Annotated in this window: 57 protein-coding genes and 1 pseudogene; 24 read left to right on the top strand and 34 right to left on the bottom strand. The window is 68.0% G+C overall.

Annotated features, from left to right (window positions below):
- Positions 1-135: 135 nt before the first annotated feature.
- The 18 genes from AB0C30_RS58795 (at position 136) to AB0C30_RS58710 (ending at position 10,226) form a co-directional block, all read left to right on the top strand.
- Positions 136-1,296, top strand: coding sequence for a hypothetical protein (locus AB0C30_RS58795; protein WP_357962161.1), 1,161 nt, complete (start codon positions 136-138; stop codon positions 1,294-1,296).
- Between the two features lie 183 nt (positions 1,297-1,479).
- The gene (locus tag AB0C30_RS58790; protein WP_357962159.1) at positions 1,480-1,962 is read left to right on the top strand and encodes a transcriptional regulator; all 483 of its coding nucleotides are present in this window, start codon (positions 1,480-1,482) and stop codon (positions 1,960-1,962) included.
- A 217-nt stretch (positions 1,963-2,179) separates the two neighbouring features.
- Positions 2,180-2,422, top strand: coding sequence for a hypothetical protein (locus AB0C30_RS58785; RefSeq protein ID WP_357962156.1), 243 nt, complete (start codon positions 2,180-2,182; stop codon positions 2,420-2,422).
- A gap of 4 nt (positions 2,423-2,426) precedes the next feature.
- Positions 2,427-2,645, top strand: a complete 219-nt coding sequence (locus tag AB0C30_RS58780) for a hypothetical protein (protein WP_357962154.1) — start codon at positions 2,427-2,429, stop codon at positions 2,643-2,645.
- 14 nt (positions 2,646-2,659) lie between these two features.
- Complete coding sequence (locus tag AB0C30_RS58775; protein WP_357962152.1) at positions 2,660-3,103, top strand: hypothetical protein; 444 nt, start codon at positions 2,660-2,662, stop codon at positions 3,101-3,103.
- An 11-nt stretch (positions 3,104-3,114) separates the two neighbouring features.
- Positions 3,115-3,513 carry a hypothetical protein gene (locus AB0C30_RS58770; RefSeq protein WP_357962149.1) on the top strand — a complete coding sequence of 133 codons (399 nt, stop codon included), beginning with the start codon at positions 3,115-3,117 and terminating at the stop codon, positions 3,511-3,513.
- Positions 3,510-4,241, top strand: a complete 732-nt coding sequence (locus AB0C30_RS58765; protein ID WP_357962146.1) for a hypothetical protein — start codon at positions 3,510-3,512, stop codon at positions 4,239-4,241. The genes AB0C30_RS58770 and AB0C30_RS58765 overlap by 4 nt, the downstream gene beginning before the upstream one ends.
- A 14-nt stretch (positions 4,242-4,255) precedes the next feature.
- Positions 4,256-6,187: a hypothetical protein gene (locus AB0C30_RS58760; protein WP_357962143.1), complete on the top strand. Its 1,932-nt coding sequence runs from the start codon at positions 4,256-4,258 to the stop codon at positions 6,185-6,187.
- A gap of 9 nt (positions 6,188-6,196) precedes the next feature.
- On the top strand, positions 6,197-6,436 hold the full coding sequence (locus tag AB0C30_RS58755) for a hypothetical protein (protein WP_357962140.1): 240 nt from the start codon (positions 6,197-6,199) through the stop codon (positions 6,434-6,436).
- A gap of 140 nt (positions 6,437-6,576) precedes the next feature.
- Positions 6,577-7,191, top strand: a complete 615-nt coding sequence (locus tag AB0C30_RS58750) for an NUDIX hydrolase (protein WP_357962137.1) — start codon at positions 6,577-6,579, stop codon at positions 7,189-7,191.
- A gap of 3 nt (positions 7,192-7,194) precedes the next feature.
- A complete protein-coding gene (locus AB0C30_RS58745) occupies positions 7,195-7,467 on the top strand; it encodes a hypothetical protein (RefSeq protein WP_357962134.1) in 273 nt (90 codons plus the stop codon).
- Complete coding sequence (locus AB0C30_RS58740) at positions 7,464-7,928, top strand: WhiB family transcriptional regulator (protein ID WP_357962131.1); 465 nt, start codon at positions 7,464-7,466, stop codon at positions 7,926-7,928. Before AB0C30_RS58745 ends, AB0C30_RS58740 begins: the two co-directional genes overlap by 4 nt.
- On the top strand, positions 7,925-8,065 hold the full coding sequence (locus AB0C30_RS58735) for a hypothetical protein (protein ID WP_357962128.1): 141 nt from the start codon (positions 7,925-7,927) through the stop codon (positions 8,063-8,065). Before AB0C30_RS58740 ends, AB0C30_RS58735 begins: the two co-directional genes overlap by 4 nt.
- Positions 8,062-8,448 (top strand): RNase adapter RapZ, encoded by a 387-nt coding sequence (locus AB0C30_RS58730; RefSeq protein ID WP_357962125.1) that lies wholly within the window; start codon positions 8,062-8,064, stop codon positions 8,446-8,448. Before AB0C30_RS58735 ends, AB0C30_RS58730 begins: the two co-directional genes overlap by 4 nt.
- A 77-nt stretch (positions 8,449-8,525) precedes the next feature.
- On the top strand, positions 8,526-8,996 hold the full coding sequence (locus AB0C30_RS58725; protein ID WP_357962123.1) for a hypothetical protein: 471 nt from the start codon (positions 8,526-8,528) through the stop codon (positions 8,994-8,996).
- Between the two features lie 96 nt (positions 8,997-9,092).
- Positions 9,093-9,407, top strand: a complete 315-nt coding sequence (locus tag AB0C30_RS58720; protein WP_357962120.1) for a hypothetical protein — start codon at positions 9,093-9,095, stop codon at positions 9,405-9,407.
- Positions 9,408-9,491: 84 nt separating this feature from the next.
- The gene (locus tag AB0C30_RS58715) at positions 9,492-9,719 is read left to right on the top strand and encodes a transposase (protein WP_357962118.1); all 228 of its coding nucleotides are present in this window, start codon (positions 9,492-9,494) and stop codon (positions 9,717-9,719) included.
- Positions 9,720-9,728: 9 nt separating this feature from the next.
- Positions 9,729-10,226: an NUDIX hydrolase gene (locus tag AB0C30_RS58710; RefSeq protein ID WP_357962112.1), complete on the top strand. Its 498-nt coding sequence runs from the start codon at positions 9,729-9,731 to the stop codon at positions 10,224-10,226.
- A gap of 10 nt (positions 10,227-10,236) precedes the next feature.
- Here the strand turns inward: AB0C30_RS58710 and AB0C30_RS58705 are convergent, their stop codons facing one another.
- On the bottom strand, positions 10,237-11,520 hold the full coding sequence (locus AB0C30_RS58705; RefSeq protein ID WP_357962109.1) for an acyl-CoA dehydrogenase family protein: 1,284 nt from the start codon (positions 11,518-11,520) through the stop codon (positions 10,237-10,239).
- A complete protein-coding gene (locus tag AB0C30_RS58700; protein ID WP_357962107.1) occupies positions 11,517-12,320 on the bottom strand; it encodes a hypothetical protein in 804 nt (267 codons plus the stop codon). The genes AB0C30_RS58705 and AB0C30_RS58700 overlap by 4 nt, the downstream gene beginning before the upstream one ends.
- A gap of 213 nt (positions 12,321-12,533) precedes the next feature.
- On the opposite strand from AB0C30_RS58700, the gene AB0C30_RS58695 reads away from it, so the two are divergent.
- Entirely contained in the window at positions 12,534-13,964 is a 1,431-nt protein-coding gene (locus AB0C30_RS58695) for a hypothetical protein (protein WP_357962105.1), read from the top strand.
- A 50-nt stretch (positions 13,965-14,014) separates the two neighbouring features.
- On the opposite strand, the gene AB0C30_RS58690 is transcribed toward AB0C30_RS58695, so the two are convergent.
- Positions 14,015-14,290, bottom strand: a complete 276-nt coding sequence (locus AB0C30_RS58690; RefSeq protein ID WP_357962103.1) for a hypothetical protein — start codon at positions 14,288-14,290, stop codon at positions 14,015-14,017.
- Positions 14,291-14,463: 173 nt separating this feature from the next.
- On the opposite strand from AB0C30_RS58690, the gene AB0C30_RS58685 reads away from it, so the two are divergent.
- The 4 genes from AB0C30_RS58685 to AB0C30_RS58670 all read left to right on the top strand — a co-directional run bounded on the left by AB0C30_RS58685 (position 14,464) and on the right by AB0C30_RS58670 (position 17,354).
- Positions 14,464-14,742 carry a hypothetical protein gene (locus tag AB0C30_RS58685; RefSeq protein WP_357962100.1) on the top strand — a complete coding sequence of 93 codons (279 nt, stop codon included), beginning with the start codon at positions 14,464-14,466 and terminating at the stop codon, positions 14,740-14,742.
- Positions 14,743-15,023: 281 nt separating this feature from the next.
- The gene (locus AB0C30_RS58680) at positions 15,024-15,644 is read left to right on the top strand and encodes a DUF1524 domain-containing protein (RefSeq protein WP_357962097.1); all 621 of its coding nucleotides are present in this window, start codon (positions 15,024-15,026) and stop codon (positions 15,642-15,644) included.
- 171 nt (positions 15,645-15,815) lie between these two features.
- A complete protein-coding gene (locus tag AB0C30_RS58675; protein ID WP_357962094.1) occupies positions 15,816-16,265 on the top strand; it encodes a lamin tail domain-containing protein in 450 nt (149 codons plus the stop codon).
- 225 nt (positions 16,266-16,490) lie between these two features.
- The gene (locus AB0C30_RS58670) at positions 16,491-17,354 is read left to right on the top strand and encodes a hypothetical protein (protein WP_357962091.1); all 864 of its coding nucleotides are present in this window, start codon (positions 16,491-16,493) and stop codon (positions 17,352-17,354) included.
- Between the two features lie 204 nt (positions 17,355-17,558).
- Here AB0C30_RS58670 and AB0C30_RS58665 read toward each other — a convergent pair whose 3' ends face one another.
- The 15 genes from AB0C30_RS58665 to AB0C30_RS58595 all read right to left on the bottom strand — a co-directional run bounded on the left by AB0C30_RS58665 (position 17,559) and on the right by AB0C30_RS58595 (position 30,356).
- A complete protein-coding gene (locus AB0C30_RS58665; protein WP_357962088.1) occupies positions 17,559-17,939 on the bottom strand; it encodes a hypothetical protein in 381 nt (126 codons plus the stop codon).
- Positions 17,940-17,942: 3 nt separating this feature from the next.
- A complete protein-coding gene (locus AB0C30_RS58660; RefSeq protein WP_357962086.1) occupies positions 17,943-18,476 on the bottom strand; it encodes a hypothetical protein in 534 nt (177 codons plus the stop codon).
- A 91-nt stretch (positions 18,477-18,567) separates the two neighbouring features.
- Positions 18,568-19,323, bottom strand: a complete 756-nt coding sequence (locus tag AB0C30_RS58655; RefSeq protein WP_357962083.1) for a CHAP domain-containing protein — start codon at positions 19,321-19,323, stop codon at positions 18,568-18,570.
- Entirely contained in the window at positions 19,320-19,478 is a 159-nt protein-coding gene (locus AB0C30_RS58650) for a hypothetical protein (protein WP_357962080.1), read from the bottom strand. The genes AB0C30_RS58655 and AB0C30_RS58650 overlap by 4 nt, the downstream gene beginning before the upstream one ends.
- On the bottom strand, positions 19,475-19,798 hold the full coding sequence (locus tag AB0C30_RS58645; RefSeq protein WP_357962078.1) for a hypothetical protein: 324 nt from the start codon (positions 19,796-19,798) through the stop codon (positions 19,475-19,477). Before AB0C30_RS58645 ends, AB0C30_RS58650 begins: the two co-directional genes overlap by 4 nt.
- Positions 19,791-19,997: a hypothetical protein gene (locus tag AB0C30_RS58640; RefSeq protein ID WP_357962076.1), complete on the bottom strand. Its 207-nt coding sequence runs from the start codon at positions 19,995-19,997 to the stop codon at positions 19,791-19,793. Before AB0C30_RS58640 ends, AB0C30_RS58645 begins: the two co-directional genes overlap by 8 nt.
- Positions 19,997-20,368, bottom strand: coding sequence for a hypothetical protein (locus AB0C30_RS58635; protein ID WP_357962074.1), 372 nt, complete (start codon positions 20,366-20,368; stop codon positions 19,997-19,999). Before AB0C30_RS58635 ends, AB0C30_RS58640 begins: the two co-directional genes overlap by 1 nt.
- Positions 20,369-20,434: 66 nt before the next feature.
- Positions 20,435-20,833 carry a hypothetical protein gene (locus AB0C30_RS58630; protein WP_357962071.1) on the bottom strand — a complete coding sequence of 133 codons (399 nt, stop codon included), beginning with the start codon at positions 20,831-20,833 and terminating at the stop codon, positions 20,435-20,437.
- Complete coding sequence (locus AB0C30_RS58625) at positions 20,826-22,649, bottom strand: hypothetical protein (protein WP_357962068.1); 1,824 nt, start codon at positions 22,647-22,649, stop codon at positions 20,826-20,828. Before AB0C30_RS58625 ends, AB0C30_RS58630 begins: the two co-directional genes overlap by 8 nt.
- A gap of 37 nt (positions 22,650-22,686) precedes the next feature.
- Entirely contained in the window at positions 22,687-23,694 is a 1,008-nt protein-coding gene (locus tag AB0C30_RS58620; protein WP_357962066.1) for a hypothetical protein, read from the bottom strand.
- Between the two features lie 85 nt (positions 23,695-23,779).
- Complete coding sequence (locus AB0C30_RS58615) at positions 23,780-24,484, bottom strand: hypothetical protein (protein ID WP_357962063.1); 705 nt, start codon at positions 24,482-24,484, stop codon at positions 23,780-23,782.
- Positions 24,485-24,982, bottom strand: coding sequence for a hypothetical protein (locus AB0C30_RS58610; protein ID WP_357962060.1), 498 nt, complete (start codon positions 24,980-24,982; stop codon positions 24,485-24,487).
- A 69-nt stretch (positions 24,983-25,051) separates the two neighbouring features.
- A complete protein-coding gene (locus tag AB0C30_RS58605) occupies positions 25,052-25,516 on the bottom strand; it encodes a hypothetical protein (protein WP_357962057.1) in 465 nt (154 codons plus the stop codon).
- A gap of 9 nt (positions 25,517-25,525) precedes the next feature.
- Positions 25,526-25,777, bottom strand: coding sequence for a hypothetical protein (locus AB0C30_RS58600; RefSeq protein ID WP_357962055.1), 252 nt, complete (start codon positions 25,775-25,777; stop codon positions 25,526-25,528).
- Positions 25,778-25,820: 43 nt separating this feature from the next.
- Entirely contained in the window at positions 25,821-30,356 is a 4,536-nt protein-coding gene (locus tag AB0C30_RS58595; protein ID WP_357962052.1) for a hypothetical protein, read from the bottom strand.
- 138 nt (positions 30,357-30,494) lie between these two features.
- Here AB0C30_RS58595 and AB0C30_RS58590 point away from each other — a divergent pair, with 138 nt between their 5' ends.
- Entirely contained in the window at positions 30,495-30,941 is a 447-nt protein-coding gene (locus AB0C30_RS58590; protein ID WP_357962050.1) for a DUF4190 domain-containing protein, read from the top strand.
- On the opposite strand, the gene AB0C30_RS58585 is transcribed toward AB0C30_RS58590, so the two are convergent.
- From AB0C30_RS58585 to AB0C30_RS58510, 16 genes and pseudogenes are all read right to left on the bottom strand, one after another.
- Positions 30,938-31,252, bottom strand: coding sequence for a hypothetical protein (locus AB0C30_RS58585; RefSeq protein ID WP_357962047.1), 315 nt, complete (start codon positions 31,250-31,252; stop codon positions 30,938-30,940). The two genes, AB0C30_RS58590 and AB0C30_RS58585, sit on opposite strands and share 4 nt — an antisense overlap.
- Positions 31,253-31,311: 59 nt before the next feature.
- Positions 31,312-31,833, bottom strand: a complete 522-nt coding sequence (locus tag AB0C30_RS58580; RefSeq protein ID WP_357962044.1) for a hypothetical protein — start codon at positions 31,831-31,833, stop codon at positions 31,312-31,314.
- Positions 31,833-32,318, bottom strand: a complete 486-nt coding sequence (locus tag AB0C30_RS58575) for a hypothetical protein (RefSeq protein WP_357962041.1) — start codon at positions 32,316-32,318, stop codon at positions 31,833-31,835. Before AB0C30_RS58575 ends, AB0C30_RS58580 begins: the two co-directional genes overlap by 1 nt.
- Positions 32,319-32,321: 3 nt before the next feature.
- Positions 32,322-32,513 carry a hypothetical protein gene (locus AB0C30_RS58570; protein WP_357962038.1) on the bottom strand — a complete coding sequence of 64 codons (192 nt, stop codon included), beginning with the start codon at positions 32,511-32,513 and terminating at the stop codon, positions 32,322-32,324.
- Positions 32,513-32,845, bottom strand: a complete 333-nt coding sequence (locus tag AB0C30_RS58565) for a hypothetical protein (protein ID WP_357962036.1) — start codon at positions 32,843-32,845, stop codon at positions 32,513-32,515. Before AB0C30_RS58565 ends, AB0C30_RS58570 begins: the two co-directional genes overlap by 1 nt.
- 70 nt (positions 32,846-32,915) lie before the next feature.
- Positions 32,916-33,332: a DUF3168 domain-containing protein gene (locus AB0C30_RS58560; RefSeq protein WP_357962033.1), complete on the bottom strand. Its 417-nt coding sequence runs from the start codon at positions 33,330-33,332 to the stop codon at positions 32,916-32,918.
- Positions 33,329-33,709, bottom strand: a complete 381-nt coding sequence (locus AB0C30_RS58555; protein ID WP_357962031.1) for a hypothetical protein — start codon at positions 33,707-33,709, stop codon at positions 33,329-33,331. The genes AB0C30_RS58560 and AB0C30_RS58555 overlap by 4 nt, the downstream gene beginning before the upstream one ends.
- Positions 33,709-34,101 carry a DUF6093 family protein gene (locus AB0C30_RS58550; RefSeq protein ID WP_357962028.1) on the bottom strand — a complete coding sequence of 131 codons (393 nt, stop codon included), beginning with the start codon at positions 34,099-34,101 and terminating at the stop codon, positions 33,709-33,711. The genes AB0C30_RS58555 and AB0C30_RS58550 overlap by 1 nt, the downstream gene beginning before the upstream one ends.
- Complete coding sequence (locus tag AB0C30_RS58545; RefSeq protein ID WP_357962025.1) at positions 34,098-34,670, bottom strand: hypothetical protein; 573 nt, start codon at positions 34,668-34,670, stop codon at positions 34,098-34,100. Before AB0C30_RS58545 ends, AB0C30_RS58550 begins: the two co-directional genes overlap by 4 nt.
- An 11-nt stretch (positions 34,671-34,681) precedes the next feature.
- The gene (locus AB0C30_RS58540) at positions 34,682-34,984 is read right to left on the bottom strand and encodes a hypothetical protein (protein WP_357962022.1); all 303 of its coding nucleotides are present in this window, start codon (positions 34,982-34,984) and stop codon (positions 34,682-34,684) included.
- On the bottom strand, positions 34,984-35,352 hold the full coding sequence (locus AB0C30_RS58535; protein WP_357962019.1) for a hypothetical protein: 369 nt from the start codon (positions 35,350-35,352) through the stop codon (positions 34,984-34,986). The genes AB0C30_RS58540 and AB0C30_RS58535 overlap by 1 nt, the downstream gene beginning before the upstream one ends.
- A 45-nt stretch (positions 35,353-35,397) precedes the next feature.
- Complete coding sequence (locus AB0C30_RS58530) at positions 35,398-36,249, bottom strand: hypothetical protein (RefSeq protein ID WP_357962016.1); 852 nt, start codon at positions 36,247-36,249, stop codon at positions 35,398-35,400.
- Between the two features lie 22 nt (positions 36,250-36,271).
- The gene (locus tag AB0C30_RS58525; RefSeq protein ID WP_357962013.1) at positions 36,272-37,021 is read right to left on the bottom strand and encodes a hypothetical protein; all 750 of its coding nucleotides are present in this window, start codon (positions 37,019-37,021) and stop codon (positions 36,272-36,274) included.
- 97 nt (positions 37,022-37,118) lie between these two features.
- A complete protein-coding gene (locus tag AB0C30_RS58520; RefSeq protein ID WP_357962010.1) occupies positions 37,119-38,048 on the bottom strand; it encodes a hypothetical protein in 930 nt (309 codons plus the stop codon).
- Positions 38,049-38,051: 3 nt separating this feature from the next.
- Complete coding sequence (locus tag AB0C30_RS58515) at positions 38,052-39,584, bottom strand: phage portal protein (RefSeq protein WP_357962162.1); 1,533 nt, start codon at positions 39,582-39,584, stop codon at positions 38,052-38,054.
- A gap of 12 nt (positions 39,585-39,596) precedes the next feature.
- Positions 39,597-40,438 (bottom strand): annotated as a pseudogene (locus AB0C30_RS58510) (hypothetical protein); the annotation flags it as partial.

Genomic DNA, 40,438 nt, shown 5'->3' with positions numbered 1-40,438 from the left:
AAGGACGGCGCCCTCACCGAGCCGCCCTACATCACCCGCTGAACGAACGGACCCCTTGAGATGGACACGACGCACGCTCCCCCACCCCGCGAGGTCAACGCGTGGGCTGGTAAGCGGAGCCGGCCAACGCGCGCGATGAAACTCGCCGCGGCGGCGAGGGACGCCGCGGACGTGCGCGGCTACGACACCGACCCTGACGTGGTTGCGCTGCGGATCGAGCGGCTGCGCACCCGCGTGGACCGGCTCATCTGGACCGGCCTGATCCTGGGCCTGCTGTTCACGATGGCGAACGTCCAGCGGTTCGCGGCCCAGGGCGCAGAGGTGTGGTCCATCGAGTGGTGCATCGCCTGGCTGCTCGACCCCATGGTGTCGCTCGTCCTCGTCGGGGTCCTGCTGGGCGAGCAGATCATTGCCCGCCACCAGATCAAGGGCGGCCGGTGGATCCGCCGCACCAAGTGGACCGCCCTCGCGCTCACCTATCTCATGAACACGTGGGAATCCTGGTCGACCATCCCGGCCGGCCATCCCGACTTCGGCGGCATCCTGCTCCACTCCGTGCCGCCGGTCATGGTGTTCTGCGCGGCTGAGGCGGTCACCACGCTCAAGCACCAGATCACCACGGCCGTCCACAAGGCCTACCACTGGGCTGCCGTACGAGCCGCCGCCATTTCCGGAGCGGGAGAAGAAGCCGTCGCCCGCGCCAAGGCAATCGCCGACGCGCACACCGCCACCGAACCGGACGTCGACTCGCGCGCGTCCGGCGCCCTCGCCGACCTGAAGATGTGGACGCGCCAGCGGATGCTCGGCGTGGAAACCCCGACCGCCGATCCGACCACTTCGGTCGCGCTGACGGTCGCGGAAACGACCGCCAGCGCGACCGAGACGCGACCGGATCCGCGACCGGACTCGGTCGGCCCAACGGCCCCGTTGTCGGTCGTCAGCACGGACGCGGACCCGGTCGCGGACGACGAGGACGACAGCGACCGAGGCAGCGACCCGACCCGCGACCCCGACAGCGACCGCGAAAGGCCCGACGACCAGGACAATCGCGAAGCCGAAGACTGGATCCGCCGTCGGTGCCGCGGCCAAAACGGTGTCGGCCGGCGACCCACGAAAACCGACGTCGCCGAGCGCTACGAGTTCAGCGAGACGTGGGGCCTCAAACGCGTCCAGAACGTGCAGAAGAAGATGACCGCCCAGGGGTACCGGTTCGCGCCCGACGGCACGGTGTACGCCCCGACACGATCGGTCGCCGACTCGGACGCTTCGGGCGACCGTTCGGAGGCGTCCGCATGATCCTCACCGACCCCCCTTCCGGAGACCAGTCATGACCCGCTACTTCGACCCCGCCTGTGAACACATGCACAACCTGGAAGACCTCCCCACGTGCCCGACACACGGGGTCAACTTCTCTCCCTCGTGCGCCGGTTGCCAGGCCGTGGCCGGCGTGACCCCGTGCGGCCCGCAGGGCGGCCCGTCATGACCCTCGACGCGATGATCAAACTCGTCACCTTTGCCGCCGTCTTCGTGACGCTGTACGCCGCCCACTCCTTCGGAGACCACGGGGTCCAGACCCACGGGCAGGCGTGCGCCAAAGGCGAGCAGACGCGGAACGGTCAGTTGGCGTGCCTCTGGCATGTGGCCACGCTGACCGCGACCAAGCTGGCGTTCCTGTACGCGCTCGTCCGCGTGACCGGTCTGCCCCTCAACGGGTGGGCGCTCCAGGCCGGCCCGCTCGTCGACGCCGCCTCCCACTACTGGGCCGACCGGTCGGCCTACCACGAGAACCGCGAGGAGCCCGTCACGCTGCAGCGGCTCGCCAACAAGCTGCGCAAGGGCGGCTTCTACGAGCTCGGCGACCGCAAAGCCGCTCCCACCGGGACAGGCGCCTACGCGCTCGATCAGTCCTGGCACCACGCGTGGCTGTTCGTGGCCGCGCTCATCATTGCGGCTGGTGCGTGATGGGAGGACCTGGAATGAACATCACGAATCGCGTGCCAGCAGCGCTCTTTCTGGCCCTCAACGCCATGACGCTCAGTGAACGGCACCGTGGCAGCGAAAACGCGCCGACAGTGCGAGGCCGTGGCCTGAAGGGGTCCCTACGCGTGGGCGGGCACGTGCACATGTGCACGTGCGCGAGGCACACCCTACACCAATCACAGAAGGTAGTGGAGATCGCATGAGTCAGAAGGCGTCGGCAAGGTCTGGCCGTGCGGATCGATTTGGCCGGCGAATCGCCGCCGCGGCGACTGCTCGCCAAGAGTTCGCCGAGTCCGCCGCCTATTTCCGCGCGGTCATGGCTGCAGTCGCACGTCAGGGCGAAGCTGAAGCGGCGTGGGCCGACGGGCAGCTTCGCGCACTGGCCAAGCAGCTTGTCGACCTCGCAGTCAAGGCCGACACCAGAAGCCGACAGGACCGGTGAACCAGTGGAGATCTTCCGTCTCGACCTTCCCTCCGACGACGACCGTCCCTCAGCCAGCAGCGAGGAGGTGACTGAGTTTGCTCACGCGGTGGCGCATATGAGCCTGGCCTTCGATGAGCTGCGGGCCGCACTCGCCAAGCTTGACGACCCAGACCAGGCCACCCGCATCCGGCGCGAGGTCACCGCATTCCTTCGCGAGACCACCAACGACATCAACGACTGAACGAGGACGGCGTGATGGAGCTGCGTTTCACGATCCCGGACGACCACAACGCCACGTCAGGCGATGACGGGGGCGGGGTCGTGCTGCCCTTCGATCGCGACCAGCTTCCAGACGCCCCTTCATCAGAGGATTCACCGCCCCGCAGCCTGGCGCTGGCTGTCAGAACCGCAGGGCGTCATCAAGGGATCCGCCTACGGGTGGGGTTCAGGGCAGCCGTCGTCGGCGACGGCCTGCTCGGTATGCGGCCCCGCCCGGTGGCGGACCTGATCCGCCAGTTCTGGTTCGCGCCCAAGCCCTACATCCGGGACGCGCTGATCCTGCGCATCCCCTACGCCATCTACGGGGCGCCGGTGATCGCCGCCTCCGCCGTTCTGCACCTGCTGCTTCTGATCGTCAGCTATCCCAGCCTGCTGGCCGCAACCGGCCTGCTGGCGATGTTCCTCAGTCTCTTCGTGTGAAAGGACACCTCATGATCGGCGTCATCGTCGGCGGCCTGTTCGCCACCGCCGTGTTCCTCTTCCCTGCGTTGCAGCTCAAGAAGCGCAATAAGTGGCCGCCCCTGATGGGCATCTTCATGTTCCTGGCCGGGCTGGGTTTGGTCGGCGTCAGCGTCGCGCTGGCCCGCCTGGCGACCAGCATCACCTCCGTCCTGATCGTCGGCGGGATCGCCCTGATCCTGTTCGCCACCCTGTTCATCGCCTCGATCGCCGACCTGTCGGACAAGAAGCTCGACTACCCGTGGAACCTGTTCGTGCTGCCGTCGCTGGCCGCGATCGTGCTCATCACCGGCGGCGCCACCATCAGCTACCTGACCGAGCAGGTGCGCACGAACGCCAACACGCTCACCTCGCAGATGGACACCCGGTGAGCCTCTTCATCCTGGCCCTGATCCTCGCCGCGGTCATCTGCGGCGTCATGTGGCGCCGCCCGGACGCCCGAGCTGTCGCGGCCGGAGCATGGCAGGCCGGCAAGGCGCAGGCGATCCGCGAGTTCCGCGACGGCTACGACTTCGCCCAGCACCGGCTGCGGGCGGGCGACCCGTCGTGGAAGAACCCCCGACGGTGGACGTCCTGGCTGCTGGCCGGCCTCTACGGCATCGCTAAGGCGCTGACCGCGGCCAACCGCATCCGCCGCGCCGCCTGGCTCGGCGCCAGGGACCGGTACGCCGAATGGAAGGCCGCCCAGCCCATAGACGGCGAGGTGATCGACGAGACCGACGCCGAGACCGACGAACCCGCCCCCGACCCTGACCCGCAACCGGATCAGCCCGACCCAGAGCAGTCCGACGAACCGGACTCGTCCGAAGACCCACCCAACACCGAACCCGACCAGGGGCCGGAAACCGACCAGGAGGAACCGCCCGTGCAGACCGAAGCCGCAGGCTTGACCAGCTACTCCGCCGCCCACCAGCAGTTCGCCAGCGAGTTGCGCGCCCAGATGAGCGGCAGCGAAAGCCTGGCCGCCTCCATGGCCGACATTCTGGCCAAGCACAGCGACCTGATCGGCGACACCGCCGTGCTGCAGGACCTGCTCAACCAGGCCGCCGGCGTCGCCCAGGGCATCGCCGACCGCGCTCTCGCCGTCGCCAACAACTAGCCGGAGACCAACTGATGTCCAGCCATGACACGGCGACCAGCCGACCCGTCCCGCCGCAGATTGCGACTGCCGACGGCCAGGACGCCGTCAGCAGCCGCGGCGAGGTTGTGCTGCGCACCGCCCGCAAGGTCGCTCACCACGAGCGGGGCAAGCTGGCGCTGCTGCAGCCCGTGGCATGGCTGGCCATCCTGCACGCCACCGCCTGGGCGGCCGACGCCGCAAACGTTCACCCGCTCATCCGCACCGCGGCGATCGCAGCGACCGCTGTGTCCGTTCTCGGCCGAGCCGAACGGCGTGGAGAGCCGTTGCCGGCCGTTCCCGTCGCCGCGGGCGTTGTGTGGGCTGCAGGGGCGGCCCTGTTCGGCCCGTACGGGTGGGTGGCGATCCTGCTGTGGGTGGCGGGCATCATCATGGCGGCCCCCTACTGGATGGCCGTCCTGCGCCGTCCACGCCCCTCCCCCGCCGCCCAGTCGGCCCCTCGAAACGCGTCCCACTCGCTCGGCGCTGAGGTGACGTTGTGGCAAGAGCGGGTCGTGCCGAACCATCCGGCGTTCAAGCTGACCCGATTGGAGCAGGTGAAACCGGTCCCCGACGGCTACACCGGGATCGTCGTCGGCGAGCCGGGCCCGACCCGGTATTCGCAGATGACAGTGGTGGCCGCCGTTGAAACGGTGGCGTCCGCCAACCGGGTGCGCATCTCGCAGGTCGCGATCGAAGAGTCTGATGACGGTGACGCGTCCCGCGCCCGCGTCACCGTCATCCGCTCTGACCAGAACCTGACCTCCACGATGTGGTTGGAAGACTCCGGCGCCGCCATCGACCCGCAGACGGGGATCGCGCAGGTAGGCCGCTTCTTCGACCTACAGCCAGCCCACCGCCAGTTCTGGACCACCTCAGGCGGCGCCCAGATGGGCGTCGTGGCAGGCGACACCGGGTCCGGCAAGTCGAACCACGTGTCCGCGCTGCTGTCGCTGGCGCACCGCTGCCCGCTCGTCGCCACCGCGCTGCTGGACCCCCAGAACGGCAGCTCACAGCCGGACTGGGCAGGCCGCACCCCCATCTACGGGGAAGGCAACGAGGAGACGCTCGAGAACTTGCAGATGCTCGACTTCGTCATGCTGCGCCGCGCCGACTTCGTAGCGCACGCACCCTGGGTGGACGACCTCGGCCGGGAACGCCGCGGCAAGCCGTTCCTGCTGCCCGGCGACCCCGACATGGCAGGCATGACGATGCTGATGGCGTGCGTGGAGGAGTTGAAGTTCTTCCTCGACAGCCCGTTCGGCGACGCCGGGTTCGAACTGCTGTCCACCGGCGTCCGAACGTGGCGCAAGGCGGGCGGCAGTCTGCTGGTGGTCAATCAGAACCTCGGCCTGGACAACTTCCACAACAAGCAGTCGTTCCGGTCCAACCTGCTGTCCGGCGGGAGCCTCACCGCGCTGCGTACCGGCTCCAGCACCGACAACGCCATGGTCGGCCTGCCCGCCGACCCGTCCAAACTGCCGGAGTACTTCCGCAACGGAGCGAAAACTCACGGCCTCGGCTACACGACCGGCGTCGACCGCCGCCCGTCCGCGGCCCTGCGCATGATGCCCGTACGCGACGCGTTCGGCATCGCCTCAACACCACCGGCCGGCGAACTCGGGGAGCGCACCCTCGGCTTCATCGAGGAGTACCGTCACCACGCCGCCCGAGGCCGCAACCCGCGTGAGGTCGCTACACCGAAGCGGCGCGAGCACCGCCACACCTCCGGCGACGTGCAGGCGGCCGTCGAGGGCGCGCTGCTCGCCGGGCCATTGGCGGTCGGCGCCGTGTGTGTGGCGGTCCTGCGACACCTAGGCGACGACGTGCCGCTGGCGGAGATACCCGCCGCTCTGCGTGCCCTTACCAAGTCCGGCGTCATCCGCCAGACCGGCGATCTCTACCAACTCTCCCCCACTCAGCGTTAGGAGATTCCCGTGGCCAGAAAGATGAGCGGCCCCGACCACCTCGACGCCGCCAACGGCTGCCTGGACGACCTCGCCAAAGCACGCCAGCAGCAGGACTGGCCGCAGGTCACGGCGCTGGCCAGCGCAGCGCAAGCCCACCTGTCGATGGCCGCATTCGCGTGGCAGGTGTCATCGGTTCCCGGCGCTGCCCTGGCCGGACGGCAGGGCCAGCGGTGGCTGACCTCGACGGGAGCCGACCAGGTTCGTTGAGTGCCGCGCCCGTTGCGGGTGCCCGCCCGGCCCTCACATCCCCGAGGGGCCGCGCGAGCGCCCGGAGCGGTCAGCTGTACCACCAGCCCTGGAGAAGGCACCAGACCGCCCCGCCGCATAGAGGCGGGCGCACACCAGCCGTGGACCTATCCGCCAAGACCGGCCACGACGGCACACGCCCGCCACCCCCAACGGAGGCAACCACCATCATGACGAAACGCTGCGACAACGCCAGCGTCGGCGTCCTCATCACCGACGCGAAAACCCGATGTCTGATGCTCGAAAGAGCCACTTTCCCGCCCGGCCTTGCTCCTGCCGCCGGGCACGTCTTCGACGACCACGCCGGCTACGAGCAGGCAGCCCGCGCCGAAGTCGCCGAAGAACTCGGCCTGACCGTCGCGACCCTCGAACTGCTGCCCGTCGGAGGCTGGCGACCCAACCAATGCCGCCGTCTTCCTGGGCCGCGCGGCGTCGGCCACCAGTGGCAGATCTACCAGGCCACCACCACCGGCACACTCAGACCATCAGCGCGGGAGACCCGCAACGTGCGGTGGATGACCAGCGTCGAAATGCAGCGCCTCGCAAGCTGGACCGCCTATTACGCGCTCGGCCGGGTGAGCGACCACGAGTTCGCCGAGTCCCCCGGGATCGAACCGGTGTGGGTGCGCTTCCTCACCGAACTCGGGCTCATCCGCATGAGCCCGACCGACCTCGCCAACGTCGACGAAGTTGCGGCCCAACCGGTGAGGAGCTGACCGATGCAGGAGCTGCACCGCAACGTCGAGATCACGTACATGAGCGGCAGCGGAAAGAACACGCTGTACGCCCGTGTCACAGAAGGCCAGTACGAGATCCTCGTCAACCACGGCAACAACGCCGACGCCACCATGTCCGTGTATGCCCAGCTCACTCCCAGCGGAGAGGTCGGGCCGAGGATCGTGCGGCTGGCGTGGGTGACCGGCGTTCAACTCTGGTCGCCCCCACCTGGCTGCGGCGTCGTCCGGGCGTGGCCCGAAGCACTCGAATCATGATGATCGACATGCTGTCGGATCTGCAGGACATGGCCGCCGCAACCTCATGGATGGCGAGCGGCATCTGCGGCCAGACGGACCCGGAGGAGTTCTTCCCCGACCAGGGCGAGTCCTGCGAGGCCGCAAAAAGGGTGTGCCAGGGCTGCCCGGTCGAAGCGAGATGCCTGGCGTATGCGCTGGAGAACGAGATCCCGTACGGCGTGTGGGGCGGCGCCACGGCCGCCGAGCGCCACGAGCCCGGAGCAGCCAGCTCCACCACCTCCACCCATTCACAAATCGGAGAACACGCCATGTTCGACAACGACGCCGCGTACCAGGATCTGCGGCGGATCCGTGAGGAGGAGGGCTACGACGGCCCTTTGGCCTACGGGCGGGATGACGACGCCTACAGCAAGAGCGACCCGCTAAGCCCACATGCGCTGGCCGCCGACGCTCTACGCAGGAGAGGAGCGGGCACGTGACCGTACGCAAAGATCGCGCGGAGAAGGGCCTGTCCGAGCGGTTGATGGCGGAGCTCGTCCGCACAGCGACCCCGCTCGACGACGAGCCCACCCGTCCACGCAGGGTCTCCGAGGAAGACGTGGAGGACGAGTCATGATGTCCAGCGCCGCACAGGTGCTCGTCACCTCATTCGGGTACGGCCATGCCGACCCGCCGGAGGCGGACGTGACGTTAGACGCCCGCCGTCTACTGCACGACCCGCACGTCGACCCGGCCATGCGTGAGATGACCGGGCTGGACGAGACCGTCCGCCGGCACGTCCTGGCCACCCGGGGCGCGAAGGCGTGGATCGAGCATGAGGCCGCCTTGGTGCGCGCTCTCCTCGGCCTTGGCCGACCCGTGACCGTGGCGTTCGGCTGCGCTGGAGGCCGCCATCGCAGCGTGGTCATGGCGTCTGAGTGCGCCCGCCTCCTCACCGCCGCAGGCTTCACCGTGACCGTGGAACACCGCGACGTGACCAAGCCGGTCATCCGGCGCTAACCCCCACGATCCGGGTGTGTCCCAGCCGGAACCCTGCGGCTGGGACACATCCTCCCCCTGGTGACAAGGAGATCACCGTGACACCTGAGACCACTAGCGCTGCGGCCGAGCCCTTGGTGCCCGCCGACATCGACTGGTCGGCCTGCGAGGCGGAGATCGCGGCAGCTCTCGCCGATCGTGACACGGGCGAGGCATGGTTACCAGTGTTCGACAGCATCCTGCCCCTGTACGAGGCGCTCCGCCGCGAGGGCGACATGCCACGCTGCCATCTGCTGGCCCTCACCGCGGAGGCCGAGCACCGGACGCACGTCTGCGACGGCGAACCGGAGCCGCCGGTGGCGACGCTGGCCGACATCGAGCAGGCTGTTGCCGACGGCGACCACGGCGCCTTACGTGCACACGCGTTCGGCCTGTGGCTTCACGTATGGAACTGCGCTGCCCGCCCGGGCGACTACGACACGCTCGCCCGGCTGGCCTCCATGTGGCTGGCCCACGCCCGCTACTACCCTGCCGCGCAGCTCGTCTCGGCTACTCCGCCGATGTTCTGACCCCTCGCACCCGATCGGGTGTCCACATAGATCGGCGCCCCTGCCTCATATGAGGCAGGGGCGCCTCCCTCACAACCCTTTCAAGGAGGTTCTCCCATGTCGGAGGACAACGCGATACGCATGCAGGCCCGAGAGCTTGAGATGCGCTACCAGAGCGGCGGCCGGTTCCGACTGGTTGAAATGACCTACATGAAGCCGTCTCACCCGCCGCAGGTGGGTGGACGGTGGCCGCTCATCACCAACGTGGAACAGGTCAAAGCTTGGCGTCGCCCGCCGATCCTGTATTCGACAGAGGCGCTGCCCGGAGAATCGTACGAGGCGTACCCGGAAGACGTGGTGGTCGTCATCCCCATCCACCACGAGCAGGCGTCCCGGACGGCTCAGGGCGCCCGTGAGGCGGTGTCGGCGTAGGTATGAGACGAGGAACAAGCCCCGGTCGGATACGGCCGGGGCTTTCTCGCGTCACCAATTGTCCGATTTGTGTAGATTTGGCGCGTGCGAGTGTGGCGAGGTCCTGGCGGTATCGAGGTGGAGGCGATCGTCCTCGACAGAACGCCCCTCTACAAAATCACCCAGAAGGTCAACAATCGCCGATATTTCGTCGCCGACTGCCGAACGGTGCGCGACGTTGAGCAGCACGTGGATCTGGCCGACCTGGTCGAGGTGATCCAACTGCCAGTGGGACGCGCTGGGGGCCGGGCTCTTTCGCATGTCAACGGGTAGCATCGCCGGGTGAGCAATCCATCACCGGCTGTGTCGCCGGATCAATACGTGGCGTCGTTGGCGCGTCGGCGGATGGCGGCGGGCGCGTTGTTCCGGGACGAGGCCGGGCGCGTGTTGCTGGTGGAGCCGACCTACAAGCCGAACTGGGAGATCCCGGGCGGCGCTGTTGAAAAAGAGGAGTCGCCGCCAGCGGCGTGCCACCGCGAGGTGGTCGAGGAGATCGGCCTGGACCGGCCGGTCGGGAGGGTGTTGGCCGTTGACTGGGTACCGTCTCGGCCGGAACGCCCCGAGGGTCTGATCCTCATCTACGACGGCGGCGTGCTGGAGGCTGACGCGATCGCAGCGATCCGGCTGAAGGTCGACGAGTTGGCCTCGTACGCCTTTGTCGAGGCCGAGCGGGTGGGAGAGCTCGTGTCCGATCTGCTGGCTCGCCGGATCGCTGCGTGTCTGGATGCGGTGGCCGCCGGGACGACGTTGTCGCTGGAGAACGGCTTCCCGATCGGTTGACGTGCTGTGGTCATGCCGGCCGAGCGGTCAGCCCGGCCATGGCCATGGTGCCCGGACCCGGCAGCTCGGCAAGACCCGAGTCCGGTCGCGCCGTCGTGGTGAGCGTTCGTCCTGCGCTCCGGTAGAGGCTGTCGTGGATGCCATCGGCATACAGCAACCCGTTCAGGTCGCGGCGAGCCTTCGCGAGCGCAGAGTCGGCCGTGAACCCGAGCGCGCCAACCAGCAGCGTCAGCTCGCTTACGGTGGTGTAGGCCACGTCCACCCCGTACGCCTTGACCGTGCAGCCCCACAGCTCCGCGCGCGTATCGCCAGCCGCCGAGAGCCGTTGGGCGGTCAGTGTGGCCAGTAGCGCGGCGTTGATCTGCGCGTAGGCGCGGCCCAGAGTGATGAGTGCGTTGTCGCGGACCTCTGAGATGACTCCCGCAGCACGGCGGGCGATCAGATGTGCGGCCACGGTGTCGCAGGCAGCTGCCGCCGCCCCGAGGGCGGTCGCGGCCACCAGCGGCCGATAGTGCGCGAAATGTTCCCGCAGCAGGGCGATACCTGAGCCTGGCGGGCCGAGCAGATCGCACGGGCGCACCCGCACGTCCTCCAGGTGCAGTTCCCCCCACGCCCATCCGGACAGGCCGCTGGGCTGGATAGGGCGCCTCGTGAGCCCCTGCGCGGCGGCGTCGATGACGCCGGCCGACAGCCGCCCGGCCGGGTCGGTGAAGAACACGCAGAACACCGCGGCCTCGTTCAGGCGGCTGATCCACGTCTTGGTGCCGTTGATCGCCCAGGCGCCGCCCCGGCACACCGTGGCTTGGGTCGCGGTGGCGCGGGGTCGGCTTCCGCCGCACCGTTCGGTGATCGCGATGCCCGGCAGAGCACCGGCCAGCAGACGCGGTAGCCACCGATCCCGGACGGGAGAGGAGGCGTGCCGGGCGATCAGCCTGCCGTGCCCGAGCCCTGTCGAGTCGCGCAGGTCAATGTCGTGATAGCCGCAGATGAACTGCATCAGCGTTTGGATCAACGAAGGTCGGCCGCACCCGCCATCACGGGTCGCGACGGCGGTCGCGAGGTGTCCGCCACGAGCCAGCTCCTCGCGCACGAGCAGCAGCCGCTTACTCCGCGTCTCCGAACCCACGCCAGCGTCGACCGGGTGGGCGGTGAGCAGGTCGATCAGGAAGCCGTCGAAGAGGTGAAGCCGCTGAAAGTCCAGGTCGGTGACTTCCGGCAGGCCGGCCCGCAGCGGGGCGATCCATCCAGCCGCATGGCCGTGCTCGGGCGCGTGCAGGTACGCGACAGCGGTCATGCTGTCACCTCGATGGCGGCAGACCGTCCCTGCACCCGGGCGGGCACTCCGTAGGCCGTGGCGCCCGCGGGGACGTCCCGAGTCACCACCGACCCGGCGCCCACCAGGGCGTGCTCGCCGATGACGACGCCGCCCATGATGGTCGAGCCGGAGCCGACCTTGGCCCCGCGCTCGAACCGCGGCGGGACCAGGTCAGGCTGCCGGTCCGGGTCGCGCCAGATCAGTTCCCGGTCGTTGATGGTGCGGACACCGGCCCCGAGGAATACGCCATCGGCGAGCACGCACGAACTGGTGATGTGGCTGCCGGGCGAGCAGCGGACGCCGTTACCGATGCGGGTGGCCCGCTCGACGGTGAGGTGGTGGCCCAACTGCGTTCCCTCGCCCACGGTGACGAACGAGCGCAGCAGCGTGTGGTGTCCCACCACGGTGGTTTCGCCGATCTCGACTCCGGCGTAGATGATCGCGCCGGAGCGTATCGTCACGTCGGGGCCGATCACGGTGTCGGCGCCGGCGCCGGGGTAGACGTGGCCGACTGCGTAACCGCTCTCGGGCTTGCCGATGATGACTCGTTCCTCGATCTGGCTGTCCTGGCCGAGGCGGACGCCGCCGTACAGCACCGTGTACGCGCCGATCCGGCAGCCCGCTGCGATCTCGATCGGCCGCACCATGCCCTGCTCGTCGGCGGGGACGAATCGGGCCGTTGCGTCGATGCTGACCGCGCCGTCCACCAAGAGCAGTCCTGCTCGCGTCAGCTCGGCGGCCGTCGCGCTCTGGCCGGGCGCGAACTCTTCGTTGACCATGCGGATCTTCTCCTGTCAGAGGTGGGTTCGCTTCCAGGAAGCCCCAGGTCAGCCCACAGTGAGGCTGTGACTCTCGCGTGGGGCTGCTCACACGGTCTCGCCCTGCCCGTGCTGCATCAATGCCGAGGCAACGTGGGCATTGCCGCGGCGGCAATGTCCACAGACAGGGCGCGGCGTACGCTCAGCGCAGAGCTTCGCGCTGGAGGTGACGCGGTGGTCGCGATGAGTCGAGCGCAACGTGCTGACCTGGCCCGCCAGGCCCGCGACATCCGCCGGACATGTGTGGATCAGGGCCTGGGGCCGCGGCAGATGGCCGAGGTGATTGTCCAGCAGTTGCCGGACATTCTGCCGCTGGAGGCGCGGCGGCTGGCGCGGGGCTGGTCCCGGCCGCAGGCGGTGGACGAGCTCCTGGCCCTATATGAGGCTGACGGACGGCCTGCTCCTGCGGTCAACGGCGTGATGCTCTGCCGGTGGGAACACGGAGCTGTAGCCATATCCGCGGACTACGAGCACATGCTGTGCCGCCTCTACGACATGGCGCCCCATGAGCTACATCCTGGAGCGCCGATCGAAACGCCTCAGCGCCCCAAATCTGTTACGCACAGCAATGGTGCGGTTACATTGCATGGTGAGAGTCATGCCGACGAGGGGACCGATGATCCGATGAGGCGTCGCACACTGCTCACCGCGGCCGGGCTGAGCATCCCACTATCCCTGCTGTCGCGCTTCAACGACGCCCTAGCCGTCCCCGTGCAACCAGCCAGCCCCGCCGAGCCGGCGCAGATCGCCCGGATGCTGCGCCAGGCGCGCCAACAGTTCGACACCAGCGACCTCGCCACCCTGATCGCCACCCTGCCCGGCCTGCTCGCATCGGCGCGGGAGACGGCCGAGCGCGCACAGACCCCCGCGGGGTGGGCGCTGGTGTCGGCGAGCTACAACCTGGCAACCGATACGCTCAACAAGGTCGGCAGCAAGGACTCCGCCCGGATCACGGCGGAACGCGCGCTGCTGTACGCCGACCGGTCCGCAGACCCGGTGGCCAAGGCCGCCTCGACGCGAGCGCTGGGCATGATGCTGCGCATCCAAGGACGGCCCGACCTCGCCGCCACCGTGATGTCCCGGGGGGTCGACCAACTGACTGCAACCGGCCTTCGTACGACGGCTCAAGCTGACATGCACCTGCGTCTGCTGTGCGCGAGGGCCTACACCCACGCCTGGGGCGGGGACGAGTCGCGCGCCCTGGAGGGGATCGCCGAAGCAGAGCAGGCCGCCGCCCGGATACCGGCCATGGCCCCGACCGCCGTGCCCTTCGCCACGCTCTATCGCGCGAATATCGCCTACGCCCTCGGCGATCCCCGAACGGCGCTGCACGCTGCCCGCGACCTGCGGGACGGCATGTACCCGACGCCTGAGCGGCGTGGGCGGCTCCATACGGACCTCGCTCGTTTCTACTGGCAATGGGGCAAGCCCGAGGAGACCACGGCGGCGCTGCTGACGGCACACTGCCACGCACCCTCGGAGGTGCTCGACAGGCCATCGATCCGGCGGATCGCGAACGAGTTGGTGGAACGGCACCCACGGGTCGCCGGCGCGCGGCATCTTGCCAGGGCGATCAGCCGCCCTCAAGCCCTGCCTACCGTCTGAGACACGGGCGCAGACCCGGTCGGGGCGATCCCCTTTCTCCGTCAGGCGCGTCAGTTGACGGCGTCGTCCAAAGCCTTGCGGGCCGCTTTGGGATCGTCGACCGTCCCCCAGAACGGGTGCTCCTGGATCGCTACGGCCAGACGGCGGCGTTCGGCGTCCAAGGCCCGCCACGCTTCCCGCTGCTCCTCGGTGGCGGGCTCGGCTTCTCCGGCGGCCACGGCAGCGTGTGACGGCATCTCCCGCCCAGCGGCGGACAGGCGGGCCTCCGCTGCCAGGAAGTCGCGGCGCAGCTGGATCAGGTCGGCAGGTGGGTCGTAGTCGGCCATGGTGGATCTCCCCGTTGTGCGTGGTTCGAGGGGATCCTAGACCGAACGGGTGTGCGATCTAGAGTCGACCCGCTCTCAGGCCGTCCGCATCTGGACAGCGACCGGCGCAACCTTTGATGGGGTGCAGCCGTCTCACCGTTGTCACGTTCCACCCCCTACTCCTGGAGCCCTTCGTGCTCAAACGCCTGCTTGTCTCCGCCGCCCTCGTAGGGACGGCCCTGGCCGTCCCCGTGGCGGCTTCTCTGCCTGCTTCCGCTGCCGTCCAGGCTCACGCCACCGCTTCGGCCGCGTCCTGTTACAAGCAGGTTGGGACTCACTGGGTGTGCATCACGCCGGGTGCCTTCTGTCCGCGTGCCGCCCACGTCCGGTACGGCTACGCGAAGGTCACCAAGCGGAAGTACAAGTGCGCGTACAAGACCAGCGACCCGTACTGGCGCTGGCGCCGCGCCTGACCCCGGACAGCATGAAACGGCCCGCCACCCCGCACAGGGTGGCGGGCTTCGTCGTGTGTGGGCGCAGTGCCGACGGCGCGGACGTTATGCGGCTTGTGACCACACTCTGCGGGTCAGGGCGTCCGCGTTACATGGGACACGCCGCAAAACCGCAGGCCAGGCTTGTGACTTCCGGCATGGCGGCTCCCGTTACCAACCTGAGACCTTCTTTCTGTCTCCCCCGTCTCGCCCCCTGACCAGGCACGTCACCCTGGCCGAGGCGGGAACAGAAGGGCTCGCCCATGCGCCGAATCGCCCTCGCCACTATCAGCGCGCTCCTGCTCATCCCGCTCGCCCCGAACGCAGCATGGGCGGGACCGCCCGGCATCCCCACAGCGGAGGTCGCCATCAACGAGCTGGGCGCCGTAACCGTCGCCGAAGAGACGCACGCCGACACCTACGACCGGAAGAAGTTCATTCACTGGGCCACCGTCCAAGGCCAATGCGACGCCCGCGAAACGGTACTCATCCGAGACGGCGAGAACGTCGAAACCAACGCCAAGTGCTCCCCCGTCTCAGGCACATGGCACAGCCCCTACGACGGCGGCGTGTGGACAGACCCGCAAGACCTCGACATCGATCACATGGTGCCGTTGAAGGAAGCCTGGCGGTCGGGCGCATGGGAGTGGGACACCGCCAAGCGCAAAGCGTTCGCCAACTCCCTGTCCGACAGCCAACTGTGGGCGGTCACGGACAACGTCAACCAGGCCAAGGGCGACAAGGACCCGTCCGTGTGGAGACCTCCCCTGGCCAGCTTCGAATGCGAGTACGCCCGCTCGTGGGTGGACGTCAAGTTCGACTGGGGCCTCACGATGCAGCCGGCCGAGCGGTCCGCGCTGGAGAAGATGCTGACCACCTGCTAGCCCAAACGACTCGAAGAAGCCCCGCCCTCAGTCACGAAGGACCAAAAGGGCAGGGCCTTCCATATCCCTTGGCGACGGGTAGCCGATCCACAGGCGGGCATTCGGCGACAACCATCCGTGATCGTCGGCCGTCTCACATGAGCCACATCTTCCCGAACAGAAGAGGACTCGATGACGCGTCCCGCTCTTCTCACGCTCGCCACCACAGTCACGATGCTGGTAGCGGTCGCCCCGCCCGCCCAGGCGGCGACTCCGATCGTCGAGATCGTGAAGGTCTACTACGACTCGCCTGGCAAGGACACCCGCTCGAACGCCAGCCTCAACGCCGAATACGTGGTACTGAAGAACAACTCCAACGTGACCGTGCAGATGATGGACTGGATCGTGCGCGACGAGACGGGATACAAGTACCGGTTCCCCTTCTTCAGCCTCAAGTCGGGCAAGACCGTCACCATCCGCTCCGGCAAGGGCGCGGACACGACGACCACCAAATACTGGGGGCGAGCCTCGTACGTGTGGAACAACACCGGCGACACTGCGAGCCTCTACTGGTCCAGCGGCCCGAAGAGGGTGGACGTGTGCAGGTGGAAGAGAGGTTCGGGCTCCACCAACTGCGCCTGACCTCGGACAGCATGAAACGGCCCGCCGCTCCACGATGGGAGCGGCGGGCGCGTGGTTCGAGGGGCCGGCTCTACAGTCGAACGGAACCCCCGCCCTCTCGCCGTAAAGGCTTGAAGGAACGGGGGCAACGTTTTTGCTGGCGAGAGTTGCGTGGCGACTGCGACGAGAAGCTGATCGACTGCGATGTTGGTGCTGCGGCTGTCTCATGAGCCAAAGGAGATCGTCATGCCCATGCTAGTGATCGAAGGCACGTATCAGGTGGTCGGAGCCAGGCCAGACGGGGACTCCGTGCGCTTCTACCCCAACCAGCCCGAGCACTGGAATCGCGTCGAAGGTCCCCACCGGGTCCGGCTCAATGCTTCCGGTGGCGCCCAACTGCGCTTGGACGGGGTCGACAGCCTTGAGACGCACTACTCCACCGAGGACGGGGAGGTGCACCAGCCGCTGGCGCAGGGGCAGGCAGCGGCCCAGGAACTGCTCACCTGGCTGGGATTCACCAGCGTCAGCCGAGATCAGCGCGAGACCGTCACCAGCGCGGAACCCCCGAAGGTGCCGGGATACATCCTGACCCGCGGAGCCGACGTCTACGGACGGTGCGTGGCTTTCGCCGGGCGCGGGGCCGCGCCCGGCGATAGCGGCACCTCCATCACCGTGGACGTGAACCTGCTGCGGGCCACCGCCAATCACCATCTGCTGGTGCAAGGCGCGGCATATCCCACCTTCTACCGCAAGCTCTACATCGACCTGCGCGATGAGCTGACCACGGTCACCGTTCAGGCCCGGGCCAGTGGAATCGGGCTGTGGGCGCACGACGTCACCACGACCGGCGCAAAGGTCCAGGGCATGGAATCGCTCACCGACGAACTGACGATCATGCCCAAATTGTTCCGCCGGCTGGCCGACTACCTCGCGCTGGGAGATGGCGCGGCCGCGCTCGACGGGTTCAAGGACTACCTGGACGCGCGCGACGACCGGCTGTTCGTCCTGTCCCGAGGCCAGTGGACGGGATTCGACACGTTGGTGGAGGTCATCGACGGGACCGTACGCCTTGCCAGGCCGCCTGAGGACCTCGTCTTCGACGAACGCTGAGCGGCTCGCGAAACGCCCCTTCCGCCCAATTGTCCGCGCCGCTGAATCTGCCACTGATGCGATCACCGTAGTACAGAGGAAAAGGGGCCGGGCGGCCCGAAGGCGACCCGACCCCGTAAGTACCCGCCGCTGTACCACCGTCGTGGGTGCCAGGGTTTCCCATGGCAGAGGCGGGCAGGCCAGCCTAGCGAGCCAGGCTGACGCTCAGCGGACGATCTGCCGCTCCGCCCGCACGAACCCCGGCGCCGGGTCAGCAACCGGGGTCAGGCCGAGCGGCATCAGCAGCATCAGCACCACGTTCAGGGCTGCCACGAGCGCGCCTGTGGACTGCTCCGACAGCGGCAGCCCGAAGGCGACCAGGCCGGTGAGGATCGTCTGCACGCCGCCCGTAAGCGCCGACACCATTAAGGGGCGGGTCGCCAGCGCGACCAGCACGGCAACGACACCGGCCGCCACGGTCATCACCCAGCCGGACACCTCAGGGGTGAATCCCAGCGCGTTGAGCGCCGGCAGGGTAACGAGAAACGCCAGCACCGCCTGCAGAGCGTGGAGCCAGACAGCAGGCTCACGGCCGAAGATCTTCACGTACTACTCCGCGACCGGGTCGCCAGCGACCAAGTTGATCGTGGCAGTACCCGCGGGCACCACGTCCACAGCGAGGGTGGCCGACAGGCCCAGCGAGCCGACCGTGGCGGTGAGGACCGCACTGCCGGGCGCCCCGGACACGACCCAGCAGGTGCGGGTGTCCTCCGACACCTGGAGCGTGGCCACGTCCGAGTTGTCCAGAGACCAGGAGATGGTCTCGGGAGTGTCGTAGCCGGAGGCGTCCTCAGTGTCGGCGAGGACGGAGAACTTCTCACCGGTGTTCATCTGCATCTGCGTTGCTCCTTGCGTGGATTCACCGGCTGAACCGGCGGATTCTTGTACGGGACGGGTGGCGGTCAGGCGGAGGCGCTTCGTGCCCTCCAGCCAGGCCGCGAAGCGGTCCGCAGTGTGACGGATCGCGTTCTCGGCGTTGCGTGTGGTCTCCTCCCGGTCGATACCGGGCAGGAGGCTCATGCCGAGGTCGAGGTGCAGTTCAAGGGCGGCCTGAAGCGCCGCCTGCCTGTGGGTCAGGGTCATCCCGCTCCGTTTCTAAAGCGCAGGTAGGTGGCCACAGCGGGACCCGCGCCACATACAGCCCGATCAAGGCGTACGTGCAGGCCGTCCACAGCTACGGCTCGACCAGGGCGGTCCACGTCGCTGGGCCGATCTCCTTGTCGACCTTCAGCTTCTTCGCCTGCTGGAACGCGGCGACCTTGCTGCCCATCGCCGGCGTGAACGTCATGTCGTCGTACACGTCCGGGTCCAGGCCGAAGCCGTGCGACTCCAGCAGGTAGAAGGCCCGCTTCACTCCGGTGCCCTTAGCTCCGACCTTGAGTAGCGGCAGCGTGTCCACGAGCCCCTCCGTCCAGTTCTTCTTCGGCTTGGCAGGCTTCGGCCGTCCGGCGGGTTCGGCGCCGGCGTAAGCGGGCGCCCAGAACCCGGCGATCACGTCGGAGGAGCGGACCCTGCGCTTGCACGTGTCGCCGGTGTTGCCCTCGATCGTCTGAACGCGACCGTCCGGCAGCACCCGCTCGATGACGCCGACGTGGTCGATGGACGCGATCCGGTCGGTGTACTGCCAGTCGAAGTAGACGACCGCGCCCGGCTCGGCGTACTTCTTGATGTTGGCGATCGTCCCGGCATGCCACCGCCCCAGACGCTCGCCGTCCTCGGCCGAGTAGACTGTGTACGCGCGGTCGCCCCTCGGCAGGACCGCGTCGGCGTTGCCGCTCCGGCGAGCCCACCAGGTGATGCTCATCTGGCACCACGGCGCGGCCAGGAACGCCGCACCGTTGCGGGAGGCATAGTCGCGGGTGATCCGGTTCGGCCGGCCGGTCAGCCCCAGGTCGTCGCGGGCTTCGGCCAGCATCGCAGCGGCGGTCACTGCCCCTCCCCGCGGTAGATGCCGTCCGGGTCGGGCTCGCCGTACAGCTCGCGCAGCACGTCCTCTTCGTCGGGCTCGGTCGGCCCCCAGTCGCGGGTGTCCACGCCGGTGACAACCAGGTGCGCCTCGGACTGCGGGTCGGGCTCGTCGGTCATCGCTCCCCCTTGATGTGCTCGCGGCGCTTGCTACGCCAGGTCCGGATGATGATGGCCAGCCGCCAGGCCAGCACGAGCGGAACGCCACTGAACGCGGCCAACCTGAGCGCGATGAACCAGCCGCCGTCCGGGACCACCAGGCGAAGCGTCCACAGCGACAGGCAGACCGCCAGCACCGCCTGAAACGCCATCACGTGACGGCCGGCGGCCGTCTGCCACCAGCGCGCCAGCAGCATCTGAGCGGCCACGCAGGCGACCGCCAGCACCGCCGACAGCACCACCTCCACGGTGCCGACCAGATAGAGGGAGGCGTTAAGCATGGCCTCCTCCGAACGCGTCATCCAGCAGTGCGGTAAACCCGTTCGCCTCGCGCAGCCGACGCAGCCGATCCGCCAGCGTCAGAGACTTGCGGACCTGCTCACGCGCCCGCACCATGTCGGCCTCGGCTCGCCGCTGCGACTCCTCGGCCGCCATCTTGGCCTCGTCGATGTCGGGCAGCCTTTCGTCTGGTTCGCCCATCAGCCTGCCTCGATCTGCCGGGAGCGGATCTCCGCCAGCAGCGCCGCCGCGACTTGGGCGCCTTCCGTGCTGGCCAGCAGTGCCGCCCGGACCTCCTCGGCATGCGCCCTGCGCGTGAGCTCGTGTGCGTCGCATTCGCGGACGTACAGCTGCCGCCACTCGGCGGCGTCCTCGTTCGCCTCCTTGACGCGCGTTTCCCGGTCGGCGACGACTTGGGCTATGCGGGCGTCACGGTCGGCCCGCACATCGTCCAAGGTGGAGCGCGGGACGAGAGTCGATGGTGCGAGGTTGCCTCGGAAGACCAGCCAGAGGACTGCGAGCAGGACGCCCAACGCCCCTAGTTGCACGACGGGGATTTGCGCCCACTCCACTCACGGCCTCCAGGGTTCGATCAATGCGGGTGCCGCCCGCACCCTCGGACAAGGCGGGCGGCACGATCAGGTGGCGATGTGACCCGCACTCCGCAGGATGGTGGTCAGGTCGAACGCGTACTGACGGGTGGCCACCGCGTCCGCTCGAAGCGCGTTGTACTGCGCCGGTGTCGGCGTTCCCGCGATGTCGCCAGAGGTGAAGTCGGCCTGGTTGGCGATCACCGCCGCTTGCAGGAACATGCGTTTTACCTGGCCGGACGCGTTGACGCTGAAGACGTCGCCGTCGTTGCAGCCGAGATGGCAGGTGCCAGGCTCCACCGACGGGATGGACATGTCCGTCAGGAGCCAGCCTTTGCTGGCGGCGGTCATCGGCTGACGGGCTTGCAGGAGCGCTTTGAGTTCGGCGACTTCCCGTTCCAGGGTGCGGATGCGGGTTCCTAGGTCTGCCGGGTAGACGTCAGGCACCGGGCACCTCCAGCCCTTCGAGTACGAGGCGCGCTTCTTCTTTGCCGGACCCGCGCGAGGTGGGGGTGATGCCGATGCCGATGATGCGCCGGGTGCGCCACACGCCGCGATGCCACTGGTTGTTGAAGTAGAAGCGCCCGCTGTCACCGAGGGTGTTGGGTGTGAAGGTGACGACTTTGCCGAACGTGACCGTCACCTGGTCGACTCTCAGGGCGCCGGGCGCGGTCGCTGCCCAGAACGCAGCGTAGTCCTCCAGGGTTTGCTGCTGGCTGACGGTGCTGTAGGACAGGGTGCGGTCCAGCCTGGGCCAGCCTGCGGCCAGGTGGGCGGTCGCCTCATGCGCGTCGGAGATGAGCGGCGTTGAGGTGGTGGAGGCGTCCGTGGATGCGGTGGCGCCTCGCGCCCGCCATCTGGTCCCGCCACGGAGGGCGTCGATCTCTTCGCCCCACTCCAGGATGTCGCCGCCGAACCGGCCGTCGGCGAACAAGTGCGGGGCTGGGCTTTGCACGCCGAGTTTCGGGTAGCCCCACCGCCACTGGCGTTGCAAGGCGCCGTCCACGAGAGCAAGGTCGATGACCCACTCGAAGCCGTCATCGACCTGGGCCAGCTCAACCAGTCGCCCGCCGTAGCTCGCCCCTTCGGACTCCAGGTAGGTGCGGTCGCGTACGACGCCGCTGGTGCCAGGCTGCAGGGTGAGGCTGATGTTGGCGTGCGCCTGCGCGGACAGGTGGGACAGCAGGCTGCGGGCGATGTCGATCTGGTCGGCCGAGTAGTTGAGGTCGGACTGGATTTCGACGTGCGCCAGGTAGGCGTCCAGGGTGCTGCCCCGCAACTGGATCGCGGGGGTGCCTCTACGGCTGCGGGACGGCTGGGCGGAGGTGATCCAGTACTCGCCCCACGGCTCGCCCTCCCTGAAGATCTGGCAGGTGATGACGCCGGGCCCGATGGACAGGTCCGTGTCGTCGCGCGGGATGATCTCGGCCACTTGGTCGCCGATGCGCCGGTTCGGGATCGGGATGGTCGCGCTGAAAGCCCCCGGTTGCAGGATCCTCTTGTCGAAGGTGACGTTCGTCAGGTTCAGGTCGCCCAGGTAGGTGCGGTCCAGCAGCCTGGTGAACACGTACCGGAACTTCGACGCGCCCCGGCCGGGCGCGAACGGCTGCACCACAGGAGGGTCAGGAACCGGCTCTTCCGCGCTGGGCAGGAACACCGTGAACGCGGCGGCAGCAAGAGGCAGTGATGGCGACAGCGTCACATCGCCGGTAGGCGCTGTGGACACGACCGGCTTGGACACCATCGCGCCCGACACCCACACGCCCGACTGGGCCTGCCCGCGCGCCGTGTACTCGCTAGGCAGACTCCACGACACGGAGCCGCCCGGAGGGGACGGCACGCCGGTCACGTACCGCAGTTCGACGCCGGACGGCTGGCTGGGGGCGAGGCCGGGCGTGGTCGTGTCTGACTCGTTGGCGGTCTGCGTACGGTCGGTGACCGCGCCGGAGATGGCGACGATCACCACAACTCCGTCGGCGACCGGGCCCTGGGACGCGGTGTAGGAGACGGGTTCGCCGACGTCGCAGACGCGTTTCCACAGGTTGACGCCTGCCCACGTGCCGTTGACGCTGCCCGGCCATAGGTCGCCCGGGTAGGCGTCCAGGAGCAGCCAGTCGCCGCCCAGGTTCATCGCGCCATGCCCGCCCGAGTCGGCCGACTGGAAGGCGAGCAGCACGTCTCCGGGGCGGGCGTCACCTCTGCTGACGGTGCCGCTCGGCGCTTGGAGGGTGTTGAACTGGACCGAACGAACCGCAGCCGTCACGCTGGCCTCCGATCATGCAGGTCAGCGCGCTACCAGGTCAGATGGTGGCGTCTCGCCACGTCAGGTCGGCTCCGTTGGTGCCGTCAGCGGCGGTCGTGTACTGGATCAGGTTGGATCCGGCCTTCAGGACGAAGTCGGAGACCGGGTCGCTCACCCCGCCCAGGGTCGACATTTTCGACACGCCGTCGAGGGTGACCGTCCCGTTAGCGGTGTCGATCTCCAGGATCTGGTCGGCCGAGAGCGTGATCGTGAACTGCAGCGTCCTGTCCAACGCCTGGTTGACCAGCGTCGGGTCGGTGAGCGGCCCTTTCAGCCTGATCAGCGGATGCGTGCTGGAGTTTCCCGCGTTCGCCAAGGCGGTCGGGGTGTTCAGAGCGACGGTCGCGCCGCGCGGATCCAGCCCGTACAGGCGCGGATCACCGCACGCGATCAGCACACCGACCGTGGGCAGGCCGGCGTTGTAGTCGCCGTCCATCGTGATCGGCCGGTCGATCACCTGCCCGTAGGCGAGGCGTGGAGCCCCATACGCTTTGATCACTAGCGGCAGCGGATCTTCGGATTCGGGCAGGCCGGTGGCGGCGATCACCTGCTCCAGCAGGTCATCCACCGACAACGGGTCGGTCGCCGAGTTGGCCTGCAATCGCAGCGTGACGACCCGCTGCTGGGACAACTTGAGAGCGTCCCACGCGCCATGCTGGGCGGGCTTCTCCACGTTCAGGTTGTCCACGCTGGGCGTGCCCAGCCAGCCCTCGACCGGCAGCAGCACGCGGATGCTCGTCGTCGGCCCCCACAAGGTGCCGTTCCACTCCGCCTCGCCGTTCGCGCCGGTCAGCGAATCGCCGGGCTTGACCGGTATGGTGACCGTCAGGGCGGGCCACTCGCTGACCGACTCGAACACCGGCAAGGCGAACGACTGCTCGTACGTCAGGGTGAGCGCCGGCCACTCCGAGATCGACTCGAAGACGGGCAGCGCCAGGTCCACGTTCGGCGTGGTGATCGCGAGCGCAGGCCACTCCGAGACCGACTCGAACGCCGGCAGCGCCACGTCTGAGCGGTGGAAGGTTAGACGGCCACGGACGCTGACCTGGATCGGATGAGACCGGCCGATGCGAGCCACGCACGCCCCCCAGTCAGTAGAAGGCGGCGCGGTTGACTGCCTGGCCCAGCATGATGCCGCGCCCGGCAACAAACGGGATCACGGCGGGAAGGATTTCGATCCCGCACCAGTTCCACGCCCTGGAGCCGCCAGTGCCGTCGAAGTTGAGCGTCACCGACGAGCCGACCGTCGGCGTGTCGGCGGCCTTGTAGACGGCGATGCCGGACGATTGCCCGGAGATGTTCCACGCGAACCCCACGTCGCTGGAGGTGGGGGTACCGGCCTGATTCTGATCTGCCGCGATGCCGACTGCACGGCTATTCGCCGCAGTGGAGGTGTAGACGGCCGCGGTCAGGTTGGCGGTGGCGCTGCTGCCCTCGCCGGTCGCGCCCACGGGCGCGGCCAGGTCGACACCGGTGAGCACCAGTAGTTTCAGTTCGACGGTGTCGCCGCCGCTGTTGCTGGTCAGCGTCACCGTGCGGGCAACCGATGGGGCGGCGGGAGCTGTGAAGATTTCCACGGCCGGTGTGGCGCCGCCCGAGTCGAGGATGTCGCGCTTGGCTCTGGAGGTCCACGTCAACGCGGTGCCGGAGTTGGTGACGGTGTGGGTGACGGTGCCGGAGTTGGACCCGCACAACGCCACCAGCAGGCTGTCGGCAGGGGCGGTGAAGCTGGCCGTGGTCCTGGGGGTGACGCCGGTGACAATCGCCGGGGTTGAGGCGTCGACGGCGATCGCCATCTACTCCTCACTCCACACCACATACGTGTACGCCAAGACGGCGGCGGCGGCCGTGACGCGGACTCGCAAAAACTTGGAGACTGGGACTGCAAACTCCCGCCCGAGCGGCCACATCTTCACGTACGACGTTGTTGGCGCGATCAGTTGCAGGTCGCCCGTCCTGGTGGCGGTGATAGACCCTTCGGCGGTGGCCGTGTAGCCGGTCGCGCTGGTGCCCAGCGTCATCAATGAGGCCGGGGCGTTCGGGTCGCTGTAGGGCTGAACTCCGGCGCTGACGTGAGCGGTGACGGTCGCTGCGACGTCCGTCTGGACGAGTTCGCACCGGATCGGCGTCGCCGCAGCGGACCCGTCGAAGCTGATCCCCCACTCCACCACTTTGATGGCCTTCGTGGACGGGGTGGCGATCTGCAGCAGCGTCTTCACCGCTGTGCCCGTAGTGACCGGGGTGAGCGCCGCCGTTGTCGGCATGGCCCCGTTGGCAGCCCAATACAGAGCCATGACCTGGCCCCTTTCATGCGAAGACCCCGCACACTGGCGGGGTCGGAGATCGGAATCGGGTCGGGTCGGTCAGGCGGTGTCGCGGAGCACTGTCCGCCAAGCGCCATCAGCATGGAAGGCAATCGAAAAATCGCCGTCCGACGTGGTGCGTACTCCTTCGAACCACCTGAACAGGAACGCGCGGTTCGACAGGCCTGGCGCGTAGATCAGCAGCCCTTCGGCGCTGAGCGTCGTCGACGTCCACGTGATCGTGTTGAACTTCCAGCCGACCTTGTTCGCGGTCGCCAGCCCGGCCAACGACACCACCGTCAAGTTCTGGCCGCCCGACGTGTAACCGGGGCCGGAGGACTCGCCCGAGTTCCACGGCGAGACGTTCCACGCCGGGTTCGTCTGGCTGAAGTCCGGCACCACGGCGCCCGTGTAGAGGGCCCCCTTGAACACGCCGGGCGTCGTGCTACCCGGATCGATGGTGATCGTCTGCCGCATGGTTTTGACGTAGGAGTCGATGAACCAGGCGTCTTGGGTGATCGCCACGAACGGCTCCTATCTGAGGTTGATGCGGACGTGCTGCTTCTCGCGGCCGTCCGGGCTGGTCTCCTGCGTGGTTTCGTGGCCCGCCTGGTCGGTCACCTTCTTGAACCGGCTTCCGTCCTCGCCCCGCCATTCCTGCACCTGGTCGCGGGTGGCCGACGTGCGCTCGCTGACCACCACATCGGTAGTCCGGCCCTTGCCGAGCGGAGCGCCACCGCGCAGCCACCGACCTATCGGCCCGTCTCGTTCTGGATCCCAAGGCATGGCTAAGCCCGCCCTCCTGTCGTGTTGAAGTGAAAGGACGGGCTCAGCCGCGGCTGTCGAGAACCGCGCCGATCTTCGCCGTCACCACGTCCGCGTCCATCGACTCGCGGATCGTCGTGCCGTAGAAGTTGACCGACGTCCCGCCCGAACCTGAACCACCGGATCCGGACCCGCCGTTCGCGGACACGCCCTCAAGCGACGCCACACGGCCAGCAGACACGACGGTCGCCCGCTGAGGAGCCGACACCCGGCTGGAGTTCGTGAGTGCCGCATCCCGGTTGCCCTGCAGCCCGTACAAGCCGTAATCCCCAGCAACTGAGTTGGAGGAGTTCAGCGAAGAGCTGGGTGCCGGCGGGATCACGCTGCCTTGAGAGCCCTTGCCGGAGCCCCCACCGGAGGAGCCGTTGGAAGAGCCGCCCTTCGCCGCGGCTACAGCTGCAGCAGCTGCCTTGGCGACCGCGTCGGCAACCGTGATCGCGGCTGACGTGACCTTCTCGTTGCTCTTGACGATCATGTCTGCCGAGATGCCGATCGCGGCGTTGACCCCGATCACCGAGTCGCTGACCGTCTGGGCTCCAGCCGCCCACGCGGTCGCCATCTGCGTGCCCACCGTGCCAACCTGAGCTACGGCCGACGTGAACGAACCAGCATCACCCAACGTCTGCGACAGCGTCAACGTGGCATCCGTCAGACCAGACGACACGTTGTACTGGACCTCCTTGAGCCCTCCCGACAGGCTGTCGACCTTCTTCGACGCCTGAGCCGAGAAGACTTCAAGCCCAAAATCACTCGCGACCTGGCCGAGCAGGTCGACAGCCCTGCTCCGGAAGGCGGGGTCGTACGGGATGAACGCCTCAGGTGCTCGACCCTCGCCATACAGGATCGTCGGCGAGTCTGCGACGTGCGGAGCAGGAGTAGCCCTACCGCCCGCAGCGAACCGCTGAACGCCACCTTCCGCGTAGCGCATGATCGCGCCCGCCGCGAGTTGGCTGTTCTTGGTGTACACCGACAGCGGAATTTTGCGGCCGCTGTTCAGCCGGACAAAATTATCGATCGCGTCCTGCGCCGGCTTGACGTCCGCTCCGACGTGGATGTCCTTGCTCTTGAGCTTGGCCAGCACCTCGACCAGGTCCTGGCCGCCCTTCGCCGCCTTGAGGGCGTCAGCGCCGCTGATCCCGTACGCCTTGGCGAGTTCGAGCACCTGGGCGCGAGCTGACTCGTTCTTGCCCGCCAAGTCCAACAGAGCAGGCAACTGCTGCAGCACGCTGTCGCGGGCCGTAGTCGTGTCCCTGGCCAGAGCGCCCTGCGCGTCAGCCGACCCCTTGACCTTCTCGATCAGCCCCGAGAAGGCGTCTCTCGCCTGTAGGACAGCGTCCCGTTGCCGTCCGACGACGCCCGGTGTGAGGTCGAGCACTCCGTGAGCGTTCTGGACGGCGGTCTTGGTGTCGTTGAACGCCTTCTCCAGGTCGCGGACGCCCTTCGCCGCGTCCGTCTGGCTGTTGAAGGCGTCCACGCTGGCCTTGAAGTCGGTCATCCGCTGCGCGGCCTCGCCGAGCTGCCTGCCGCTCTCGCCAGCCTGGCCACCCAGCGTGGACAGCGCCTGACCGACATCCCCGGTGGTGGCGGGGATGCCGTCCATGCTGGCCGCGTACTGCGGGAACAGCTCCTTCAGCTTGTCGACGGGTACGCCCGCGTCGGTGGCTTGCTTGGCCAGCCGGTTGAACGCCGCCGCCGCGCCCTCCGCGTTGCCTGACGCGACCGTGGCGGCCAACGACTTGTCGAGGTTGTCGATCGCCTGGCGACCGCTGTCCAGTTGGATCCCGAGGTTGCTGTCTACGAAGCTGGTGAAACCTTCCGCGATCTTCGCGAGCGGGTTGTCCCCAGCCAGGCGGGAGGCCGAATCTCTGAACGTCTCGAAGCTGCCGACCACCCCGTTCATCTTGGGGCCGATCTGGTCGAGCAGGTCGGCGGCCGGCTGGCCGCCCTTGCCGAACGCCACCAGGTTGCTCGACAGGTCGGCAATGTCCGGATTCAGCCCGGCGATGGCGTCACCGACCTGGTCGAACGCGGCCGCAGTCGCTACCACGCTAGCCGCGATCACACCGCCCTTGAAGACTGCGCCCAAGGCTCCGAACTTCGGGCTCGCGCCGCCGGCCACGTCTGCCGCGGAACTCACCTTGGAGGCGAACCCGCCCAGGAAGTCGGCGACGGTCTTGAAGATCTGGTAGCCCTTGACCGCGCCGACCACCGCTGCGATGGCGATGGCGAGCGCCTGGATCTGGCCAGGCGACATCGAGCCGAGCACCTCGGCCAACGCCACCAGACCGGCGATCTTCAGGCTCGCGCCGAGCTTCATCGCTGCGAAGATCAGGCCGACACCCTTGGCGACCGCCTCGACCTGCGCCGGATCGAGGGATGCGATCTTCTCCGACAGATGGACAAAGAAGTCCAGCACGCCCGGTCCAACGTTCGCTCCCGCCTCGAAGAGGTTGCCCGCGAAGGTCGCGATGTTGTGCAGTACCTCAGCGACCTTCGGCCCCTGCTCGGCGGCGTAGGCCAAAAACTGCTTGAAACCGTCGCTGCCTTTGAGGCTGGTTCCCCAATCCTCAAAGTCTTGGCTGATGGACTCGACCCAGTCCGTCATCTGGCCGGTGAACGGCAGGAACGCCTCGATCACACCGCGCAGTCCGCCCGCCACGTTGATCGCCGCGTTGCCGAGACCTTCGATCGCATGCGGCGCCTTGGCTCCGAGATCGTCGAAGAAGGCGGTCCATTCCTTCGACTGCAGCGCCTTCTTCGCCGCGTCCGCGAACAGGCCGAGTCCTTCAGCGCCGCCCTTGACCAGCGGGGTTGCCCGGTCCATGCCGACCCGCAGGACGTCTAGGCCCTTCTCGATGACGGGAAACACGTCCGGCTGCAGGCTGCGCTGCCAGGCGACGTACTCGTCCTGGAACGCTTTGATGTCCTTGGCCAGCGCCCGCTCAGCCGCCGACAGCTTGGCCATCTTGGTGGCCGCGCCGCCCGAGGACGACCCAACCTGGTCGAGGGCGGCCTTCTGCTGCAGCTGCTCAACCTTGAGCGCCTGGACGGCTCTCAGGTGGTCGCGCTGTGCCTTGATGACCGCCTGCTGGGCGTCAGCGACCTTCCGCTGCGCTTCGGCGATCCGGTTCTGCGCGTCGGCCACATCGCGGGCCCCGTCGCGGGCCACACGCGCCGACTCGGCACGGGCAGCGCCCAGGGCGCGCTCGGCATCGGCTTCGGCGCGCTGGGCGTCGAGAATCCGCTCCTTGGCCGCTACGACTTCGTCGCTGCCTTCGACTCCCTTCTTGTCGGAGTCGGCCCGCTCTTTGGCCAGGTCGCCGTTGCGCTCCTGGATCTCCTTCAGTGCCAGTTCGGCCTCACGCAGTCGGAGAGAAGCGTCCTGCTTGTCGAGAGCGGATGCCCGCGGGTCTGCGTTGATCCGCGCCAGCTCGGCCTGCGCCCGCGCGATCGAGATCTGCGCCCGCTCCTCCGACAGCGCGCCACGCTCAGTGGCCAGAGCCAGGTCTTCGATGCGCTCCCGCGCTGCCTCTCGGGCTCTGGTGAGGTCCTCGATCGCCCGCTGGGTGGCGCGGTGGGCATCCTGGACGGAGCGTTCGGCGTCGGCGATCCTGGCCGCCGCCTGAGCCTGTCGGTCGGCGGCATCCTCAGCCGCGCGAGCCGCATCCTGTTGGGCGGACCGCACGTCGGACACGGCGTCACGCACGCTCTGCTGCGCCTGCTTGACCGCCTGCGCCGAGTCCTTGACCCGGTCCTGCGCCTCGGCCAACCGCAGCGCCGAAGCCGCCGCCTCGGCAGCCTTCTGACCAGCAGACTTGATCGCCCCGCCAGCCCCGCCTGACGCGGTCTCGGCCTGCTTCAACGCGTCGTTGATGCGGCCAAGCGACGGGATCGCAACCGACGCGAACCCTGCCGCACCCACGGCGGCAACGCCGAAAGCCGCCCCGAGTCCGGCCACACCGACACCGATTGACACCGCCGAAGGCAGCGCAGCCAGAGCCGCAGCGACCGTGGCGATACCAGCCAGCGCCCCGCCGATGTCGGCGTCCACCTTGACACGAGCGGACTTGCCGCTGACGCTCGACATCTGCGACTGCACCGCACGCAACTGTGCGAGCGCCGCCGCAGAATCGACCCGAACCTTCGGGTCGGCAGAGGTGGCGTTCAGGCGCTCCAGGTCGCGCTGGATGCTCGACAACTCAGAGCGGGCCGCACCCGCGTCCAGGTCCACGCCGATCCGCCGAGACGACAACTCCTCCAGGCGGCGACGCAACTCCGCGACCTGCGCCTGCGCCTGCGCGGCGTCTACGTCCGCGCGGACCGTGGCCCGTGTTCCGTTGAGCCGGTCAACCTCGCGCTGAAGCTGCTGAATCCGAGCTGTGGCGGCCGAGGTGTCGGCGTTGATGTTGATGCTGGCAGCCTTGCCCAGCGAGTCCCGCAGCGACTTGGCCGCCGCTTCGGCCCTGGCCATGGCGGTGACAAAAGGCTTGATATCGGCGTCGAGCCGGACAGTTACAGAGCGGTCGGCCGTCGAACTCACCCCCAGCGTCAGGGGGTGAGCGAGCCACCCGAGTCATGCAATGTGGAGATGGATCAGCGAATGTCGTGCGATCGTGCCAACCGGCACCTCGATGGGCGCGTCTTACGCGCACCCCAGTTCTCTCCCCAGGAGCCCCACATGACTCACCACGGGCAACCAGAACAGCCCTACGGGCCACCACAGTTACCCTCGCAGCCCTACGGCGAGAGGTACGCCCCGCAGCAGCCGCCCTACATCCCGCCTGCGCCGCCGCAGCCCAGGAGCCAGGCGCTCGCCGTCACCGCGCTCGTGGCCGGCGTCATCGCGGTCGTGGCCGCCCTGTGGGTGGTGTCCCGCGGTGTCGCCCCGTTCATCGGCCTGATCGCTCTGGTGCTGGCCATCGTCGCCCTGGTCGCCAAGAAGCAGGGCGGCACCAAGCTCGCCGTCGCAGGGCTCACCCTCGGCATGCTGTCGATCCCGCTCGCCGTCGTCCTGTGGGTTGTCGCCACCAACCAGCAGACCGCCAACGAGCGGCAGGTGCAGCAGATGACGGACTGCATCAACAAGAACCCCGAGGACGTCCTGTCCTGCTCCGGCCTCGACTAGCCTCGCCCGACCGCCTGCTTGACCTTCAGATAGACGCGGAACAGCAAACCGGGCGGGCTCTGTAGATACTCCGACTTCCTGTGCTCCAGCGGCGTACAGGCGTGGCACCGCGTCGGGGGCGGCGCCTCGTAGGAGCCCTCATTGTCCGGATTCGTCGTCTCAGCCAGCGGCAAACCACAGCCGGGACATTTCCCCATCTCGTTACGCCGGTGAGCCTGCGCATAGCCGAGATCCTCGCCAGTCCACTCGGCGTCATGCGTGGTCACCGATCGGACCAGAAGCCCCTCATCGTCGTACTCGTACACCGTCACCGACTTGCGCTGACGGCCGAGCAGTAGCGACCGGGGCACCCCATGAGCCGCCGCGAGAGCTACTTCTTCCGCGAGCTCTGGAGCACATCGTAGGCTCGCCGCGATTTTGGGACCTCGACCCCGCCCGTGGACAGGGTGAACAGCGTCACCTGCAGTTCGTTCCACTGGCCGAGCGTCAGCCGGTCGACCAGAGCCCCGGCCTGCTCAACGGACATGACCGGGTCAACAGCGGACGCCGCCAGCAGGGCCACGCCGAACGTGTCCTTGTTCCACTGGCCGTCGTCGGCGCCCTCACGCGGCGGGTGAGCGGCAACCAGGTCCGACCACGCCTTATGGGCGAGAGCCCGCAGCTTGACCGCCACGGTGTGCTCGGCCATCTCCGCTTCGAGCTCCTGCGCCCGCTTCGCAGCGTCCCTGCCGGCCTTGCTCACTCCGGCCAACGAATCGATGCTGCTGCGATACTCGGCGGTCACAACGGCGTCGGCCTGCTCCCACTCGGCTCGCAGATCCGCCCGTACACATAGGGGGTAGACACGCTCGGGCAGCTTGAGCTGCCCGAGGATGTCGTCGATGCTCGTCACTACGCGGCCACCGTCGCAGCAGCATCAGCGGTGGTGTGGTTGAACAGCTTGGACACGAACTTCTGCGCCGCGTTCAACTCGGGCGGCTGCATGTTCGGCCGACCGCACCTCACCGGGTACACCTCGACGACCTGGCCGGCGGCGTAAGCGGTTTCGTGCGCCATGTTGCGCCGCACCACCAGGTAGCCGAGCTGCCGGTCGGTAAGGGTGTCCCAGCCGATGTCCTCGACCGCGACCTCCTTACGCTTCACGGTCAGCTCGATCGAGTACTTAACCGTGCCCGCGTCCTCGGTCTCGTCGCGCGAGGCGAGCGCCGTGTTGTCCACCGCGGCCTGCTCGGGGCTGATTCCCAAGCCGTCCTTGGTGATGTACTCCTGCAAGTCCACACCCGCGTTGCACTCGGCAGCGGTCGGCGCGGACACGTTCGCGATCGTCAGGCAGAACGTCGCCTTGACGTTGCCATCTCCTAGCAAGTCGGCAGCCATGCGTCACTCCTTGTCAGTGGTCTTGGCCGCCGTACTGCGGCTCGTGCTGGGCTTGGGGCTCTCGACCGCGGCTGCGGGAGAAGCGTCGGGCGCGTCGACGCGCTCAAAGTCGGGGAAATGCCGCAGCGCCTGCGGCGACACCTCGGCGACCTGGCCGTTGATCGTGGAGCGGACGCGGATCTTCGGGGCGGGCATCAGATGCGCACCGCCGCGAACGTCACCGTCGTCACCGAACTGCAGACGAACGTGACCAGCCGGCCGTCGTCCGGGTCGCCGTACTCGGGCAGCATCGGAATCCACTGCTCAGCGCCCGTCGCGATCGTGTAAACCTTGTCCGGGTTGTCCACCAGGTAGGCGGTCTGGCCTGCGCCGGAGACGGTGCAGGTGATCGAGCCGCCGGAGCCGTTCTTGACGTGGATGAACGTACGGGAGTTGGCGAGGACCTTGTCTCCGGTGGTCGCGGTGGCGGCGTAGTAGGTGGGCGTGACCCCGCCCACCGTGACCGCCTGAGCTGTACGGGTAGCCATGCGGGCTCTCCTTCAGGCATGCGAAAGAGCCCGGTCACCAGAGGGGTGGCGGGCTACGTGAAGTGGTCTGTCAGGTGGGGTCTGAGCGCACGAGGTACTGGGCTGTGGCGAACCACAGCGCAGTGGATTGGTCGTCGCGGCGCACCGGCTGGGCGGCTTCCTGCCGGATCGGCCGCACCCTGCGGCCTGCCACGCTCAGCGCCGATGTGAGCAGCGCCGTGGAGCACTTGTCGGCTACCAGGACCGCCTGCTCGGCCGACGCACCTACGGACGTGATCTGGAACCGCAGGTCGTTCGGCACATCATCCGACAAGGCGCGGTCCGTTACGGACTCCATGCCGACGTCTGGGTACAGCACCGCGTACGGCGCTGCGGCGTTGGCCGGTGCGCCACCCCAGTAGATGCCGATCGTGCTCGGCAGCGCCGTATCCAACATGGCGACGAGCGCCAGCACCAGCGGCCTGGCCTCCAGCGGCGTCGTGGTCACAGCAGCTTCTCCGACCACTGTTTGACCGCAGACTCCAGCCGGTCGGGGACCTCCACGATCGCCTGCCCCATGTCGTTGTGGGGCGGCTGATTCACGCTGCCCCACTCAAAACCGCGGCCCATCCCGCCCTGCGGCATGGACGAGTCCGGGCCGACCTCCCATTCGGTGTCGCCGACCTTCTCGATCGTGATCGATGCCGGGTAGAGCTTGCCGTGCGCCCCCGCGGACTGCCGGGCGTTGTCCCGCCAGTCGTTCCGGAACCTGACCGCCTGCCCTTTGACCACGTCCGACGCCCCGAGATGAGCCTCGACGGCAGCCGTCAGGAGGACCTCGTCTTCGAGGTGCTCCAGTTCGGAGGCGTCCCAGCGCAGAGACATCAGCCCTCCTTGTCTTCGACGAGTAGCCGCCGGGCCGTTGCGGTCCCGGCCAGTGAGATGGCGATCACTTCGAGGCTCCGGCCGATCAGCCATTCGTCGTCGGAGACGGTGACACGGAGCCGGTCCCCGCGCTGCACCTCAGGCGTCGCATCCCACGGCAGTACAGCCACATAGGAGTGCAGGGTGACTTCTCGTTCGCCCCACTCCGACTCTGAGGCCGAGCGGGGTTTGACCCGGCAGGCGCCGGTGTAGACGGTGACGTAGGCCTGTTCGAGCTGGCCGGTGGTCTCGTTGAGCACCGGGGCGCCGCTCTTGCGCTCCACCGTGCAGGTGTCCCGCATCAGGGCCAGCGCCGCGGTGCGTCCTCGGGCGAGGACGCCTGCGACGCTCACCTGGGTCTCACCACGTAGGCGCCAGGGTTGGAGCCGAGGAACGCTGCGAGTTGCTCGCACTCCCCCGGCAGAAGCCCCGATGCGGTTTCGACAGCCTCGGCGGCGTACGTCACTGTGTAGTCGTCGATGGACTCGCTGCGAATCCCGGCTTCCATCCCTGCCGCTTCCTCAGCGGCGGCCAGCCGCACGGCGACCGAGCAGACCAGCTCCAGTAGCTCGTCCGGCAGGATGACGAAGCCGTGCGTCCAAGTGACGTCGACGTCTCCGCGCCACAGCGGGATGCAGTGGATGTGCTCCATGCCGTCCCACCGCCACCCGGTGAGGGTGGCACCGCCGTCCTCCGCCAGCCGTACAACGGCGGATACGGCGGTGATCGGACCGCCCGGCAGCAGCACCGAACCGCCCTCCACACGCTGGCGGACCGTGGACGTGGTAGAGGAGATCGGCCGGCCCGCCTCACGCCGCAGCCGCGCGGACGCGCGGGCCAGCATCTCCATCTCCCGCCCTACAGGCAGGGTGTAGCCGAGCCGTGCGGCGTCGGCTGGGGAGGCGAGAGGAAGAGGAGGCATCGGCTACCTCCTCAGCCCTTGGAGCCGTACAGCTCCATCAGGTCGTTCTTGGTGAGTGCCTCGGCGTCGTCGATCCGGACGCCGTGCACGCGGTGGGCGTAGCCGACCCACATCGCCTTGGAGGCGTTGGCCGCCGGCGGCTGCTCCGGCTCCGTGTCGCCCTCGGCGTCCGGCTCCACGTAGTCGGTGCCGTCGGCGTTGACGCGGGTCAGATAGCCCTTTACGAGCTGCTCGGCCATGTCGCCCGACAGCGGGAGTTTCATCTCCCAGACGACGCCGCCAGCACCGCGGAAGTATCCGCTGTCGTCGGACATCAGGTGCCTCGCGGAACCTTGAGCGCGGTGATCGTGCCCGCGAACGACGCCGCGAAGTCGATCTCCATGGTGCCGTCGGCCTGGATGAACCGGCCCGATTCGAACGGGCCGATGAACTGCACGCCCGTCGTAGCGGCCACCGTGACCGCGAGGTCGCCCTGGCCAGCGGCGAGAGCGGGCGGGTTGTCGCCGGCCTTAATGGTGACGACACGGTCGGTGCCGTTGGTGTTGGCGACCCGCAGGATCGTCAGTTCAGGCCGGGCCGCAGCAATGACCATGCCGTTGGCCTGGTCGATCGTGGTTCCGGCTGGCTGCGAGAGGTTGCTGTTGGCAACCAGGTTCGAGTACGGCAGTGCCGTCCTAGCCATGATCAGGCTCTCTTTCTCTTGATCTCGGTGGGATTAGGGACCTGATCAGGTCTGGGAGGCGGCGGCGGTGGCGATGCAGTCGGGGCGAACCAGTTTTGCCCCATACAGCGCGAGCCCCTTGACCGCGTCGCTGAATCCGCCCTCGGGCCTGTACGCCTCGGTCTTGTTGATCTGCTCCGCGAAGGAGATCGCCATCGGCGAGCCCGCCTGCACGATGTAGTCGTCGCCCGTCACGTTGATCGCATTGTTCGACACCAGGATGTCGAAGCCCGCAGCGCGGCCGACCATACCGTTACGCAGGCCGTCCTGCGTGCCGGACTCGTTCAGCTTGATGAACCTGCCATCCAGCAGAAGCCGGCCGTGGAACCACGGCGGGATGACGGCGTAACGGCCCTCGTTGGGGACGTTCGCCTCATCCAGCTTGACCTTCAGCGGGACGAGAACCTTGTCGTAGGCGTCCGTCGGCGTGGCCGCGGTCACCGCGATGGTGCCGAGCGCGTTCGCCGTGGCGACGCCCGTGTACAGGCCAGCTACATACTGGTCGACCACGTCAGCCAGCTTGTAGGCGGCCCGCGAGATCGCCTCAGGGATGACGTTGCCCTTGGCCTGCCGGGCGTCCACATCATCGACCTTGAAAGCGAAGTACTTCGCCTGGTCGATGAGCAGGGTCCGCTGCGCGTCGGTCAGCTCTTCGGGCGTGATGGTGGTGGAGTTCGGCACGTAGGTGCCGATCGTCGGGTCCGAGATCGACGTGATGCGGACGGTGTCGCCCGCCTCGGAGATCTCGCCCTCGTAGTCGCGGTTGACGATGCTGGGGCCCGCATACACGAGCGCCTTGCGGAGCGCGACCAGCAGGTTCGCGCTCCAGATCTCAGGCCGGAACCTGGTGATCGCCATAGTGTGTCCTTTTCAGGTTGGCTTACTGCGGCACGCCGAGAAGGTCGTTGAACCGGCCTTCTGTCTGCGCCTTGACGATTTGCTCGGGCGACATCCGGCGGAGGTCGTCTTCGGTGAGCTGGGCTGGCTTCTGGGGCCCCTTGCGGGCGCCGCCATCCCCTGAGCCCTGGAATCGCTTGGCGCTTTGCGCGACCACAGCCAGGTAGGGCTTCGTTTCGAGAAGCTCATCGAGAGCTTCCTTGATCGCCTCGGCGTCGATCTTTCCGCCGTCGAGGAAGTCTGCAATCTCATTGCTGGCCAGCAGCAGCGTGCGGACCACATCCGGATCCTGGGTCCGCTTAGCCGCCAGGATTTCGATCTTGTCGGCGACGCGGTCCTTAAGGATCTCCGCGTTCGCCTCCGCCTTCGCCTGCTCCCTGGCTTCCGCCCGTATGGCGTCCAGGTCCGGCCCCTTGTCCATGTCCGCCTCACCACCGCCTGTGGCCTGGGACTCGGCCGCTTTGCGTAGCTTGGCGAGCTCGGCGAGCGCCTCGTCGCGCTCCCGCGCCACCTGCCTGCGCTGCCGGTCGGCTTCGCGGCGGCGGTCCTTCTCCGCCTGGAGGGCCTTCTCGCCCTTCGGGCCGAGCGGCTTGTCGGCGTCGTCGTCGCGCGTATCGGCAGCGTCATCGCTGCTGTCGTCGGCCGTCGAGTCGTTGCCGTCGACGTTGGAATCGGCGGCCTCGTCGGCGTCCGAGACGATGACGTCGTCGTCGACCTGGTCGAGTTCGGGCATGCGTGTATCTCCCATTGCGGGGTGGTGGAGCCCTGGCATTGCGCGAGGGCATGCGGAAACACCGGGCCAGCCGAGAGCGGGGTCCGGTCAAGTTGGTTCAGCGTTGGAGCAGGTAGCCGTTCTCTCGCAACGCCCGGATCGCAGCGTCGCGATCCCCGGCGGCGTCCGCCAAGATCTGCTCAGGCATCAACCGGACGGCACCTTTGCGCATGCGCCTATTGGCCGCTCCGCGGCGAGTCATGCCTTCGGTGGTGACCAGTTGGCCGCCCACGGACTTCATGCCGCGCCGTGCGGCGACTACCTGGTTGATGTCGGCGCCGAGCCGAAGTGACTCAGCTCCCGCTTTGCCGAAGCGGCGGTCCTGCTCCTCTGGGCTCATCTGCTCGAACAGGGCGCCAGGGCTCGGCGGGACCGCGTCGCCTTCCCTGAAGGGGATCATGGAACAGTCGCAGTTCGGGTGCCGCTGAAACCCCGTGGAGTAGGAGTAGACGCGCCCAGCCAGGACAATGCAGCGCGAGCAAGCCGGCAGGGTGACCGCTCGGACGTACGACACCCACTCCTTGGTCGCGGTCATCCCGACCTGGATGGCCGCGCGTCCAGCGTCCGCCGCCTGCGTGGCTGCGATCATCGTGATTGCTGCGGTCGCGCGGCGCATCGCCTCATCCGGCGGCACACCATCCGACAGGAGCTTCTTGAACGCGATGATCGGCTGGTAGAGGGCCGTTTCGAGCGGTCCGCCAGTCGAGGTGACGCCGGACAGTCGTTCGGGCACCAACTCCAGGTCCGACATCGCGACGCCCTGCGCCGCCGCCAGCTCCCGCAGGTACACGGGTGCCGACACAGCGACCTGCACTTGGGCCCGCGCCATCATGTCCACAATGGACGGCCCGATCCCCGCCCGCCACGACTCGGCCAGCCGCTCCCGGTCCAGTCGCCGCCACAACCCGAGGATCGCAGCGATGAGCGACAGGATGATGCCTCGCTGCCGCTGCTGGTGAGTGCGGGCGATCTCCTCTGGCGCCGGCATCGGCTATCCGACCGGTTCGGGAGCGACCGCGAACGGATCCTCGCCCGGATCGGCTGCGGCCGGCACTTCCGGCAGGGTCGGCTTGCCGTTGAGCATTATCGCCATCGGGTCCGCTTCCAGTTCGGCCTCACGCATCCGCATCACGCGGGCCACCTCTGGCGGTTCGAGCCCGTACTGTTCGGCGATCCACTCCAGCGGGAAGCCCATACCCTTCAGCTTCATGAGGGCGTCGACCTTCTGGGCGAGCGCCCGGAACTGGACGTCTCCCCACATGACGGTGCCAGACCTGGCGGCTTCGGCCTTGGCGTCGTCGTTCATGGCGTTGGCCATGAGCGAGTAGATGTCGCGGATGCCGCTGTTGACGTAGACGATCCGCTCGCCGGTCTTGCTGACTAACCCGGTCTCGGCTGCGGTAAGCGCCTCGGCTGAGAGATTGGCCACCTTGCCGATCAGGTAGTGAGGCGGCGTTCTGGTTTGTGCGGCCAGGTGTTCGATCGCCCGCTCGATGACGTTGCTGTAGGCGCCCAGGTCCGCGGCCGGCCAGTTGCCGATCTTCGCGTCACCGGTCAGCCACAGGATGCGCTCCTTGATGAGCGTGTCCAGCTCGATCGGCCGATCCCCCACCTTGACCCCGTTGGAGTCGAGGATCGGAATCTTCGGCACGTCCGCACCCATGACGACGCGCTGGGGTAGCGAGGCGAAGTCCAGGCTGTTCATGAGGTAGGCCCAGGTCAGGTTGATCGCGTCCTGCATGGCGATCACACCATCAATGTCGCTGATCGGGTTGTCGTCCAGCAGCGTCTGATTCCTGAGCTCCACCATCGGCACTTCGCCCATGGGGTTCGAGATCGGCCACGTGTCATCGGAGGGCGGGTGCCGCATCTGCCAGCCCTCAGGCCCGGCCGACCGCACCAGCGACTCCGCCGGGGCGATCAGCCCGGACACGCTGTAGCCGTTGCGCGCGTACCGGGAGCGTTGGAACTTCCACACGTCGGACGCGGTGTACAGAGTCGCATACTCGGTGGTGTCGTCGGCCCACAGCTTCAGCGCGGCGGCCCGCTCCCCCGTATCCGAGTCGTAGGCCACGATTGCCTGGTCCGGCCGCTCCCACGTGACCCGCGGCGTTTGGTCGTCGCGAGGATTGCCCCACACCAGACCGTAAGACCGGGCCGCGGCCAGGGTGACAACGAACGCCTCCGACGAGCCACGTTCACAGTCCGCAGCACGCCACGCCCGCGACAGCCCCTCATCGGGCTTCGTGTCCGAGTCGAGCCGGATGCCGAGCACGTTCATCCGCTCGGCCGGAGCGGCAGCCACGGGCCCGCACCAGTTGTCGGAGAAGCCGGTGAACCGGTCCGCGAAGTAGTCACGGAACTCCGGCGACGCGTAGCAGAGCTTGTGGACGCCCCGGTAGTAGTCGAGCCGGCGCCGCGTAGCCGTCTCCCGCAGACGCAGCTCATCCGCGAGCCGATTCAGGATGGTGACCGCCCTGCGCGCGTCATCCGTGTTGGGCCCGTCCTCGACAGGCAGGGGCATAGCCACCCGGCGTCACCTCCGTCTGGTTGATGACGCCGTGTACAGGTAGTTCTCGGTGGGCTTCTCGATCGTGAACAGGCCGGCCGCTCGGGCGTCTCCGGCCGCCTCGTGGGCGAGGACGGAGCAGACGGTCAGGTCGATCTTCTGCGTCTGGCTGGCCTTGGCCAGCACGTACCGCTGGCCCGGACGCGGCGCCTTCCTCGTGTTCCGCACGTGGATGGCCGTGATCGGGCAGCCGTCGTGGCTGAATGGCGACTCCGCCTTCGTCACGTCCGTCAGCAGCCGCTCATTCGCGGCGTGCATCTGGACTGTCCGGTAGGTGGCCCAGCGCAGAACGACCTTGTCTCCGTACCGCTCCACCCACGCGTCGAGCTCCGACGTCCAACCGGGAGGGTCCGCGTACATGCGGATCACCCGGTATCGGGTCATCAGCTCATCGACCGCCGCAGCGACTTCAAGGCGCGGCACCTGGCCGCCGAACTGGGCGGGATCCCACACCGTAGGCAGATGGTCGGGGCCGAACGTGGGTGTGAACTGGAAGCCGTCGCCAGTCTCCGCGCGAATCCCGGTCCAGTCGTCGCTGTCGCTGCCGTCGAAGCCGAGAACAATCGGAGTCCCGTCCGGAACCTCGCGCGGGCTCGCGCACGCATCCCAGACGTCGCCGTCGATGTAGCCGCCCTGCCCGTACACCACCCGGTTGCCGAAGAACCGCTCAGCCTGAGCAGGGTCTTTCTCCAGCAGTTCCGCGGCCTCAGCCTCGATCGCGTCGAGATCGACGTGCTTGGATCCGCGGTACACGTACCGGTGGATCTTCGCCCGTTCAGCCTTGTTCGTGTACGACAGGTTCGCCGAAG

It is taken from the genome of Nonomuraea sp. NPDC048901, assembly GCF_040649695.1.
Lineage (GTDB): Bacteria > Actinomycetota > Actinomycetes > Streptosporangiales > Streptosporangiaceae > Nonomuraea.
Note: the sequence above shows the minus strand (reverse complement) of the source record. Positions and strands in the feature narration are given on the sequence as shown.

What these genes read in the sequence shown, in the direction of transcription:
- AB0C30_RS58795 (WP_357962161.1), top strand. Translation starts at nt 136, where the DNA reads ATGAAACTCGCCGCGGCGGCGAGGGACGCCGCGGACGTGCGCGGCTAC.
- AB0C30_RS58790 (WP_357962159.1), top strand. Translation starts at nt 1,480, where the DNA reads ATGACCCTCGACGCGATGATCAAACTCGTCACCTTTGCCGCCGTCTTC.
- AB0C30_RS58785 (WP_357962156.1), top strand. Translation starts at nt 2,180, where the DNA reads ATGAGTCAGAAGGCGTCGGCAAGGTCTGGCCGTGCGGATCGATTTGGC.
- AB0C30_RS58775 (WP_357962152.1), top strand. Translation starts at nt 2,660, where the DNA reads ATGGAGCTGCGTTTCACGATCCCGGACGACCACAACGCCACGTCAGGC.
- AB0C30_RS58770 (WP_357962149.1), top strand. Translation starts at nt 3,115, where the DNA reads ATGATCGGCGTCATCGTCGGCGGCCTGTTCGCCACCGCCGTGTTCCTC.
- AB0C30_RS58760 (WP_357962143.1), top strand. Translation starts at nt 4,256, where the DNA reads ATGTCCAGCCATGACACGGCGACCAGCCGACCCGTCCCGCCGCAGATT.
- AB0C30_RS58745 (WP_357962134.1), top strand. Translation starts at nt 7,195, where the DNA reads ATGCAGGAGCTGCACCGCAACGTCGAGATCACGTACATGAGCGGCAGC.
- AB0C30_RS58740 (WP_357962131.1), top strand. Translation starts at nt 7,464, where the DNA reads ATGATGATCGACATGCTGTCGGATCTGCAGGACATGGCCGCCGCAACC.
- AB0C30_RS58730 (WP_357962125.1), top strand. Translation starts at nt 8,062, where the DNA reads ATGATGTCCAGCGCCGCACAGGTGCTCGTCACCTCATTCGGGTACGGC.
- AB0C30_RS58720 (WP_357962120.1), top strand. Translation starts at nt 9,093, where the DNA reads ATGTCGGAGGACAACGCGATACGCATGCAGGCCCGAGAGCTTGAGATG.
- AB0C30_RS58705 (WP_357962109.1), bottom strand. Translation starts at nt 11,520, where the DNA reads ATGACCGCTGTCGCGTACCTGCACGCGCCCGAGCACGGCCATGCGGCT.
- AB0C30_RS58700 (WP_357962107.1), bottom strand. Translation starts at nt 12,320, where the DNA reads ATGGTCAACGAAGAGTTCGCGCCCGGCCAGAGCGCGACGGCCGCCGAG.
- AB0C30_RS58690 (WP_357962103.1), bottom strand. Translation starts at nt 14,290, where the DNA reads ATGGCCGACTACGACCCACCTGCCGACCTGATCCAGCTGCGCCGCGAC.
- AB0C30_RS58680 (WP_357962097.1), top strand. Translation starts at nt 15,024, where the DNA reads ATGCGCCGAATCGCCCTCGCCACTATCAGCGCGCTCCTGCTCATCCCG.
- AB0C30_RS58675 (WP_357962094.1), top strand. Translation starts at nt 15,816, where the DNA reads ATGACGCGTCCCGCTCTTCTCACGCTCGCCACCACAGTCACGATGCTG.
- AB0C30_RS58670 (WP_357962091.1), top strand. Translation starts at nt 16,491, where the DNA reads ATGCCCATGCTAGTGATCGAAGGCACGTATCAGGTGGTCGGAGCCAGG.
- AB0C30_RS58660 (WP_357962086.1), bottom strand. Translation starts at nt 18,476, where the DNA reads ATGACCCTGACCCACAGGCAGGCGGCGCTTCAGGCCGCCCTTGAACTG.
- AB0C30_RS58650 (WP_357962080.1), bottom strand. Translation starts at nt 19,478, where the DNA reads ATGACCGACGAGCCCGACCCGCAGTCCGAGGCGCACCTGGTTGTCACC.
- AB0C30_RS58645 (WP_357962078.1), bottom strand. Translation starts at nt 19,798, where the DNA reads ATGCTTAACGCCTCCCTCTATCTGGTCGGCACCGTGGAGGTGGTGCTG.
- AB0C30_RS58640 (WP_357962076.1), bottom strand. Translation starts at nt 19,997, where the DNA reads ATGGGCGAACCAGACGAAAGGCTGCCCGACATCGACGAGGCCAAGATG.
- AB0C30_RS58615 (WP_357962063.1), bottom strand. Translation starts at nt 24,484, where the DNA reads ATGGCGATCGCCGTCGACGCCTCAACCCCGGCGATTGTCACCGGCGTC.
- AB0C30_RS58610 (WP_357962060.1), bottom strand. Translation starts at nt 24,982, where the DNA reads ATGGCTCTGTATTGGGCTGCCAACGGGGCCATGCCGACAACGGCGGCG.
- AB0C30_RS58600 (WP_357962055.1), bottom strand. Translation starts at nt 25,777, where the DNA reads ATGCCTTGGGATCCAGAACGAGACGGGCCGATAGGTCGGTGGCTGCGC.
- AB0C30_RS58590 (WP_357962050.1), top strand. Translation starts at nt 30,495, where the DNA reads ATGACTCACCACGGGCAACCAGAACAGCCCTACGGGCCACCACAGTTA.
- AB0C30_RS58575 (WP_357962041.1), bottom strand. Translation starts at nt 32,318, where the DNA reads ATGGCTGCCGACTTGCTAGGAGATGGCAACGTCAAGGCGACGTTCTGC.
- AB0C30_RS58570 (WP_357962038.1), bottom strand. Translation starts at nt 32,513, where the DNA reads ATGCCCGCCCCGAAGATCCGCGTCCGCTCCACGATCAACGGCCAGGTC.
- AB0C30_RS58565 (WP_357962036.1), bottom strand. Translation starts at nt 32,845, where the DNA reads ATGGCTACCCGTACAGCTCAGGCGGTCACGGTGGGCGGGGTCACGCCC.
- AB0C30_RS58555 (WP_357962031.1), bottom strand. Translation starts at nt 33,709, where the DNA reads ATGTCTCTGCGCTGGGACGCCTCCGAACTGGAGCACCTCGAAGACGAG.
- AB0C30_RS58545 (WP_357962025.1), bottom strand. Translation starts at nt 34,670, where the DNA reads ATGCCTCCTCTTCCTCTCGCCTCCCCAGCCGACGCCGCACGGCTCGGC.
- AB0C30_RS58540 (WP_357962022.1), bottom strand. Translation starts at nt 34,984, where the DNA reads ATGTCCGACGACAGCGGATACTTCCGCGGTGCTGGCGGCGTCGTCTGG.
- AB0C30_RS58535 (WP_357962019.1), bottom strand. Translation starts at nt 35,352, where the DNA reads ATGGCTAGGACGGCACTGCCGTACTCGAACCTGGTTGCCAACAGCAAC.
- AB0C30_RS58530 (WP_357962016.1), bottom strand. Translation starts at nt 36,249, where the DNA reads ATGGCGATCACCAGGTTCCGGCCTGAGATCTGGAGCGCGAACCTGCTG.
- AB0C30_RS58525 (WP_357962013.1), bottom strand. Translation starts at nt 37,021, where the DNA reads ATGCCCGAACTCGACCAGGTCGACGACGACGTCATCGTCTCGGACGCC.
- AB0C30_RS58520 (WP_357962010.1), bottom strand. Translation starts at nt 38,048, where the DNA reads ATGCCGGCGCCAGAGGAGATCGCCCGCACTCACCAGCAGCGGCAGCGA.
- AB0C30_RS58515 (WP_357962162.1), bottom strand. Translation starts at nt 39,584, where the DNA reads ATGCCCCTGCCTGTCGAGGACGGGCCCAACACGGATGACGCGCGCAGG.